The sequence below is a fragment of the Pseudoalteromonas sp. P1-13-1a genome (genome assembly GCF_001401875.1).
Lineage (GTDB): Bacteria > Pseudomonadota > Gammaproteobacteria > Enterobacterales > Alteromonadaceae > Pseudoalteromonas.
On record NZ_LKDV01000008.1, the window covers coordinates 57,672 to 115,342 of the forward strand.

The 57,671-nt window shown below is 39.5% G+C and carries 57 protein-coding genes and 1 pseudogene (2 of these 58 cut by a window edge); 27 read left to right on the plus strand and 31 right to left on the minus strand.

The window, feature by feature from the left end; genetic code table 11:
• Nucleotides 1-1,003, plus strand: the 3' portion of a protein-coding gene (locus AN391_RS07410) for an MFS transporter (RefSeq protein ID WP_055014805.1). Its footprint begins 137 nt before the window's first position; only the last 1,003 of its 1,140 coding nucleotides appear in the window; its start codon lies off the left edge, out of view; the stop codon is at nt 1,001-1,003.
• 291 nt (nt 1,004-1,294) lie between these two features.
• On the opposite strand, the gene AN391_RS07415 is transcribed toward AN391_RS07410, so the two are convergent.
• Nucleotides 1,295-1,909, minus strand: a complete 615-nt coding sequence (locus AN391_RS07415) for a MarC family protein (protein WP_055014806.1) — start codon at nt 1,907-1,909, stop codon at nt 1,295-1,297.
• Nucleotides 1,910-2,080: 171 nt separating this feature from the next.
• Nucleotides 2,081-2,563, minus strand: a complete 483-nt coding sequence (locus AN391_RS07420) for a GNAT family N-acetyltransferase (RefSeq protein WP_055014807.1) — start codon at nt 2,561-2,563, stop codon at nt 2,081-2,083.
• Between the two features lie 99 nt (nt 2,564-2,662).
• Here AN391_RS07420 and AN391_RS07425 point away from each other — a divergent pair, with 99 nt between their 5' ends.
• Complete coding sequence (locus tag AN391_RS07425; protein WP_055014808.1) at nt 2,663-2,863, plus strand: hypothetical protein; 201 nt, start codon at nt 2,663-2,665, stop codon at nt 2,861-2,863.
• A 65-nt stretch (nt 2,864-2,928) separates the two neighbouring features.
• Here the strand turns inward: AN391_RS07425 and AN391_RS07430 are convergent, their stop codons facing one another.
• The gene (locus tag AN391_RS07430; protein WP_055014809.1) at nt 2,929-3,123 is read right to left on the minus strand and encodes a CPXCG motif-containing cysteine-rich protein; all 195 of its coding nucleotides are present in this window, start codon (nt 3,121-3,123) and stop codon (nt 2,929-2,931) included.
• Nucleotides 3,124-3,346: 223 nt separating this feature from the next.
• On the opposite strand from AN391_RS07430, the gene msrA reads away from it, so the two are divergent.
• On the plus strand, nt 3,347-3,946 hold the full coding sequence (gene msrA / locus AN391_RS07435; protein WP_055014810.1) for a peptide-methionine (S)-S-oxide reductase MsrA: 600 nt from the start codon (nt 3,347-3,349) through the stop codon (nt 3,944-3,946).
• Nucleotides 3,947-3,992: 46 nt separating this feature from the next.
• On the opposite strand, the gene AN391_RS07440 is transcribed toward msrA, so the two are convergent.
• On the minus strand, nt 3,993-4,307 hold the full coding sequence (locus AN391_RS07440) for a hypothetical protein (protein WP_055014811.1): 315 nt from the start codon (nt 4,305-4,307) through the stop codon (nt 3,993-3,995).
• A gap of 188 nt (nt 4,308-4,495) precedes the next feature.
• On the opposite strand from AN391_RS07440, the gene AN391_RS07445 reads away from it, so the two are divergent.
• Both AN391_RS07445 and AN391_RS07450 read left to right on the plus strand, forming a co-directional pair.
• Nucleotides 4,496-5,410, plus strand: coding sequence for a 2OG-Fe(II) oxygenase family protein (locus tag AN391_RS07445; protein ID WP_055014812.1), 915 nt, complete (start codon nt 4,496-4,498; stop codon nt 5,408-5,410).
• Nucleotides 5,411-5,548: 138 nt separating this feature from the next.
• Nucleotides 5,549-6,298, plus strand: coding sequence for an ABC transporter substrate-binding protein (locus AN391_RS07450; protein WP_055014813.1), 750 nt, complete (start codon nt 5,549-5,551; stop codon nt 6,296-6,298).
• A gap of 106 nt (nt 6,299-6,404) precedes the next feature.
• Here the strand turns inward: AN391_RS07450 and AN391_RS07455 are convergent, their stop codons facing one another.
• The 4 genes from AN391_RS07455 to AN391_RS07470 all read right to left on the minus strand — a co-directional run bounded on the left by AN391_RS07455 (nt 6,405) and on the right by AN391_RS07470 (nt 12,090).
• A complete protein-coding gene (locus AN391_RS07455) occupies nt 6,405-8,516 on the minus strand; it encodes a TonB-dependent siderophore receptor (protein WP_055014814.1) in 2,112 nt (703 codons plus the stop codon).
• An 84-nt stretch (nt 8,517-8,600) separates the two neighbouring features.
• Entirely contained in the window at nt 8,601-9,872 is a 1,272-nt protein-coding gene (locus AN391_RS07460) for a DUF3526 domain-containing protein (protein WP_055014815.1), read from the minus strand.
• On the minus strand, nt 9,869-11,317 hold the full coding sequence (locus tag AN391_RS07465; RefSeq protein ID WP_055014816.1) for a DUF3526 domain-containing protein: 1,449 nt from the start codon (nt 11,315-11,317) through the stop codon (nt 9,869-9,871). Before AN391_RS07465 ends, AN391_RS07460 begins: the two co-directional genes overlap by 4 nt.
• A complete protein-coding gene (locus tag AN391_RS07470) occupies nt 11,317-12,090 on the minus strand; it encodes an ABC transporter ATP-binding protein (RefSeq protein WP_082429309.1) in 774 nt (257 codons plus the stop codon). Before AN391_RS07470 ends, AN391_RS07465 begins: the two co-directional genes overlap by 1 nt.
• 302 nt (nt 12,091-12,392) lie before the next feature.
• On the opposite strand from AN391_RS07470, the gene AN391_RS07475 reads away from it, so the two are divergent.
• From AN391_RS07475 to AN391_RS07485, 3 genes are all read left to right on the plus strand, one after another.
• Nucleotides 12,393-13,655 carry a hypothetical protein gene (locus tag AN391_RS07475; protein WP_055014817.1) on the plus strand — a complete coding sequence of 421 codons (1,263 nt, stop codon included), beginning with the start codon at nt 12,393-12,395 and terminating at the stop codon, nt 13,653-13,655.
• Between the two features lie 2 nt (nt 13,656-13,657).
• Nucleotides 13,658-14,098, plus strand: coding sequence for a hypothetical protein (locus tag AN391_RS07480; RefSeq protein WP_055014818.1), 441 nt, complete (start codon nt 13,658-13,660; stop codon nt 14,096-14,098).
• A 61-nt stretch (nt 14,099-14,159) separates the two neighbouring features.
• The gene (locus AN391_RS07485) at nt 14,160-15,716 is read left to right on the plus strand and encodes a sensor domain-containing diguanylate cyclase (RefSeq protein WP_235576476.1); all 1,557 of its coding nucleotides are present in this window, start codon (nt 14,160-14,162) and stop codon (nt 15,714-15,716) included.
• 10 nt (nt 15,717-15,726) lie between these two features.
• Here the strand turns inward: AN391_RS07485 and AN391_RS07490 are convergent, their stop codons facing one another.
• The gene (locus tag AN391_RS07490) at nt 15,727-16,149 is read right to left on the minus strand and encodes a hypothetical protein (RefSeq protein ID WP_055014820.1); all 423 of its coding nucleotides are present in this window, start codon (nt 16,147-16,149) and stop codon (nt 15,727-15,729) included.
• Between the two features lie 224 nt (nt 16,150-16,373).
• Here AN391_RS07490 and AN391_RS07495 point away from each other — a divergent pair, with 224 nt between their 5' ends.
• The 3 genes and pseudogenes from AN391_RS07495 to AN391_RS07505 form a co-directional block, all read left to right on the plus strand.
• Nucleotides 16,374-17,075 (plus strand): metal-dependent hydrolase, encoded by a 702-nt coding sequence (locus AN391_RS07495; protein WP_055014821.1) that lies wholly within the window; start codon nt 16,374-16,376, stop codon nt 17,073-17,075.
• 222 nt (nt 17,076-17,297) lie between these two features.
• The gene (locus tag AN391_RS07500; RefSeq protein ID WP_055014822.1) at nt 17,298-17,900 is read left to right on the plus strand and encodes a hypothetical protein; all 603 of its coding nucleotides are present in this window, start codon (nt 17,298-17,300) and stop codon (nt 17,898-17,900) included.
• A gap of 237 nt (nt 17,901-18,137) precedes the next feature.
• Nucleotides 18,138-18,392, plus strand: a pseudogene (locus tag AN391_RS07505) (thiamine biosynthesis protein ThiC); the annotation flags it as partial.
• Nucleotides 18,393-18,684: 292 nt separating this feature from the next.
• Here the strand turns inward: AN391_RS07505 and AN391_RS07510 are convergent.
• The 5 genes from AN391_RS07510 to AN391_RS07530 form a co-directional block, all read right to left on the minus strand.
• The gene (locus AN391_RS07510) at nt 18,685-19,599 is read right to left on the minus strand and encodes a DUF4868 domain-containing protein (protein WP_055014823.1); all 915 of its coding nucleotides are present in this window, start codon (nt 19,597-19,599) and stop codon (nt 18,685-18,687) included.
• Complete coding sequence (locus AN391_RS07515) at nt 19,599-20,180, minus strand: hypothetical protein (RefSeq protein WP_055014824.1); 582 nt, start codon at nt 20,178-20,180, stop codon at nt 19,599-19,601. Before AN391_RS07515 ends, AN391_RS07510 begins: the two co-directional genes overlap by 1 nt.
• A 77-nt stretch (nt 20,181-20,257) precedes the next feature.
• Nucleotides 20,258-20,812, minus strand: coding sequence for a hypothetical protein (locus AN391_RS07520; RefSeq protein WP_055014825.1), 555 nt, complete (start codon nt 20,810-20,812; stop codon nt 20,258-20,260).
• Nucleotides 20,812-21,393: a ComF family protein gene (locus tag AN391_RS07525; protein ID WP_055014826.1), complete on the minus strand. Its 582-nt coding sequence runs from the start codon at nt 21,391-21,393 to the stop codon at nt 20,812-20,814. Before AN391_RS07525 ends, AN391_RS07520 begins: the two co-directional genes overlap by 1 nt.
• A 302-nt stretch (nt 21,394-21,695) precedes the next feature.
• The gene (locus tag AN391_RS07530; protein WP_055014827.1) at nt 21,696-22,319 is read right to left on the minus strand and encodes a cold shock domain-containing protein; all 624 of its coding nucleotides are present in this window, start codon (nt 22,317-22,319) and stop codon (nt 21,696-21,698) included.
• Nucleotides 22,320-22,735: 416 nt separating this feature from the next.
• Here AN391_RS07530 and AN391_RS07535 point away from each other — a divergent pair, with 416 nt between their 5' ends.
• Nucleotides 22,736-23,356, plus strand: coding sequence for a trimeric intracellular cation channel family protein (locus AN391_RS07535; protein ID WP_055014828.1), 621 nt, complete (start codon nt 22,736-22,738; stop codon nt 23,354-23,356).
• Between the two features lie 71 nt (nt 23,357-23,427).
• On the opposite strand, the gene AN391_RS07540 is transcribed toward AN391_RS07535, so the two are convergent.
• On the minus strand, nt 23,428-23,937 hold the full coding sequence (locus AN391_RS07540; RefSeq protein WP_055014829.1) for a DUF421 domain-containing protein: 510 nt from the start codon (nt 23,935-23,937) through the stop codon (nt 23,428-23,430).
• 106 nt (nt 23,938-24,043) lie between these two features.
• The gene (locus tag AN391_RS07545; RefSeq protein WP_055014830.1) at nt 24,044-24,484 is read right to left on the minus strand and encodes a GNAT family N-acetyltransferase; all 441 of its coding nucleotides are present in this window, start codon (nt 24,482-24,484) and stop codon (nt 24,044-24,046) included.
• Between the two features lie 108 nt (nt 24,485-24,592).
• Between AN391_RS07545 and gloA the strand changes: the two genes are divergently transcribed.
• Nucleotides 24,593-25,120, plus strand: a complete 528-nt coding sequence (gene gloA, locus AN391_RS07550) for a lactoylglutathione lyase (protein ID WP_024033580.1) — start codon at nt 24,593-24,595, stop codon at nt 25,118-25,120.
• An 80-nt stretch (nt 25,121-25,200) separates the two neighbouring features.
• On the opposite strand, the gene htpX is transcribed toward gloA, so the two are convergent.
• From htpX to bioB, 6 genes are all read right to left on the minus strand, one after another.
• Entirely contained in the window at nt 25,201-26,064 is an 864-nt protein-coding gene (htpX, locus tag AN391_RS07555) for a protease HtpX (RefSeq protein ID WP_055014831.1), read from the minus strand.
• Between the two features lie 229 nt (nt 26,065-26,293).
• On the minus strand, nt 26,294-27,856 hold the full coding sequence (locus AN391_RS07560; RefSeq protein WP_055014832.1) for an FAD-dependent oxidoreductase: 1,563 nt from the start codon (nt 27,854-27,856) through the stop codon (nt 26,294-26,296).
• A 146-nt stretch (nt 27,857-28,002) separates the two neighbouring features.
• A complete protein-coding gene (gene bioD / locus AN391_RS07565) occupies nt 28,003-28,686 on the minus strand; it encodes a dethiobiotin synthase (RefSeq protein ID WP_055014833.1) in 684 nt (227 codons plus the stop codon).
• A gap of 33 nt (nt 28,687-28,719) precedes the next feature.
• Nucleotides 28,720-29,589 carry a methyltransferase domain-containing protein gene (locus AN391_RS07570; protein WP_055014834.1) on the minus strand — a complete coding sequence of 290 codons (870 nt, stop codon included), beginning with the start codon at nt 29,587-29,589 and terminating at the stop codon, nt 28,720-28,722.
• Entirely contained in the window at nt 29,586-30,743 is a 1,158-nt protein-coding gene (locus tag AN391_RS07575) for an 8-amino-7-oxononanoate synthase (protein ID WP_055014835.1), read from the minus strand. Before AN391_RS07575 ends, AN391_RS07570 begins: the two co-directional genes overlap by 4 nt.
• Before the next feature lie 11 nt (nt 30,744-30,754).
• A complete protein-coding gene (gene bioB / locus AN391_RS07580) occupies nt 30,755-31,795 on the minus strand; it encodes a biotin synthase BioB (RefSeq protein ID WP_055014836.1) in 1,041 nt (346 codons plus the stop codon).
• A 92-nt stretch (nt 31,796-31,887) separates the two neighbouring features.
• Between bioB and bioA the strand changes: the two genes are divergently transcribed.
• The 6 genes from bioA to AN391_RS07610 all read left to right on the plus strand — a co-directional run bounded on the left by bioA (nt 31,888) and on the right by AN391_RS07610 (nt 38,391).
• Nucleotides 31,888-33,189, plus strand: a complete 1,302-nt coding sequence (gene bioA / locus AN391_RS07585) for an adenosylmethionine--8-amino-7-oxononanoate transaminase (protein WP_055014837.1) — start codon at nt 31,888-31,890, stop codon at nt 33,187-33,189.
• Nucleotides 33,190-33,352: 163 nt separating this feature from the next.
• Nucleotides 33,353-34,165 (plus strand): hypothetical protein, encoded by an 813-nt coding sequence (locus AN391_RS07590; protein ID WP_055014838.1) that lies wholly within the window; start codon nt 33,353-33,355, stop codon nt 34,163-34,165.
• Nucleotides 34,166-35,206: an extracellular solute-binding protein gene (locus AN391_RS07595; protein WP_055014839.1), complete on the plus strand. Its 1,041-nt coding sequence runs from the start codon at nt 34,166-34,168 to the stop codon at nt 35,204-35,206.
• On the plus strand, nt 35,207-36,706 hold the full coding sequence (locus tag AN391_RS07600) for an iron ABC transporter permease (protein ID WP_055014840.1): 1,500 nt from the start codon (nt 35,207-35,209) through the stop codon (nt 36,704-36,706).
• Between the two features lie 14 nt (nt 36,707-36,720).
• A complete protein-coding gene (locus tag AN391_RS07605) occupies nt 36,721-37,734 on the plus strand; it encodes an ABC transporter ATP-binding protein (protein ID WP_055014841.1) in 1,014 nt (337 codons plus the stop codon).
• Between the two features lie 18 nt (nt 37,735-37,752).
• On the plus strand, nt 37,753-38,391 hold the full coding sequence (locus tag AN391_RS07610) for a Vat family streptogramin A O-acetyltransferase (RefSeq protein ID WP_055014842.1): 639 nt from the start codon (nt 37,753-37,755) through the stop codon (nt 38,389-38,391).
• An 18-nt stretch (nt 38,392-38,409) separates the two neighbouring features.
• Here the strand turns inward: AN391_RS07610 and AN391_RS07615 are convergent, their stop codons facing one another.
• Nucleotides 38,410-38,844, minus strand: coding sequence for an ATP-binding protein (locus AN391_RS07615; protein WP_055014843.1), 435 nt, complete (start codon nt 38,842-38,844; stop codon nt 38,410-38,412).
• A 283-nt stretch (nt 38,845-39,127) separates the two neighbouring features.
• On the opposite strand from AN391_RS07615, the gene asnS reads away from it, so the two are divergent.
• A complete protein-coding gene (asnS, locus tag AN391_RS07620; protein WP_055014844.1) occupies nt 39,128-40,525 on the plus strand; it encodes an asparagine--tRNA ligase in 1,398 nt (465 codons plus the stop codon).
• Between the two features lie 131 nt (nt 40,526-40,656).
• On the plus strand, nt 40,657-41,589 hold the full coding sequence (locus tag AN391_RS07625; protein WP_055014845.1) for a PstS family phosphate ABC transporter substrate-binding protein: 933 nt from the start codon (nt 40,657-40,659) through the stop codon (nt 41,587-41,589).
• A 49-nt stretch (nt 41,590-41,638) separates the two neighbouring features.
• Here AN391_RS07625 and AN391_RS07630 read toward each other — a convergent pair whose 3' ends face one another.
• Nucleotides 41,639-42,565 (minus strand): electron transfer flavoprotein subunit alpha/FixB family protein, encoded by a 927-nt coding sequence (locus AN391_RS07630; protein ID WP_055014846.1) that lies wholly within the window; start codon nt 42,563-42,565, stop codon nt 41,639-41,641.
• A complete protein-coding gene (locus tag AN391_RS07635; RefSeq protein WP_055014847.1) occupies nt 42,566-43,315 on the minus strand; it encodes an electron transfer flavoprotein subunit beta/FixA family protein in 750 nt (249 codons plus the stop codon).
• Between the two features lie 206 nt (nt 43,316-43,521).
• Between AN391_RS07635 and AN391_RS07640 the strand changes: the two genes are divergently transcribed.
• From AN391_RS07640 to AN391_RS07665, 6 genes are all read left to right on the plus strand, one after another.
• The gene (locus tag AN391_RS07640) at nt 43,522-45,168 is read left to right on the plus strand and encodes an electron transfer flavoprotein-ubiquinone oxidoreductase (RefSeq protein ID WP_055014848.1); all 1,647 of its coding nucleotides are present in this window, start codon (nt 43,522-43,524) and stop codon (nt 45,166-45,168) included.
• Between the two features lie 133 nt (nt 45,169-45,301).
• Nucleotides 45,302-45,766, plus strand: a complete 465-nt coding sequence (locus tag AN391_RS07645) for an acyl-CoA thioesterase (RefSeq protein ID WP_055014849.1) — start codon at nt 45,302-45,304, stop codon at nt 45,764-45,766.
• Between the two features lie 239 nt (nt 45,767-46,005).
• Nucleotides 46,006-46,575, plus strand: coding sequence for an outer membrane beta-barrel protein (locus tag AN391_RS07650; protein WP_055014850.1), 570 nt, complete (start codon nt 46,006-46,008; stop codon nt 46,573-46,575).
• A 191-nt stretch (nt 46,576-46,766) separates the two neighbouring features.
• Nucleotides 46,767-47,471: a tRNA (N6-threonylcarbamoyladenosine(37)-N6)-methyltransferase TrmO gene (gene tsaA / locus AN391_RS07655; RefSeq protein ID WP_055014851.1), complete on the plus strand. Its 705-nt coding sequence runs from the start codon at nt 46,767-46,769 to the stop codon at nt 47,469-47,471.
• A 90-nt stretch (nt 47,472-47,561) separates the two neighbouring features.
• Nucleotides 47,562-49,286, plus strand: coding sequence for a proline--tRNA ligase (locus AN391_RS07660; RefSeq protein ID WP_055014852.1), 1,725 nt, complete (start codon nt 47,562-47,564; stop codon nt 49,284-49,286).
• Between the two features lie 229 nt (nt 49,287-49,515).
• Nucleotides 49,516-50,355: a UDP-2,3-diacylglucosamine diphosphatase gene (locus tag AN391_RS07665; RefSeq protein WP_055014853.1), complete on the plus strand. Its 840-nt coding sequence runs from the start codon at nt 49,516-49,518 to the stop codon at nt 50,353-50,355.
• A 17-nt stretch (nt 50,356-50,372) separates the two neighbouring features.
• Here the strand turns inward: AN391_RS07665 and AN391_RS07670 are convergent, their stop codons facing one another.
• The 6 genes from AN391_RS07670 to AN391_RS07700 form a co-directional block, all read right to left on the minus strand.
• On the minus strand, nt 50,373-53,426 hold the full coding sequence (locus AN391_RS07670; protein ID WP_055014854.1) for an ATP-binding protein: 3,054 nt from the start codon (nt 53,424-53,426) through the stop codon (nt 50,373-50,375).
• Nucleotides 53,427-53,809: 383 nt separating this feature from the next.
• On the minus strand, nt 53,810-54,604 hold the full coding sequence (locus tag AN391_RS07680; protein ID WP_055014856.1) for a hypothetical protein: 795 nt from the start codon (nt 54,602-54,604) through the stop codon (nt 53,810-53,812).
• A 90-nt stretch (nt 54,605-54,694) separates the two neighbouring features.
• Nucleotides 54,695-55,855 carry a hypothetical protein gene (locus AN391_RS07685; protein WP_055014857.1) on the minus strand — a complete coding sequence of 387 codons (1,161 nt, stop codon included), beginning with the start codon at nt 55,853-55,855 and terminating at the stop codon, nt 54,695-54,697.
• A gap of 79 nt (nt 55,856-55,934) precedes the next feature.
• Nucleotides 55,935-56,372 (minus strand): hypothetical protein, encoded by a 438-nt coding sequence (locus AN391_RS07690; RefSeq protein WP_055014858.1) that lies wholly within the window; start codon nt 56,370-56,372, stop codon nt 55,935-55,937.
• The gene (locus AN391_RS07695) at nt 56,369-56,677 is read right to left on the minus strand and encodes a hypothetical protein (RefSeq protein ID WP_055014859.1); all 309 of its coding nucleotides are present in this window, start codon (nt 56,675-56,677) and stop codon (nt 56,369-56,371) included. The genes AN391_RS07690 and AN391_RS07695 overlap by 4 nt, the downstream gene beginning before the upstream one ends.
• Before the next feature lie 136 nt (nt 56,678-56,813).
• Nucleotides 56,814-57,671, minus strand: the 3' portion of a protein-coding gene (locus AN391_RS07700) for a hypothetical protein (protein WP_152967888.1). It continues 570 nt past the right edge of the window; 858 of the gene's 1,428 nt are visible here — the last part of the coding sequence; its start codon lies beyond the right edge, outside the window; its stop codon occupies nt 56,814-56,816.

Below are 57,671 nucleotides of genomic sequence, written 5' to 3' on the forward strand. Positions count from 1 at the left end.
AATTACTTTACCTTCTTTAGGTGCTGTGGTGTTTGCGCCTTTGGCCGGCAGGTTTATAGACAAATATGGCGCCTACATCTTACTTATTATCGGCTTATTCTTATACGGCTTATTAGGTACATGTGCGTATTTTTTACATGGCCCAACCTTAGTATTTATTAATCGTTTTGCTTTAGGCGGAGTAACCGCAGTAGTTATGGCAAGTTGCACTGTATTAATTTCAATGTGGTATAGCGGCACAGCGCGTCTAAATATGATTGCCAAACAAGGCATGGCAATAGAGCTAGGTGGCGTTATATTTTTATTTTTAGGTGGTTTTTTAGCGTCAAAGTATTGGGGGCTACCTCTTGCTTTGTATTTAATAGCTTGGGTGTTTTTAGCAATGTTACTCATGTTTGTGCCCCGCAAACAGCAAATATACACGCAAAACACAGAGCAAACTCAACAAATCAAAAAGAGCAATTCAAACGCATTAACTCTTAAAGGAGTTTATATAGTTTCAACCCTCGCAATGACCATATTTTTTACCTCAACCGTGCTGTTACCTATTACCTTGCACGCACTAAATTTTAATGAGTCTGAAATTGGCCAACTTTTGGCTTTTATATCGTTAGTTGCTGTATTCACCGCGGGTTTTATGCCTAGAGCAACTAAACGCCTTAGTGAAAAAAACGTATTAGCGATTGCATTTATTGCCTTTGGTTTATCTTACCTTTGCTTTATACAATCCAGCACATTGATATTAGTATTAGGCGCGCTATTAATTGGTATTGGCTTTGGTTTTAGCATTCCTCTTTTAAACCACATGACCGTAGAGCTAAGCCCCGAAAACGTTCGCGGACGTAACTTGTCGTATTTTACCATGGCCGTATTCTCAGGGCAGTTTTTTACCTCGTTTATGGAATATATACCAGGGGGTGAACATAACGTATTTATAATATGCAGTATTTTAAGCGCTGTTGTGGCTATCGCCCTTTTTGTAAAACCTAAAGTAACTAAGTAATAATCAAAAGCCGATAGAGTTATCAAATAAGTAGCCAATTATCCCTTATTTGTTGGTTATTTTTATTAATGCACACTCTTTAGCTAAGTTAAGTACTTAAGAATAATTTAGTATGATGTGTTCTTTTACTGTAAGGCCACCAGCAATGGTTGTTGATTTAGTTAATTGCGTTGTAAAGTCAGTTTTTTAGCTTTAGCAAACAAGTATAAATTAAAGCGATTATAAGCAAAAAGGCGAACACTGTATATAAATACAGTGTTCGCCTTTTTTATAACAAACCAATAAAGTAGATCAGTGCCCCAGCGTTACCCACTGCTTAATTTCAAGTGCGGTCATTATTAGCTCTACAGAAAAAGCGGCCAGTATCATCCCCATTACACGCGTTAAAATAGATGCACCTCCCGTACCTATTAGTTTTATAATTTTGCCCGACAGCAACAACAAAATTAAGGTTACACCCAGCACTGCTAATGTAATTAACGCTGTGCCCATTTGGGTGGTAATTGGGTGAATATGATTATCGGTTAATAATATAACGGCTAAAATAGCCCCTGGTGTCGCGGTAGCAGGTATAGCAAGCGGAAACACTGCAATATCATGCCCTGGGTCTTGTTTTGCTTTATTGGAGTCGCTGCCAAATATCATTTGCAGGCCAAACAAAAATAAAATTATCCCGCCCCCTAACTGAAACGATACCAGCCGTATACCCATCGCATTTAAAATAAGCTGCCCTATTAAAATAGAGCCCAGTAACACAGCCCCTGCATATAGCACCGTTTTAAACGCAGTTTTACGACGTTGTTGATCAGTTAAATGAGAAGTGAGCGCAGCAAAAAGCGCCATGGTACCTATTGGGTCTATGGTGGCCCAAATAACGAGGGCATCTTGAGATAGTTTTTCTAGCATATAAAATCCTTGTTAAGCGAACACGTTTAAAAAACTCGGGTAACAAATTCATTTGCTTACGCTTAACTATAAGCCAAACTGGCTATTTTTTATATTGCATTTGTTCCTCTTATGATGAAATTTACTAACGTGTATAATAAAATACAGGACTAAAACATTCCTAATTCAGCACTAAACGTGTTTATACCAAATAGAATGCTCACCTAAGCTAAAGCCTAATTTAACTAATAAGTTATGCGAACGCGCATTATCTGCACTTACTTGCGCCGCTAAGTAATTAAGCGGTATAGCCTGCTTAAGTGTTTTAACAAAGCCGGTAATCACCTCAAACATAATGCCTTTATCCCAATACATAGGGTCAAGCTCAAACCCAATAAACGCCCTACTTTTACAAGGCGATAAATTATAAAGCCCACAGGTACCCATTAACTTGCCGGTAATATTATGTTCAATAGCCACTCTTATCACTTCGCCTTCGTAATAGGCGGTAATATCATCTTGTATTAATTGCTTAATTTGGCACTTACTTAACGGGGTTTGATAGTCGTTAAATTCGCTCACCTGCGGGTGGTTCAAAATAGTAAATAACTGCGGGGCATGCTTATGAGTAATTAAACGCAATGTAACGCGTTCAAGCTGAGTTGTTTTAAACATTTTATACAGGAGTTAAAATAGCGCTTTATGGTTAAGCATTATTAACTTACCATAACGTATTCACAAGCATTATCTTTATAGCCAATATTGAGAGCAATAATGAGCGACGATTTTAAAGTAATTCAACCTACCACAACCGTATACTGCCCTAAACGCGGTGAGGGCTGGACCCTAACAGGCATTACTAATATAAACGAGTTTACCTCGGTAATGTTTAACGGCACACGTTATACACTCCCCGCTCGCGAAATTGTAGAAGAGCTGTTACCAAACCAACTCGCCCGAGAGCAAAATAGCTAACGCCCGTGTATAAAAGCAGTAGTGGCTGCCAGTGTGCAGCCACCTATATAAAGCGTAACTAGTGGCTAAAATGTATCGTCTTCACTGTATACATTTACTTTTAATTCGTCTTCATCTTCAAAAACAACAAACGTAATAGGCTTACAACAAACTTGGCAATCCTCTATGTATTGCTCATCAGTATCTGCTGCATCTAGCAATACCTCAATACTTTCACCACAATACGGGCAACTTATCGATTTTTCGGTTAACTGGTTCATTTACCACCTGCTACTTTGATCTCAATGCTTTCACTTTATTAAACACACTCTAATAATACAACCGTGTGCTATACGGGTACTCACTCAAATGTGGCTTAAATTAAAAAGTATTACGTACATTATTTGTTATCTTATATACGCTCACAATGAAATAGTAATAACACTTAGTAGGTCTAGCTATTAAGAATATGTATTTAAACTCAAACTAAAGGTAGATTATCCTATGAAAAAATCACTGAAACTTGCATTAACATCTGCCGCAATTTTGTTTAGCACGTTTACTCATGCAGCTAAAACCGAAAAAACAGTGTTAGCCGGTGGTTGTTTTTGGTGTATGGAAAGCGACTTTGAAAAACTCGAAGGCGTCAAAGATGTTATATCAGGCTTTACAGGCGGTAAAATTAAAAACCCGACCTACAATGGTAACCATCAAGGCCATTATGAAGCAGTACAAATTACTTACGACCCTGATGTAGTAAGCTACAAAGGCATACTTGATCATTTTTGGGTAAATATCGACCCCTTTGATGCCAAAGGCCAATTTTGTGATAAAGGGCCTAGTTATTTAAGCGCCATATTTGTAGCTAACGAGCAAGAACGCAAAATAGCAGAGCAAACCAAACAAGCAGTAATAGCGGAATTCCCTAATCAAACAGTGGTCACGCCAATACTAAATGCCAGTACTTTTTACCCAATTAAAGGTAAAGAAAGCTACCATCAGGATTATTACAAAAATAACCCTATACGCTACAACACCTACCGTTGGCGGTGCGGACGTGATAACCGCCTAGAAGAAATTTGGGGTGACAGAGTCACTCATTAAAAGCCAATAGTTAAATGCTTGATGGGTTAACACAAACCCATCAATTCTAATCGGTAATTTTAACCTGTTCTTTTAAATTATCATGCTCTGAAAGTTTATGTTGTTTAGGTATAAAAACCATTACTGTAACTGCTAGTACTAAAAGAAATACAAACCTTAATACCGAAGATGGGATAATAGTTTCTAAAATATTCACTAAAATTATCAGTGGAATTACAGCAACAATACCAATTAGTTTATGCCTTTGTGTAAACTCATGGAGCGCCCCGCATTTAGTACACCTATATTTTGTAGACATACGAGCAACAACAAACCAAGCTAATGATATATTCGTTTGGCAATTCAGACATTTTGGCAACATACAAAATCCATTTAAAATTTTTAACGTAACAGCTAAAAGCTAAAAGCTAACTCTATTTAATCAGCCCATAATTATCAACATTATCTTGATTCTGTTTCCTAAAGTAGCCCGTTTATCTACTTTATTAAATATAATAAATTGCACTCCTAGATTGATATAAGCTAATTCAACAACTGGAGTAACACATTATGTCTGCCACCCAATTACAACTTGCTCGTGCTCTAGCGTTACCTTCAAGAGAGGCCATGTTAAATCGTGAGCACTCAGTACAGCATTTTTGGTACAACAACGACCAACTACTTACACAAGCCTGGAAAGAGTGGGAAGAAACAGAAGTAGATACAACCACCTTTACCCTTGACGATTCATTACTCGATAAAAACTTACGTGAAGCCGTTAATGCAGCATGGCAAAACCCATCAAAAGAGCATTTAGTAAAAGCGCTTTTAAATGAAGTAGCGACAGATGTGTATCAGTTTCAGTTTTTTGACCCTGAGCGTTTAGCCGTTTTACGTGGTTACCTAGAAAAAGTATGGAATGCTAACATTCCTATGCGTCCACCGTACGGTATTGTATTAAACCGACGCGGCGCCATGCTCGACAAACGCTCAGAGGGTTATTTAGCTGCGCCAAGTTTTCAGGCATTCTATAACCAAATATTAAATATCTATATGCGCCCTATTTCGCGTTTATTGTTTCCTGAGATCATAGGTTACGATACGCAAACGTTTGGGTTTTCTATTTATTACGACCCAAGTACAGATGCGTCTATTCGCCCGCATACTGATGCATCATCAGTAACACTTAATATTAATTTAAATCTGCCAGGAGAAGAATTTAGCGGCTCAGAGCTTGATTTTTATGACCAAAAAAATGGCAAAGTAGTACAACTTAGTTTTAAACCTGGCAGCGCCATGATCCATAAAGGCAGTGTACCACACGCGGCAAAACCGATAACCAGTGGCGACAGAACAAACCTAGTATTATGGCTTTTTGGCGATAATGGCCGTATACCTGCACCGGGTTCAAAGCGCACAGAAATTGATCCAATAGCGCGTTGGACTACACCTAAAACAACACCGGACGGCTATGCTCCTTTTTAAAGCGGAGTTAAACTTGTGCGCATAAGCACTCATATAGCCCATTAAAGTTATTAAATCGTACTTTAATGGGCTATTTACTTGTTACGTAATCACTTAGTTACTATCTTTTGAGTATGATGATTTAAATTATACACCCTAATGAAGTTACCCTTTTTTATAGCAATCACACTACTTTTATTTACTTTTGCCAATACAGCAGCGGCTAAACAAAAACTGGTGGTTGGGTTTGGCGAAACACTGCCGCCATTTGTAATATCACATACACACAGTGGCTTAACCATTGATATTATTAAAGCGGCCTTAACGCCTTTAGGGTACCAAATAGAACCACGCTATTACCCCTATACGCGCCGCGCTAAAGGCTACATTAAAGGCAGAATCGATGTCATTGCCGATATAAATTTAAATACCGCTAACGGAAACCTACTCAATGGGTATATTTCTGATGAGGCGTACGTATACGAAAATATGGCAATATCTCTAAAAAGCAACAACTTCAACTTTACATCAATAGCAGACTTAGCGAATTTCAGCTTAATATCATGGCCCAGCGCAGCCATTCAGTTAGGCGAAGAATACGCAAAAATGGCTAAAGCGAATACGCAATATTACGAGGTTCATGACCAATCGTTGCAAGTAAAAATGCTTTTTTCAAACAAAGCTGATGTCATTCAAATGGATAAACAAAGTTTTGATTACTATCGCTCAACCCTTAAAGGTATTGATACCACACAACCTGTAGATCGTTTCGCGTTGTTTGGTAAAAGCCCAAATGGCTATTTATTCAAGTCTAAAAAGCTACGTGATGACTTTAACTTACAGCTGCAAAAATTAAAAAACTCAGGGGAGTACTACAAAATTTTTGAAAAATACAAACACGCTAATTAATGTTTGTAGTAATTGAGTAAACAAACAAAAATAAAGGCCGCTTTAAGTAAGCGGCCTTTTGATTTTCAGCGAATGAGTGGTCGCTGAACTTTTAGCTTAAAGCATTTTAAAACTTATAGGATGCAGAAAACTTAACGTTTCTTGGTGTACCAGGTTGTACCCACGCATCAGCAAACGAGTTTGTGTAATACGTTTCATCAAACAGGTTATTTACCTCAGCCGTAATGCCAATCGCGTCTGTTACTTGGTAATTTACAAATGCACGTGCGGTTGTGTAGCTTGGTAACTCAAAGTCGGTACCAAAAAAGCCATTGCGGTTATCAACATATAATAACCCACCGCCAAATTTTATTGCTTTGCCATGTAGCTCGCCCGATTTAACCAGTTGTAAGCTAAGTTGGTGCTCTGGTACGTTTAACAATGGCTCTCCGGCTTCAACGGTGTAGCCAAAGTTAGCATCAAAAAATGAGTTTTCTATTTGAGCATCAACATATGCATACGATGCCCAAATTTCTACACTATCGGTAAGCTCTCCCGTTATATCAATTTCTATCCCTTTACTTTGCGCTTCACCAATCGCTGCATAAGTAAACGCGGTAGGGTCGTCTACCACTAGCATGTTGTCTTGCTCTACTTTAAATAGGGCAACCGTTCCAAATAACGCGCCATCGTTTAATGTAAATTTAACCCCAAGCTCTGCAGAAGTGGATTGGTTAGGATCAAAACCGTCGCCGTTGGCATCGGCGCCCGAAAGCGGACGAAAGTTTTCACCGTATGCGCCATAAACAGAAACATAATCACTGGCTTCATAAACCACGCCAAACTGCGGGCTCACGCGTGACTCAGTTTGTCTTGTTTTTGTGCCTGCTAAACGATTATTTAAGCGCTGCTCGTAATCATCAAAACGTGCACCAATACGAATATCTAATTTATCGGTTAAGCTTATTTGGTCTTGAATAAAAATGCCTACAGACTCTTGAATTTCTACACGGTCAGTATTCGATGTGGGCGTGGGTAATTCATATGCGCCGTAAACAGGGTTAAATACATTAATGTATTGGTCGCCCCGTACACGCAGAATAACTTGGTCGTTTTCAAATTTATCGCTATCTATACCCATAATTAAACGGTGCTCAAAACCGCCCAGCTCAATACTTCCGCTTAGCTCTGCACGCAATACGTGGTATTTGGCATCAAAGTCGCGGTAGCGTCTAAAGCGGTTTACTTCGCCATCTACTACGCCACCAAAACCCGTTTCGGTTGCAAAACCTTCCATAGAGGTATCGCGATAGTTTGCACCAAACAAAATGCTCCAGTTATCATTAAAGTCATAAATATATTCTAACTGATGCCCCAGTACGTCGGCTTCAATCGGACCATCCCCCGGCTCGCCTAAAAAGCGACTTTCCGGGATAAGCCCAAGCTCACCGTCTATGGCTAATACGCCTCTATCAAAGGGTACTTCTTGGTTAGAGTATTCAAGTTCGTATATTAATTGGCTGTTGTTATCAATATTCCACACTATTGATGGGCTAAACCCTTGCTTTGTGGTTTTAATTGTATCTCTAAAGCTTTTTGCGTCTTGGTAAAAGCCAACCAGTCTAATTGCTACGTCGTCGTTAAGTGGCGTTGTGTAATCAACATCGCCGCGGTAAGTATCAAAACTCCCTACTGAGACTTTAATTTCACCTTCGGTATCAAACGTTGGGCGTTTTGTAACTAAGTTTACTGTGCCACCGGGTTCGCCTCGGCCAAATAAAGCGGCACGTGGGCCTTTTAATACCTCAACCGACTCAATACCCGATAAATCACGCGATCCACCAAATCCACGCCCAGCATTAAACCCATTTACTAAATAATTACTGGGTAAGTTTTCATCGCCGACAAAACCACGTAATGCAAAACTATTCCAAAGCCCACCAAAGTTGTTTTGGCGCGCAACAGAAGCTGATAAATCAAGAGCCTGGTCAAGGCTCACTGCACCTGCGTTTTCAAGCGATTCTAAATCAATTTTAAGCTCGGATTGCGGTGTTTCTAAAGGGCTAAAGTTACCTTGATAAGCTTGGCGAGATGCAACAATCGTCACTTTTTCTATTGCGTCATCCTTTACGCCTTTACTTGGTTGGTTTTGCTCAGCAGCTATAACTTGGCTGCTAAATAAGCTTACTAAGCACGTACTTAAATAAGTGAGCTTAAGCCCTGTTGGTTTGGTTTTCATTTTTAACCTTATGAATAATATAAGTATTTTATAATTATGTTGTAATTTAAATAGCGCTAAACAGGTGCGTTTAGCGCTGTATTTTTAGTTACTGCTTTGAGTGGTGTTTTCAAAACGTGGCATGTTTTCAAGTGCTTTTTTTGTTGGATCGCCTTTGTAAAATAACCAAGGGTAGTAAAACTCCCGCAATTGCTTATGATAATCCCTAATTTGCTGCTCATATTCATAAGCTGCAATCGAGTCAGTTTTAGCGGCACGGGTTAAACTACGCTGTAGTAAAAGCGGTGGCGAAATCAACGATACAAAACCAGCTAGCTCATATTTTTTAGCTCCGGCATCGCGGTAGGCTTTCGAAAGCTCAGCGGCTTTTAAATCGCCCATGTGTTGAAATGCGTAATACCATTTCCATTCAAACTCGCTACTCATATCTATATAAGGCGCAAGCGCTGGGTACTCTTTAATAAAAGGTTGCATGGTTGCAGATTTTGGTAAATCCCAAGCATCGTTTACCGCTTCTCGCTGGGTAAGCATAATGTCACCCCCTTTAGGAGAGTGCACAGACTGGTTAATAGCAAGGTCGCCTAAAATAGGAATAATAAAAGCAAATAATACCCATAAACCAATTAAAGAAGAGGCAACACGCGGTGCACTACTGGCATTTTTACCCCACCACACACTAAGCGCGGTCCAAAAGGCAAGATAAGCAATACATAAAACCGATACATAAGCTACTTCAACTGCGTTGGCTCCAGCTATAATTGCCCCCACATAAAATGGCAGCATTAAACACACTATTACTGCTATAAAGCGCACGGTAATACGTGCCCCCCACAATGCAAAGTAAGACTTAGCTGTAGTAACGAGTAAATCGTGCCTGCCGCTGGTACGCTCATTTGCAAATAAATCATGGAACAGCAAAATAATAACCAATGGCGCTAACGCACTAATTACAAATACAAAATCGATTTTACCAGCTTGGGCAAGCTCAGCATTTTGTGCATCGCTTTCGTAAATTTGCCCCTCAAGTGCAAGCAAATTAATACGGTGTTTCCACGGGAATATATCGCGCTCACCTAAAGCCGCAAAGGCAAGCGTTGAAGGCTGCGAATACGTTAAATGAAAACTGTAATACGCTAGCATGCCCGCATCGTTTTGCTTTTGCTGTACTTTAGCGCGGTCGCTTTGATCTGCTGCTTTTAAGCGCTCTATTGTTTGCTGCTGGGCATTTACTTCGCTAAGCCCGCTGTATATAGCAAAACCTGATAAAACAAAGCTACACAGCAACAATACCACTAGGTATTTTTGGCGCAGTAAAAAGCCCCATTCACGTGTAAGTTGTGTAATTAAATAACTCATATCAAACGTTTTCCTACAAATTTAATACCGCCTAACAGAACTACAATCCATAGCAATAACTGTAAAAACGCAGGTACACTCCTTTGTGCACGAACATCTGCACTGTCTACATCAAAGTTAAAGTTTTGCAGTATTTGCCAGTTTTCTGCACTTACACGTGCTTTTTTAGTCGCTGCAGCATCGGCATTGCGATTCATATCGGTTTGATAATCAAGTTTTTCAATGTGAACTTTGTTAAGCCCTTGAACAAAATCAAAACGTAACTGCTCGGTTTCGCGTAAAAAACGATGGTGGGTTTCTATACTGGTGCCCACCACAATCATCGACAGCGAGCGAATAGCAACCATAGGCGATACCCAACCAAAGTGACGCGATACTTGTGTTTGCTCAAGTTCACTTTGCATACGCTGCTCAGCAAATTGATTAAGCACTTTAGCTTGTTTAGCTTCTGATTCGCTTGCTACTAACCCTCTAAAGTTTACCGGCAGCTCAGCAATACTATTTACGTTGTACTTTTTAAGGAGTGATTGTTTAAATTGCTTAAATGCAGGATCGTTGGTGTTATGGCCATCACCTAGTTTTCTAAGCTCAGCTTTAACGGCAAAATCGGTTTCTATTTTACCGGCAGATGGCACAGCTGTTGAGGCACTGGTACTTGCTACGCGTGGCATTACAATGCACAGTAAAATCCATACAAACGCAAGCGCCGTAAAGCTACCGCTGTTTTTACTAAACACGCTCGATGCTAATAAAATAAGTAATACCCACACAGATAAATACAACGCATACCCGGCAACAAAACTTGCAACTGCTAATAGGCTTTCACCCGCCGATAGCGTCAATAAGGCCGATATAGCCAATGGCGTAATGATTAAACCCACAACAGAGAGTAAAGCCAACCCTTTACCGGCAATAAGCGTACTGCCCTTGGTGCCTTGCGCTAATAAGTACGACAGCGTTTGCGATTCACGCTCGCGGCTAATAGAGCTGTAACCAATTAATATAAGCAGTAACGGCGCTAACGTTTGCACTATAAAAGCAGGCGTTAGGCTACCTAATTTAGTAAGCGCTGTACCTTGGCGCTGCTCTGCAAACATGGCGCTATTTTGTCTGTGCCCTTCTAAAAATATTGAGTTACCTGTGTAGGCATCAATCCCAGGGTCAAGTGTGCTAAGTGGTGTTGGCGTTCTAAAAGCGTAATGCCCATAATGCACCATTCTGTGTGGATGACGATCGGGTTGATCAACAAAGTTTTGCTCAGCATGTGTTTGTAACTCGTGGCGTGCATGGCTAAGTTCGTGCATTGTAATGGCAGTCACCACCACCGATGAAAGCGTTAATAATAAACCGATAGCTAAAACGGTCATTGCCAGTTTAGAGCGAAGCCAATAGCGCCACTCATCTTTGGCAACTATCACCACCTTTGATAAATTATTTAAGCCCATTACGCGCCTCTTTGTGCAAACGCAGCATGTACTTGCTCGGTATCAATGCGGCCATTTTCAGGCGCATCAAATTCGCCCACCAGCTCACCGGCTCTTAATAAACCAATACGGTTAGCTACTTGGCACGCGCCGTATACATCATGAGTCACCATTAAAATAGTCGCACCTGTTAATGCCAGCTCGCGTACCAGCTGGTTAAACTCATCTATAGCAACAGGGTCAAGGCCCGAGGTAGGCTCATCAAGTAAAAAGATTGGTGCTTCACGTAAAATAGCCAGTGCAATCGCAGTTTTTTGCCTCATGCCTTTAGAGTACGTTTGCATAGGGCGCTCCCATGCAGCCTGTTGCAGCGCAACACGATTAAACGCTGCATTTACTTGCTCATCTGTTTTTTTAATATCAGCAAGTGATAAAAAATAGTCTACGTTTTCGCGGGCGGTTAAATGCGGGTATAGCGTTGCCGACTCGGGTAAATACGCTGTTTTACCGCGTACAAAATCAAGCGCGTGTGTTACCTCTTTACCCGCTACCTTTACAGAGCCTTGCGTTGGCTTGTTAAAACCCAGTAACGTTTTTAACGTGGTTGATTTACCCGCACCGTTACCACCAAGTAATGCGTAAATTTCGCCGGAAGCTACATTAAAATTTAAGTTTTTTAAAATGGCGTTATTTTTAATGCTAAAACTTAACGAGTCGACTTTAATAATTGCTTCGCTATTAATAGCTTGGGATTTATTCAGCGGTGTTTGATTAATTGCCGTAGGTGTACTCACATTCAAACTCTATTTAGGAAAAAACAATGCGCGGATGTTATACTATATCAAGCAATTTATGCAACACTATAACATCCCCTTTGGTTAACAAATGATAAAATTTTTTATATAAAACAGTGCATATTAAAATTTTTTACGCATCACTTATTCATTTTTGGCAAATGCTAAAAACAATCCTAAATACTGTGTGTGTTTTTTAGTTATCAGCCTAATTTATTTAGTAAAATGGTGTAGTTAAGTTGGGTATATAAAATAATGTGCTATCTTTTTATTATATTAAGTGTAAATAAATACGAGCTAACATGCTGCATCGAGGCACAATTGCCATAGCGTTATTGGCAACCTTTGTAACAAATACAACCTATGCAAACGACTTTGATATACAATTTAGTGGATTTGCCTCTTTAACCCTTAGTTACACTGACGACTCAGATATTGGCTTTGCATCTAGCTACTCAAATGAAAACGACGCCGGTTTTTCCGCAACCCGAGATTCTATTTTAGGTGGACAAGCTAATATATCACTGGCTAAAAAATGGGATTCGGTTTTTCAAGTTGTAATACAAGATCATGCCTTTAAAAGCTTTGATAATTTTTTAGAGCTGGCCTTTGTACGTTACCGCCCTAACCGCCACTGGGCTATTCGGGCTGGCAGGCTAAACAGCGACCTTTATTTACTCTCTGAATACCCTTATGTTGGATACGCTTATTTATGGGTGCGCCCACCACATTCGTATTACTCGTTTGCTAACATTGCAGGCAATTTTGATGGTGTAGATGTTGAATACAGCAAAGCTATAAACGAGGGCTTTTTACGTATTAAACTTGCCTACGGCAGTTCCACCGCAAAGTTAGAAGCCTATAATGACGACTTTTTTATTGATTTCGATAATTTGGCCACCTTTAGTGCAGCTTATACCTTAGATGCATGGACACTGCGTTTTTCGTTATCACAATCAAACTTTGGTGATTACAAATTAACGTCTTTAGATGAGTATTTAAGTGCCCTTGATGCAGTACCGCAAAGTATATGGCCGCAAGCACGCGCTATATCAGATAAATTTAACACTAAAGGTAACAGCATAGAATACGCTGCGTTTGGGGTTACGTACGATCATAACAACTGGCTTATTCAATCTGAATTAGGTTTTTCAGAGTCTGATTGGATAGTGGCGCCTTCAGTACTAAGCACGTATGTTAGCGCAGGTTACCGAGTTGACAACGCAATATTTTATACCGGATTTTCTGGTGCTAAAAATCGTCGTGATGTAGTTGAAATAACCCCACCGGTGTTTTTACCAGGCACGCCAGAGCAAGTGTCTCAACCTATACAACAGCTAGCAGCTGTAACTCAATCTGCGGTCAGAATTACCAACGTTCACCAGCACTCTATTAACATTGGCGTAAAATGGCACCTATCTGATCGTATTGCGCTAAAAGCCCAGTTAGACCGCTTTGATATAAAACCCCAAGGCGCTGGTTTATGGAGCTTAAATAACCGCGACGATGCCATAAAAAGTAATACAGTACATATATTTAGTTTAAACGCGAGCATGGTGTTTTAGTTATGATAAATCACCGTACCCTATTCATTAAAGCTGTAGTGCCTATATGCTTACTTATTCTTAGTGTGCATGCACAATCAACAGAGTTTGCCGTAGTCGTAAATAAAAACAACGCAATAAATAGCCTTTCAAAACGCGAAATTATTGATATTTACATGGGCCGCTATTTAACATTCCCAGACGGTGAAACCTCACAACCCTTTGATTTACCCGCACAGTCAGCACTTAAAAACGATTTTTACTTAAAGCTAGTTAATAAAGACGAGCAAAAAATAAATGCTTATTGGGCTAGGCTGTTATTTTCAGGCCGTGCTAAGCCCCCCTCGCCCTCAGCTTCTGTAAAAGATGCGTTAAACAAAATAGCATCATCACCATTTGCGATTGGCTACATTCCGTTATCGCAAGTGACCGATGCAGTAAAAGTGGTTTATACAGTTGATTAAATTTATTAGCCAAAAACTTTATATACGGGTTGCTCTATCAATAGCTATGGTTGCTATTGTTGTGTCTATCCTCTCGTCCATGCTGTCGTATTACTCAGGCTTTAAAGAAAAGAAAAACACCAATTACCTACTCGTTAAACAACTAGCGCAAACAATGGAAAAAACAGCCGCTATAGCCGCTTACTTAAACGACAAAGAATTAAGCCAAGAAATTGTTAATGGCCTTATCAGTAACGATTTAGTACAAGGCGCGAGCCTACAAGGAGAAACAAACGCACAAGGCGAAATAGCGTTGTTTATTGCCAATGGCACGATTAATAAACAAAAAGAAGCCGTGTCAGTGAAGCTCGTTCACCCTTTTTTAGAAGGCGCCTATATAGGGGTATTATCAATATACCCCGACGATAAATTTATACAGCAACAAGCACAGGCAGCACTTAAAAAAGAATTTATTTTAATGCTAATACAATCTATTGTAATCGCATTTTTTGTCTCGCTGGTTGTGCAGCGCTGGCTTACTCAACCCATTCAAAACCTAACCGACAGCTTTGCTAAAATAAACCCGAGCGAGCCAGAAACCCTTAAAATGCTAACGTTTAAGCAAGGTAAACGAGACGAAATAAGCCGCTTAACGCACGGTATAAATGCCCTTATGCACGAGCTACATTTAACCATTAGTAATGAGCAAACACTGCGTAAAAAAACCCAAGCGCTTGAAGCTAAATTTAGACTGATATTTGAACAAGCCAGCGCTGGTATTTGTTTACTTGATGATAAAAACACAATCACCACCTTCAACCCAGCATTTGAGCATTACTTTACGGTACCTAGCGAAAAAGAATTACCAACTTTGCATTTTCCTGAGCTTTTGGGCAATGTAGACGAACTACAAAGCCTACTAGTCGCTATTCGCTCAGCGCAAAACCCACCGCAAACGACCTTAGATGTAGAATGCAAAGTGGGTCACAAAACGCTCTGGTTTCATTGCTTATTTGTAAGATTGAACGATCAAAGAGAAAGCAAACGACACCCACAGCAACTAGTAGAAGTTATTTTACATGATGTAACCGATCGTGCAGAACGTGAACTACAAACCCGCTTTGAAGCCGATCATGACCCACTCACAGGTCTATTAAACCGACGCGCTGGTGAAAAACGCCTTAATAAAGCCTTACAAGAATGCACTGAACACAATCAACACCTAGTTCTTATGATGATAGATTTAGATAAATTTAAACCCATAAACGACACCTACGGCCACGAAGCCGGAGACAAAGTGCTAATTGAAACAGCGCACAGATTTAAAACACTTTTTCATGAAAAAAACGATATGTGTATCCGCTTAGGCGGTGATGAATTTATTGTTGCAAGGCTCGTAACTTTTTACGATAAAGCGGCAACACATCAGCAAGCTATTACTTTACTTAATGAACTGCAACAAGCCATTACTATTGCGCCAAGTAAAACATGTGCCATTGGTGCCAGCATAGGTATTGCGATAGCCCCTACTGATGGCACTCAACTTCACCAATTAATGCACAATGGCGATAAAACCCTCTATCACGTAAAAGAAACAGGCCGAGGAAAAGTGGCCTTTTATGAAGATATAAAAAATTAGCTAGCGAATGCTATAGCATTTTTAAGGCTTTCAAATAATCTTTATTATAAAAATAAGCCGCTAAACCAAAATACGAAATAACACCTAAATAAGCGATTGGAAAGTGACTATATGCGCTAAGGTAGATAAGCAATAATATAAAGAACAGGCTAATGCTAAAGCAAACCACTGCCAAAAGCCTGCCTAACCAAGATATAGATTGGGCAGCAATATTTAAAACAAACAAAACAATAGCGCCAAATATTACATACCCTAAAGTGTTTAAATCTTCCCCATGCGCTAAACCGTCTTCGCTGTAGTACATCATGTAATGAGCAAGCGGAGTCAGTGCTAATAAAGCCCAAAAACCATAACTGCTCCACGTTGATGAAACAAAATAGTGACTACCAATGTTAGGCGCAGGAAACGATGCTTTATATCTATTTTGATTCATAAAAAATGACCTTTCATTTAGTCTGCTAAACTAAAATAGCTACGCTTATTATTGATTTTTATAAAAATAATTACAACTTACTTCATAGTTCACAAATCCACACTAGTAAAAAGTGATAAATCAGCCCTCTAAAACATAGATTTACATCCAAACCTTTAAAGTAAATTGAACAATTAAGTTTTTGATTGCTAGAATGCCAACCTATTTTTCTATCAAGAGATACAATGGCAAATTTCAATACTCATCTTAATACTGCAGTCATCATTACCGGCTTAGGTTCAGCCACTTTATTATCTGCAGGCCATATCGATTTAAACGGCGCACTTTGGCTATGGTTTTTAGGCTCAATTGGCGGCTTATTACCCGACATAGACTCAGATAACTCTACATCACTCGATACTATTTTTAACTTATTTGCACTGAGCGCTGTATTACTGGTGCTGCATTACATAACCACCGAGCTTATTATTACAATTAGTTTTGTAGAGTTAATTGTGGTGCCATTATTGGTGTACGGATTCATGAAATACATTGTTAGGCCCATTTTTGAATGGATAACCGTACATAGAGGTAGTTGCCACTCGTTATTATTTTTGCTGCTATGCGCGCTATTAACCACGCAAGTAACGTGGAAACTTAATGACCAATCAACCGCACACGCCGCTACTTTTGCTTGGTTAGCAGGTGGGTTTGTTTTACTCGGCGGGTTAATTCATTTATTACTCGATGAACTTTACAGTGTAGATTTAAATAATGTCACCATTAAACGCTCTTTTGGTACTGCGCTTAAAATTGCCGACTTTGATAATAAACTGATAACGTTAGCATCGGTTATTGCTATTGCGGGTTTAATTTATGTAGCCCCGCCTATCGAGCAAACGATTACCGCATTAAGTGATTGGTCTGATTTTAGGCTTTTATCTTAATAAGAGGGGTTAATAGCTAAAATCAATGCCACTTTGCTAGTTTAAGTTTAATTAAACGTACACATTTTAGCCTTTTTGTAATTAATTATTATTTTTATTGGTTTAAGTGAAATTTTAAAATCGCTTTACCTGTCTTATAGCGGCAATACTTTCATCTGTTTGATGTGTGCAAAGCGACTGAAACTTTTAAAGCGTCAAATATAAAATTACAAGAGGACCATAATGGAATTTACACATAAACGCACCACCCTAGTTACAGCATCGTTATTGTTGCTATTAGCAATATCACAGGGTATTTATTCAGCGCTTTATACTGCTGAAATTAGTTTTTCAAGGCAGGTTGCGTGGGGGCTAGAGGCACTGGTATTTACTTTACTTGTTGCCTTTGCAGGCACGGCTATGGTGCAAGCAAAAAACGCTCAGTTAGGCTGGTCTGCTATCGCGTTTAGCGCAGTACTTAACATAGTGCAAGTAAGCGTTGGCCTTACGTTGTTTTCAACATTTGGTAAAGTGGCGGGCACAGTAGAAGGCGCACAACCTTTAATTGGTGGTGTGGTGTCGTTGTCATTCATGATTTACTACGCAGCTAAATTATTATTAGGCTTAGCTGCACTTGTATTTGGCTTATCATTTATTGCTAAAGGTGGCAAAGCCATAGGTAGCCTTACAGCCCTTGCAGGCGCAGTTGCAATGCTTGCCAATGCAATATTAATTACCTGTGGCCGTGACGGGTTCTTGCCATCAGGTGTTGCTGGTGCATCAGGCATGATTGCAACATTACTTTTAGCAATCTGTTTATTTAGCCTTAACCGTAAAGCGGATTAAGGTTTAATATCTTATAAGTAATGTGCTTATTTAGATAAGTTATAAACATCGGCGTGTATTAGAGTGCTAATCCGCCGATGTTTTACATTTGGTCACAGCCATCTTATTTTTAAGACAGATTCACAAAGAGGATTAGAGGCGCTTCGCTTTTAGAGGGTAAAAATATCTTATATCAAAGGCTTTTAACCGATTTATGTTTTGATGTATGAAGTCAAGATTTGACCCCATTAGCTTCACATGATTTACTACGCAGCTAAATTATTATTAGGCTTAACAGCACTTGTATTTGGCTTATCATTTATTGCTAAAGGTGGCAAAGCCGTAGGTAGCCTTACAGCCCTTGCAGGCGCAGTTGCAATGCTTGCCAATGCAGTATTAATTACCTGTGGCCGTGATGGATTCTTGCCATCAGGTGTTGCTGGTGCATCAGGCATGATTGCAACATTACTTTTAGCAATCTGTTTATTTAGCCTTAACCGTAAACAAAACTAAGGTTAAAACCTTATAAGTAATGTGCTTATTTAGATAAGTTATAAACATCGGCGTGTATTAGATTGCTAATTCGCCGATGTTTTACGTTTGAGGTATACTCCTTTCGCATTCCAATTTTGCTCCCTCTTAGTAATCTAAATACTAACTCACAAAGAGGTTATGAGGCGCTACGCTTTTAGAGGGTAGAAATAGCTAATACCATAAGCTTTTAACCGATTTATGTTTTGATGTATGAAGTCAAGATTTGACCTCATCAGCTCCCATTAGCATATTTATTAGCTTGTTAGCCGCATTACACTTGCACGGCGTCTGGCACATCATAAATGTTTGCCGTTATTTCACTCATTAAGCGATGGTCCAAAAGAACTTGGAGAATCGTACTTGTTGTCTCAGCGCAAGGAATAATAGTATTATTTTCCTCATCAAAGTTAAGCCCCCAACCTCTAGCGGTATTTACTGTCATCAAATTTGCTATAAAATTCGGGCTAGTATATATCCCTTTTTCTTCAACAACCCCCATCCGGCGTAACTGCATTGAATTAGTACCAACATATTCAACGATAGGCTCTAGATCAGAAAATAAATTACTAAATGAAGGGTTCTCTTGGAGTTGAGTAAATGCCTGTGAATATGCCTCACGATATTTCATTGATGACTCAAACCCACGCTTATTAGCTATGAATGCAACATTATTTATGACATAGAAATCAAAATTTTTCTCAATCACAAAACTGCTATCTTCGACACCAGATAACTCGCCATTCGAAAATACCATATTAATGTATTTTCTAGAGTATGAAGTTTTCCAGCTTGTAGTTGACCTCTTCACTGCATATACGGTTACACCATTGGATATATATTTAACTACATACCCATTAGCACCTTTTAGATCTTTACTATCATCTAATCGATGTTCGGTTTCTAAACGATCAACTAATACTTTCAAATTAGAAAAATTTGTTGTTGTAGAATCTAAAGTTAAACAACTGTTTTCATTTGTCTGAGCAATATAAGAATATGGAGAGTGTTCTGTAATTCTCTCTATTTCCTTATTTACAAACGTTTTAAATTGTCGATTAAGATCCGTTTCTGTTTGGACATAGAACGTTCTAAATTTTTCTTGTGACCTACTATCTTTAAAAACCCATAAATGCGGTGTCGAATTTGTAAAGTCAAATGCTTTTAGTAATTGAAATTCAGCATCCATTAGTTTATCTCCCTAGAAATGTAAAAATCTTGAACTGATTGAAATTTATAACTACCAGGAGGTAAAGTACCCTTCTTTAGTACTCGCACATCCCTTGCTTGGCCATTTATTTCAATTTTTGCTTCATATAATTTCCATCCAAACATTAACAAAAGCGGGTTCATTATTATTTGTCCAGATTTATAAGTAATCGCGAACATCCACAGCAAAAACACTATAAACCCCAATAATTTTTCTGGGGCGTCATAACTAATCCCCATGAATGAAACTACGTAAGGAAATACATAATTTATAATATCATTAGGGATTGTTTTTGAACTTTTTACTTCACCGTCGAAGGGATAATCTATTTTTTTCAACGAAATATTTGAAACGATCACAGAAATAATAGTGACAACAATGAAAACAATTGAAAAATAGGGGTGAGTGAATGGATTGAATGAACAATTTTCTATATTAGAGAAATCACAAAATGAATTCCTCCACCATGATATTGGAATATCTTGGACTGCTAGGATTAACGCTAAAGGTAAATATGAACCTAAAAAAATTATAAATCCTGCTATAAGTTTAAACTGCATATATTAAGACCATTTCGATATCCTTAAAGAAAATTTATGGACGCGTAATTGCGTCTCATGCCTGATAAGTAACACATTTAAAACAAGCTACTTTGCTCATTTTTATATGCTTCTATTAATGATAATAAACCTATCTTTTTATCAGCCTTAACTAAGGCTGATTCACTCATATGCGAAACTAATAGTTTTAAATCCTCAACTTCTTTTACTTTTACAAATAGTTTTTCTTTATTTACAAACACTAGTGAACTCTTTTTTCTTTTTAATAGCTCTAATGTATTACTTAAAGTACCTGTACTTTTGGCATCCCAGATCATTAATCCATAATCACAATCTTCAGCCATGACAAGATCTTTTGCTGTAAAGAAAGCTCTTGTGCCTGGTGAATGATTCGTTTGAACATTCTTTGTTGACCAGTGACCTAAATTATTTCTTGGTTGAGATCCCGCGCAGTAAACGGAGACACTACTAACCTTATTTTGAAGTAAGTAACTCTGAATTGAGCTATCTACGCCATCGGCATCACCGACTAAAACCTGATATTTAGAATTGATAATATTATCAATTCGTTTCAACACTTCTGGATTGATATTTTTTATTCTCATTGATCCAGATACAAAAACTTTATGCATTAGCGTTTCCTAGTTACAGTAGCCACATATATATTTCTTATTTTCGAATATTCGTTCAATACTTTTGTTGCAGCCTCTAATGAAGAACCAGTATCGTAGAGATCATCAACGATTAATATATCGTAATCCCCATTCCCCAATACATCGTTTATAACAAACGCTTTTACTAATGTATCTACTTTTTCGTCCCTAGAATCAATATCTTTCATTTGTGGAGTACTTATATTTTTTATTAGTAAGTTTTCTATACAAGGGATTTTCATGTTTTCTGCTACTTTTATAGCAATTTCCCTAACTGGTTGCCTCGCTCTTTGTTTAGAGGCTGGCATTGGAATAACTAAACATGCAGTAGAAAAATACTTTGATAATGACTTAGTCATTTGATCGGCAATTGCTGATATTTGTGTGAAATCAAAGCGATATTTCAATAAAAACAGAGCCTCGCCAACTTCACTTCGAGTTGTATCAAATTCGGCATGTCCCCATTGATTCTCACCAAGATAAACACTTTGCAAAACATGTTTATCGAGTGAATAACCTAAGTCCCAATTTCCATTTATTCTTTGAATATTGACTTCCATTTCATTTCCTTATAGCAAACTATCAGAGTGCTGAAGAGTTTATTTATGCGCCTAACAACTTATTGAATACCACTTTGGTGGCTTTTAACACCCCAAAACGGCGTATATTATGTTGTTCGATAATTACACCAAACAACTCGTTTATAATCAGAAAATAACAATTGCTACTCAGTAGCCTTTGTTATTTAACCCCAAAGCGCCTTTTAATAATGTTATGAGGCAAATTACGCACTACTGTATTTTTATACAGTTCACGGTGAAAACCATCTTAAATTCAACTTTTAACTAATCGATTAATAAAATTACCACTCATTTTGAAACCGTGAATCCCTCTCACATGGGTCACCATCTCTATCGCCATCCATTTTTGTATTGGGACAGTTATTTATAAAAAATATCGCCTCTGCACGTGAGGTCATTTGGCTACAGTGCTGCCTGCCATCGCAGGTAAAATTTTGCGTGCTTTTTGGAATAACGCTTTTTGGAATTACGATTTTTGGGTATTGCTCGTCAAAAGTGGCTAAATCGGCGTTGGTAATAACGGGAGTGTGATTATTAAATTGCTCGTTACTTTGATAATGGTTGTATTTATTTACCGCGATAAAGCCAAGTACGGCGATAATGCTAATTGAGGCAACTTTACCTAAAAAGCTATTTGTAAAATTAGATTTAGCAACACGATGATGGTTTGATTTTTTAGGCGTGACTTTAAGCGCAGTTACCCCTTCTATGCGGCAATTAACAGCTTTGGTTTTGCCATCGGGCTGTGAAGCCACTTCAAAATAAATAGTGTCGCCCACTTTAGGCTTGCGGCTCATGTGTTTGAGCGCTGAAATGTGTATAAAGGTGTCGTGCGCTTGGGCGTCTGATTTAATAAAACCATAGCCCTTTTCTTCATGCCACGCTTTTAACAATCCTTTGTTCATGTATTTACCTGTGCTAATTAAGCTGCGATTACGCAAATTCCATTTAAGTTAAGAATCGTTAGTATACGTTCCTAAATTGCTACCACGCAACCAAATATTCATATTAGATTAATTTAAAGACGCCAATTAGTTTGCAAAATACTTAACCGTATAGGGAAAATACCGAGCTTTAAGCTATAAAAAACCAGCTAAAAATAGCCTGTTTTATTTTATAAATTACGGCCATTTGTCCTTTATTCTACTACTGCTAACTTATGCAAAGCGATTAGCTTAACAGCTTGTTTACACTCGGTTTTGTTATTAGTTATTTCTATCTGAATTAAGCGTTTTTAGTGTGATTTTTCATTCGTTATTTACTTAATTTATCTATACAATCCACACCTTATTTTTACGCACAGATTTTAAGTGATAATCGCATGCTACTAACCGTTGTTTATATTATTGGTATTACCGCAGAAGCCATGACCGGCGCACTTAGCGCTGGGCGAATGAAAATGGATTGGTTTGGTGTTGTACTGGTTGCCAGTGCAACAGCCATTGGTGGTGGTAGCGTGCGAGATATTTTACTAGGCAATTACCCCCTTACCTGGGTTCAGCACCCAGAATACCTTTTAATTACTTGCATAGCAGGCATTGTGACTACGTGGCTGGCTAAGTGGGTGGTTAAATTTAAAGGCATTTTTATGCGCTTAGATGCGCTGGGCCTTGCGGCGTTTAGTATTATTGGCTGCCAAGTGGGACTAAATATGGGGCTGCATTATGGAATTTGTGCAGTGGCTGCGGTTGTAACCGGTGTATTTGGTGGATTACTGCGAGATTTAATATGTCGCCAAGCGCCGCTTGTATTACATAACGAGCTATACGCGAGTGTATCGTTACTGGTTGCCTGTTTATACTTGGCACTGCACCATTACAATATTGATGACAACATCAGCATTATTGTGAGCCTTGTTGCAGGCTACTTAATACGTATGGCATCAATACGCTTTAAATGGCGCTTACCTACCTTTAGTTTATTAGAGCAGCACGCTAAATAAAAATACGCTTTAATACAAAATAAGGCAGGTAATATACCTGCCTTAGTTAATTTAATTATTAGCGTATTAATTTAATGCTCGCTTACATCACTCAGCGCGGTTTTTAACCCGCTGTTATTTTGCTTAAGTACACTAAAACTGCCATCGGTTTCGAGCACTACGGCGGCAACATCTTCTATGGCTAATATACCCGCACCACGAATCGCCGCGCGAATTTCTGATTTAGTCACCCGCTGCGATTTAAGTGCTGCCGTGCAGTACTCACCCTCACTTAGTAACAGCGTAGGCTCTGCTTTTATAAGCGAAGCAAATGTAGATGAGCGTACGCTTAGCCACGTAATAACATATTGCAGCCCTATTAATACTACAAACGCGAGCATGCCCTCTAGCAGCGCAACGCTTTTTGTAATGATCACCGAGGCTAAAATAGAACCCAGCGCAATAGTGACAATAAAGTCGAATACGTTCCATTTAGAAAGTGTACGTTTACCCGATATACGTAGCCAAAACACCAGCGCGATATAACCCAGCACGCCAATAATAAGTACGCGTATTAAGCCCTGCATATCATCAAAAAACATAGTCACTCCTTTATATACGTTATTTTCTGTATAAGTAATTGCCCGCAATAGTTATTTAAACCCTACATGGCACTTAGTTAAATAACGATGAATAAAGCGTCCTATTTTATTTTGCTAATTGTTTTACAAACTTAATTTTACTGAGCTCTGTACTTTGTTTATCGACATAGCCAGCTATGTGATAGCCATTTGTGATTAACATAGTGAGCATTTGAGGAAACCGGTTCATCGATTTTACATGTATATGGGTATAGCCTTGCTCAGCGGCCCATTCCTCCTGCTGAATAAGTAGCTTTTTAGCTATACCACGCCTTCGGTATTTATGATGTACGCCACCAAGCCAGCTGTAAAATTGCGTAGTTGATTGTTCATAGCCAATTTTAAAACCGACTAATTCATTTTCATGATAGGCCACTAATATAAGTGCTTTTTTATTATTTAAGCGACTATCCAAAGCTTGGTTATCAATAGTGGTTAAAAGTTCGGGAATATGTTTACTTACAGCGGTTATATCCTTAAATGTGCCCGTGGTTATTGTGATGGCCATGTACTTCCTTATTTTAAAATTGCGCTATGTAATTTAAACGACGGTTGATTATAATAATTTAAGCATTATATCTCTATTTTCGCTTCTTAATTTATACAAAGGATTACCATGTCTAGCTATAACGAATCGCCAGAGCAAATTGAACAAGCCACTAAAGGCTATGTGATGCAACAAACTATGTTGCGTATTAAAGATCCCAAACCGTCGCTCGAATTTTATCAAAATGTATTAGGTATGAAGCTATTAGGTAAGTATGACTTTCCTGAAATGAAGTTTACGCTGTACTTTTTAGGCTACGAGCCAGAGCAGCCCCAAGGTGATGACAAAACCAAAGCTAAATGGGTATTTGGTCGCCCTGCGCTCATTGAGCTTACTCATAACTGGGGCACAGAAGACGACGATAGCTTTGAGGGTTACCACAGTGGCAACCAAGAGCCTAAAGGCTTTGGCCATATTGGTATTAGCGTGCCAGATGTTTACGCTGCCAGCGAGCGCTTTGCAAAGTACGATGTAGAGTTTGTTAAAAAGCCAGATGATGGCTCAATGAAGGGCTTAGCATTTATAAAAGACCCCGACGGCTACTGGATAGAAATTCTCTCACCAGAGGGCATTACTGATATTATTTTTGGTAAATAACCTCAACGCTTGATAAACCAGTCAGCACATACTAAAAAGCCAGCTATTAAGCTGGCTTTTGTGTTTTAAATAAGGGTTACTTATTTACGTAGTGCGTCTATTCGCGCATCAAGTGGTGGGTGAGATGAAAACAGCTCAGCCATCCCTTTTCCACTTGCAATACCAAAGGCCATCATTGAGCCTTGTAATTGCGACGGGTGGTTTTGCTTTAATCGCTCAAGGGCAGAACGCATTTTGTCTGCACCTACCAATTTAGCGGCGCCACTGTCGGCAGCAAATTCGCGTTTACGGCTGTAACTTGCAACCACTATGCTTGCCAGTACACCAAATACAACTTGGAATAACATATCGAATAAAAAGTAAGACCAGCTGCTACCGCCCTCTTCTTCATCGCCATTTAAAAAGTTATCGACTATGCCAGCCAGTACTTTTGCGGCAAATATTACAAAGGTATTTACCACGCCTTGTATTAGCGTAAGCGTTACCATGTCGCCATTAGCTACGTGCGATACTTCGTGGGCAAGTACGGCTTCGGCCTGGTCTTGATTCATGTTATGTAATAAACCTGTGCTTACCGCCACCAGCGAGTTGTTTTTACTTGGGCCGGTTGCAAAGGCGTTCATTTCTGGGCTGTTGTAAATGGCTACTTCAGGCATGTTTATACCTGCTTTTTGAGCTTGTGCTGATACGGTTTGTACAAGCCAGTGCTCGGTTTCGTTGCGCGGTTGAGTAATTACTTGTGCGCCCGTTGATTTTTTAGCAATCCACTTAGACATAAATAACGAAATAAACGAGCCACCAAAGCCAAATACTGAGGCTATAAGTAATATTCCGCCAAGGCTACGATGGCTTAAACCCAGCGCGCTCATTATTATTGAAAGCACGACACCTAATACCAACATAACCGCTAGGTTAGTTAATAAAAACAAAAATATACGTTTCATATTGTCCTCACAAAAATAGGTTTGATCACCGAACATAAAATTAAATTAGGTTAAAGCAATCATTACGCTATGACACACTATGTCATAGCGTTGAGGCTATTCTGTGACAAACTATGTCATAACGCAAGGGTTATTTTTGGGTTTATGAATAAATTTTTAAAGAGGCTTTAAAAAGAGGGAAAGTGCGGCATAACACGATATTGAAACCTCGTTATGCCATTAAAAATAACTAGTTGCGGGTGGTTTTAATACAATTGTTAATGGTTGCCATATCGGTTGGAAAACCACGCTCTGTAGCTAATAATTTAGCAACCTTAGTGATATCTGCATGGTTATGCTGCACAAGGTAGGTCCACTGATGATGAGTGCGATGTGCGTTAATATGTTCATCGTCGCTTAGTAAGCCAAGTTTTGTAAATTCGGCGACTATTTCGTCGGCAGCAATTAAAGTTGATGACGCTTTTACGTTTTCGGCACGTGCATAGCTAATATGCGAATATAAACTAACATCTGCTACGCGCAAAGTGTCGTCTTCGCCAGGGATTTGCTGGCCACCAAACAAGGCATTGTTTTGTGTATTGGCACTTTTAAATGCTGGTACAAACTCGGCTACATAATCAATGGCTTTTTGACTACGTGCTTTTAATACCTGCTGATCCCACCCATTATTAATATAATTTAAATATTTATCAGGCAGTTGTGGCTGCGCCGTTTGCTCAGTAGTATCGGCTAGGCCATCGTTAAACAAGGTAATTGAGTTGGTCATACCATGAATTTGATAAAAGCCATTAGGATAAGGCGTTAGTTGTGCCATGCCCTCGGGTGTACCCCGATTACCATAAATAATAATTTCGGGTATTTGCCCGCCTGCCCCTTGCCAGTGCGTAATGTATGAGGCTTTAAATTCGACCATACGCTTGGGCTTTACGCCGACCATGTCATCAACAACACCAGTTTGAAAGCCACAGGCGTTTATAAGGTAATCTACCTCTACTGTTTGGGTTGTACTGCTTTGGTTGTTTTGGTATTCAATTTTCCATTTTGGCATTTGGCTGCCAGCACTGTTTTGCTCAACTTGGCTAACTTGCTTAACCTCAGTACTGGTAAGTACGTTCGCGTGTTCGTACTGAGCAAGGGCCAGTTGCGCACTGGCCGATAACCTAAAAATATTCCAGCCGTATTCTTGAGCAACAATTAACGGGTATTTTACTTTGTTTAAGTTTAAGTGCTTAGCTACGGGGATCATCCATTCATCAAGCGTTTTAGGCTGTGTAACTTGCTCTTTTTTACTCAGCGCTATCATTTGCTCATGGCTATACAACTGATAGTAATTATCAGGTTCGCCAAGCACCTTGTTATTGCAATCTTGTTCAACGAGTTCTTTATATGCGTTGGTAATTTTGTCTAAACGTGGCAGTAAATCGTCGGGTGAATCGTCATCGCGTGTTGGTACTGCAAACACGGTTGGGCGCACGTCTATGGTGTAGGGGTATAGGCGTAAAATATCAATACATTGTTTGAGTAAGTCTATGCAGTCTTCGTCCGGTATTTCACGGTATAAGTTACCGCCCGCATGTAAATGACACATGGGCGGGCCATCTATTAGTGACTTTTTTTTCTCAAAAATAGTGGTTTGAATACCAAGCGCAGCCAAACGTATAGCTATTGTTGCTCCCGCTGTGCCGCCACCTAAAATGCCCACACGGGTTTTAGGCTGAGTACTTTGCGGTACTTGCGGCTCTGCCGTGACCTGTGTGTTTTGAGCATAGCGTTTAATATATGGGTGCGTCATATAGCGGGTTATTTCCTTAGTAACAAAAGCTGTAACCTTTAATATGTGTACTAAAGTAGGTAAATTCAAGGCGTAAATACAATTAATAAGCTCATGTATTTAATATAAAAAACTGCTTTGCATTTAAAAACGCAAAGCAGCCCAAATTAGCCTTGTATACTGAGCGTATTAAGTAAGGTTTTGTATATTTGCAGTTTAGGGGTTTGCTCGCTGTATGGGCTTATAGCCAAAATAGGAAATGGCAAGCGTGCTTTTAACGAATCAAGGTTAGCTTGGTATTCGTCCATATTTGGGTCTACTTGGTTGGCAATCCAGCCTACACAGTTTATGCCTAAACTTTGCATATGGGCAGCGGTAAGTAAGGCATGGTTTAAGCAGCCTAGTTTCATGCCTACGACTAAAATTACCGGAAGTTGCTCGGCTTTAACCCAATCGTATAAATAATCGGTGTTATTAATTGGCAGTGCCCAACCACCCGCGCCTTCGGTTAGATGATAATCGGCACCTTGTTGTTTAAGGGTTGCGTACGCTGTGCTTAATTTATCAAGCGTAATAGTGACCCCTACTTGCTCTGCTGCTATATGCGGTGCAATAGGTGGTGCAAAGGCAAACGGATTTATTACATCGTATTTGGCACTTACCGTGGCGCTTTCCATTAGCATAAGTGCATCGGCATTTACTAGCTGATCAAACGCCATTTCGCAGCCTGCGGCAAGTGGTTTAAAGCCAATTGCGTTTTTTTTATGTTGGGCGAGTAGCTTTAACAGCAAACTAGTAACGTGGGTTTTTCCGGCGTCGGTGTCGGTACCGGTAATAAAAAATTCTTTCATTTTACTGCCTTGATCAATTTTAACGTGTGCTACTTACGTATTTGTAATCGGTTTTTTTAAAGATAATAATACCACATGGTACGACACACACGCTTGATTGTTTAAAAGCGGATATGCCTTGCATACCCGTTGCAAAGCAGACTTAGTTAATAGCCCCTGGCGTGAGTTAGCATGGTTTTGCGTGGTAGCACCAATGGCCTTTATAGATTTAATGGCTTTTAACGGGCTTGAATAACAATCGGTATAAATTACTTTTTGCGAGCTATTAATACTAAACCCCGCCTTTTGGACCGACTGGTTTATATAAGCGTGTGTATTAAAGGTATTTATATGGCTGCGGTTATCAAGCGCTGCAAACGCTGTTTTAATTTCGTTAAGCGAGCCCGCAACCACTGTGCTTATATATGCCTGCCCACCTGGCTTTAAGCTTTTATAAAGCGCCTGCATTAATTTTTCAAAATTGGCCGACCATTGCACTGCAAAGTTACTAAATACAACGTCAATACTGTTGGCTTGAAGCGGCAGGTTATCCATATCGGCGCAAACTTTTGGGTTAGTTAATGCAGCGCTTTTAAGCATGTTTAAGCTTAAATCTATAGCGATTACTTGGCCGTATTGTTTGTTTAGCTGTGAAGTATTAACCAGCGGACCAGCCCCTAAATCAACACATAATTTATTTTGATTGTGTGGCTGGGTGTTTATTAATTTAAATAAATCGCTTGCTGCCTGTTTTTGTACATTTGCATGGCTGTTGTATTGCTCAGCTGCTTTAGAAAACTTATTACTTGCCCCCTTTTTAAGGGCTGAATGAGGGCGAACTTGCTCAGCATTTATAGCTGAAAGCGCCGGCTTTTTATTTACAGTTTGCGCACTGTGGTTATCAGTTAAGGCCTGCGCAATCATGCTATTGCGCCTTTTAAGTGCTCAACAAGTGTGGTTATATCTGCATGGGTATGCGCTGCAGTTAAAGTAACACGTAACCGCGCGGTATTATGCGCAACAGTAGGCGGGCGAATAGCCGTTAACCAAATACCCTGCTGTTTAAGCTTTTGCGCTGCGTGCAAGGTTTGCTCGGCGCAGCCAAGTACAATGGGCTGAATAGCAGTGTCTGAGTCCATTACAGCAATAGCGTGGTGTTTACAAAGCTGCTTAAAACAAGCAATGTTACTACTAAGCTGCTGGCGTTTAGTATCTGCGCGCTTTATGGCTTGCAAGCGCGTAAGCGTAAGGGCTGCCATAAGTGGCGACATAGCCGTTGAATAGGTGTAGTCGCGATTAAACTGCAGCATGTAATTAATTAATTGGTTATTTGAAAGTACACAGGCCCCGCTACTTGCCACCGCTTTTCCAAAGGTAATAACCAGTATTTCGGGCAGTGCTAAGCCCTCATCCAACAATACCTCGCAGCTACCTAAACCGGTTTTACCTAATGCGCCAAAACCATGTGCATCGTCAATCATAAGCCAAGCATTGTGCTCTTTAGCTAAAGCAAGCAGCTCTTTTATGGGGGCGGTGTCGCCATCCATCGAAAACACCCCTTCGCTAATAATCAGCTTATTGTGTGCTTTTGATTTTTCGAGCCGCGAACGTAAGTGTTTTAAATCGTTATGATTAAAGCGCACTAGTGCGGCATTTGAGTGCATTGCACCATCAATCAAACTGGCGTGGTTTAGCTTATCTTGAAAAATTGCACTGTTTTGTGCAGCACTTTTATCACTAAACAACGCTTTAATTACACTGCTATTTGCACTAAACCCCGAGTTAAACACCATGCCAGCTTCGTAGCCAAGCGCGCTACATAGGTATTGCTCTAACTCTTGTTGCTGCGCCTGATAACCAGTAACTAAGGGAGAGCTGTGGCTACCAAGTACGTTGTTTTGCTCAAGCTTTATACCGCAATCACCAAAACCTAAGTAATCATTACTGGCAAAATTAAGGTAAGTTGCGTTATTTACTGTAATGGTACGTGCTGTAGCGCGTTGCACCACATGGCGTTTGCGTAATAATGCATCTTGCTGGCGCGCTTGAATATGCGTATTTATAAATTCAAATGGCATAAAGGCTAGGCTTACGCTTCGTAGAATAGTTCAGACGTTGCTTTATCAGCTACTTGCGATGAAAGCGACGCCGCAACGGCTTCGTCTGAATAGTCTTGGTGTTTTTCTGGGTTCATGCCTAACTTTTTAATGAGCTTCATGTCGGCATCGGCCTCTGGGTTTTCTGTTGTTAATAGCTTATCACCATAAAATATTGAGTTAGCGCCTGCAAAAAAACACATCGACTGCATTTGCTCGTTCATGGCGCTGCGCCCTGCCGATAAACGCACGTAGCTGTGTGGCATCATAATACGGGCAGTTGCTATGGTGCGTATAAATTCAAAATGATCTAAATCGTCTACGTTTTCAAGCGGTGTGCCTTTTACTTTTACCAGCATATTAATAGGTACGCTTTCTGGTTGCTGTTGTAAATTTGCCAATTGCATTAATAAACCGTATCGGTCTGCAGGTTGCTCGCCCATCCCTACAATACCACCTGAACATACTTTCATGCCGGCATCACGAACGTGATCTATGGTATTTAATCTGTCTTCAAAGGTACGGGTCGATATAATTTGTTCGTAATATTCAGGCGAGGTGTCGAGGTTATGGTTGTAATAATCAAGGCCTGCATTACTTAGTTCATGTGCTTTTTCGTTGGTAAGTTTACCAAGGGTCATGCAAGTTTCTAGGCCGAGTTCTTTTACTTCTTTTACCATTTTAGAAATATAGGGCATGTCTCTGTCTTTTGGATCTGACCAGGCTGCGCCCATACAAAAACGCGTCGCGCCTTTTTGTTTAGCTAAGCGTGCTTGTTCTACCACTTTTTCTACCTCGATTAAGCGCTCGCGCTCTAAGTCGGTTTTATAGTGCCCCGATTGTGGACAATATTTACAGTCTTCTGGGCAAGCGCCTGTTTTAATAGATAGTAAAGTAGATATTTGTACTTCGTTAGGATTAAAATTAGCGCGATGAACCGAGGCCGCTTTAAACAATAAGTCGTTAAAAGGCATTTCAAATAATGCTTTTACTTCTGCGTGGGTCCAATCGTGGCGAACAGGTGCATGTTCCATAGTAGTCTCTTATTTTTCTCAGTGGTGATGTTGGATTAGTCTACGTCTTGAAGTACCATTGTCAACGAAACCCACCACCTCAAAGTTTACATATGAATAAAAAACAAACGATTGACCTAGATTTTGATCGTGACCACATTTGGCACCCCTACACATCTATGACACAGCCTATCCCTGTGTATCCTGTTACTCATGCCAAACACAATATAATTTACTTAGAAACCGGCGAGCAACTTATTGATGGTATGGCGTCATGGTGGAGTGCTATACACGGCTATAATCATCCAATTTTGAATAACGCCATGGTTGAGCAAATTAATACCATGAGCCATGTAATGTTTGGCGGCATTACCCATAAAAGCGCAGTAACGCTGTGTAAAAAGCTTGTTGATATTACCCCACCGGATTTAACTAAAGTATTTTTAGCCGATAGTGGTTCGGTTAGTGTAGAAGTAGCCATAAAAATGGCGCTGCAATATTGGCTAAGCCAAGGTATTAACACAAAACAAAAATTAATGACGCCGTATAAGGGTTACCATGGCGATACGTTTGCCGCTATGAGCGTGTGCGATCCGGTTAATTCTATGCACAGTTTGTATAAAGGTTTTTTACCTGAGCATGTGTTTGTACCTGCCCCTGTAAGTAAATTTGATGGCGATTTTGACCAAGCAGAAGCACAAACGCTAGAGCGCTTCTTTAAAGCGCACCACCACGAGGTAGCCGCTTTTATAATTGAGCCTATTGTACAAAATGCCGGAGGCATGAACTTTTATCACCCCGCGTATTTGGCCTGCGTTCGTAAATTATGCACGCAATATAATGTTTTACTGATTTGCGATGAAATAGCCACTGGGTTTGGCCGCACAGGTAAATTATTTGCTGTAGAGCACGGTAATATCGAACCCGATATTATGTGTATAGGTAAAGCACTTACCGGAGGCTCAATGACCCTCTCAGCTACGCTTACCAGTAATAAAATAGCCACAGGTATTAGCGAGGGGGAGGCCGGCGTTTTGATGCACGGACCTACTTTTATGGGGAACCCCCTTGCCTGTGCAGTGGCGTGCGCCAGTATAGATTTGCTCCTAGCGCAAAACTGGCAGCAACGCATTAGCGATATAAATACGCAACTACAACAACTTAATAAGTGTAATGAATTAGATGCTGTAGCCAATGTACGTACTTTAGGTGCTATAGGCGTTGTAGAGCTAACTGATGTTGCTGGGAGTGTGGATGTTGCAAAAATTCAAGCTTACTTTGTTGAGCAAGGCGTATGGATTCGCCCGTTTGGCAAACTTATTTATCTAATGCCCCCGTATATTAGCGACTCAGCCAGTATAAAAACCCTATGCGATGCTATTTACACAGCTATTGCTGGTAAGCATTACTGCTAAGCGTTAAATTATACCTAAGAAGCAGAGCCATCATTTGCCTGTTAGGTATTAATTTTGCTCAGGTTTTGAGCTTTTTATTAGCGTATTAGTTATATTGATTTTAGTAAATATTACGGATATGATAATGTCTATCATTTACAATTACCTTTTCGGACTCTCTACTATGAAACACCTTTCTAAATCTGTAAAAACACTAGGTGCAAGCCTATTGTTAGCTTCTGCTTTTGCTACACAGCCTGTGCTAGCTAACGGCCCAATTGGTGAGCACGTAAACCACTTACAAGAAAACATTAAAGACTATTCAGAAGAAGTTGAATGGATGGTTGGTAAAGTAGACACCATGGTAACTGACTACAGCAAAAACGGTGCTAAAGCAGTTAAAAGTGATGATTTAATTGAGTATTGGGAGTCGGTTAAGTTTCATAGTGCTATTGAAACTAACTACGTACCCGTGTACGCCTCTATTTGGCAAGGAATTTATGGCGTAAAAATGGCTATTGATAACAACAAGCCTGCCCAAGAAGTGCGCAAACAGCAAAAAGCCATGAACATAGCCTTGTGGCAAGGTCTTGGTGCTGTTAAGCTTGCCGCAAAATTCCAGCAAAAAGGCTTACTTGATACAGTTAAAGCCACTGCAACAGAAGGCATGACCCAAAGTGCCACAATTGACGAAATCAAGCATAAGCTTGACCGTGTTGTTGCTAAGTTTGCAGAGCGCTTAAACGAAGAAGCCACTGAAATTGTTCACGATACGTATTTACACCTGTTTGAAGGCGTAGAAGGTACGCTTATTGAGCAAGATGCAAAACTAGTAGAAGTACTGGAAAAAGATTTTAACGTAACACTTCCACAAACTATTAAAAGCGCTAAAAGCGTTGATGAAGTACGTGACGTGGTAAGTGATATGCACACTAAATTAGACCGCGCTAAAACGCTAATTGAAAAAGCGGAGAAGTCGCGTAAGGATGTTTTTTAAGTGAAGCGTAGGACCTTTATACAAGGCCTAGCTGCGTTAGGGGTTGTTGGCGCTATGCCACTGCCCCTTTCTCGCGCACTAGCTGCCGATATAGCAAACCCAGTGTCTGTTGATAATTTACCAAAGCTTAAAGGTGATTTAACCTTATACCTTGGCCGTGGTGAAGGTGGTTTGTATGAAAATGTATTACAAGCGATTCAGAAAAAAAATCCCGATTTTAATTTAGCTATTCGCCGAGGTCCAACCGCTGCGCTTGCCAATACCATAGTAGCAGAAGCCAAAGCAGGCGTACGTAGAGCCGATTTGTTTTGGGCAGTAGACTCAGGCGCTATAGGCCTAGTGACTGATGCAGGCCTTGCAAAGCCGCTGCCTAGTGATTTATCTGCGCAATTACAGCCTCAATTTAGATACGATCAATGGGCGCCTGTAACTGGCCGTATACGTACATTACCGTATAACACGTCACGCTTAACTAAAGATCAAATTCCTACAAGCATAATGGACATTGCAGATAGCGATTTATCAATTGGTTGGGCCCCTGCTTATGCTTCGTTTCAATCGTTTGTTACCGCTATGCGTATTTTAGAAGGCGATGATAAAACGGCTAAATGGCTTAAAAAAGTTAAAAAGCGCGCTAAAACCTACGCCGGTGAACTCGGTGTTGTTATGGCGGTTGAACGGGGCGAAGTAGATATTGGCTTTGCTAATCACTATTACACATTACGTCTAAAATCAGGTAAACCCGATGCTAAACTAGATTTAGCCTTTACCGAGCAAGATGCAGGTTGTTTAGTCAATGCCTCTGGCATACTAACGCTAAACGATGACCCGCTTGCAACCAACTTTATGCGATATTTACTAAGCGAAGAAGTGCAAGGTTATTTAGCTCGCGAAGCTTACGAAATACCGCTGGTTAATGGTATTACTCAACCTCAAGGTTTACCATCGCTAAGTGATATATCTCCACCAAAAGTTGATTTAACGCAACTTGCGGATTTACGCCCTACCATCAACTTGATGCGCAACAACGGCGTTTTATAAATGCGAATACCTGCTTCTTACCCAATGGCGCTGCTTGCAGCGCTCATTACGATTACCCCTGTTTATATTTTAATTACCCTTGCTAGCGACACCAGTACCCTTTTTGACAGTCATAACTTAAAAATACTGGGCAATACGTTATCGCTAATGGGATTGACCGTATTAGGTTCAATTCTAATTGGGGTGCCACTGGCTTTTATTAGTGCATATGTGCATTTGCCTTTTAAGAAAATATGGCTGGTAATTTTTGCCGCGCCATTGGCTATTCCAAGTTATATTGGCGCATTTACTTTATATGCTGCGTTTGGCCCAGGCGGTGAAATAAATAATCTACTTGGCTTTGAAACCCCACCCATGTACGGGTTAAGTGGTGCAGCCATTGTAATGACCTTATATACATTTCCTTTTGTAATGATGACCACACGCTCATCTTTACTTAGTTTAGATGCCAGCATGGTAAACGCAGCGCGTACTTTGGGTATGTCGATGACACAAAGTGTGTTTAAAGTGATTTTACCTCGTGTAATAAATGGTATTGCAGCAGGCTCGTTATTAGTAGCGCTTTATACCCTTTCGGATTTTGGTACTCCTGCCATGATGCGCTTAGATACCTTCACTCGGGTAATTTACGTAGAATACAATGCGTTTGCGTTAGGGCGTGCTGCTATGTTGTCGTTACAATTAATGGTAATTGTGGGCTTTTTACTATTAATAGAGTCACAAATAAAAACCGCCTCTGAGCGCCACGGTCGTCCACTTGTGTTGTTTCCATCTAAATGGCAAGTAACAGCGATGATTGCTACCTTTGGCCCTATTTTATTACTCGCTATTGGTTTACCGCTGGCAATATTTTTTGTTTGGTTAGCGCGTGATGGTTACAGCAATTTTGACTTTAGCATAGCGTGGAACTCAGCCTATGCCTCAGCGATTGCCGCCATAGTGGCAGTTATTGTGGCTATTCCTGTAGCTCACGCTGCTTTAAGCGGAAAGGCCGGTAGAATTATGGAGCGAGTTACCTACTTTGGTTTTGGTATTCCCGGTATTGTGATGGGCACCGCCCTTGTTTATGGTGGTTTACAACTGCCATTTTTATACCAAACGTTAGCGCTTTTAATTATCGCTTATATGCTTAGGTTTTTACCACTTGCCGTAGGCTCTGTTCGCACGAGCACAGAACATTTAGATCAAAGCTTAATTAAATCGGCACGCGTACTCGGTGCAAGCCCACGTGAAGCATTTACTCGCATTACCTTACCATTAACAATGCGTGGTATTATTGCCGGCGCTGCATTAGTGTTTTTAGAGTCAATGCGCGAACTTGAAGCAACACTATTGCTAGGCCCTACCGGGTTTGAAACCCTTTCAACCTATTTATGGCGTGTCTACGAAGCCGGATATTTTGGCCGTGCTGCCATTCCCGGTTTATTGTTAGTGGTGATTTCTGCCTGTGGCTTAGCTATTATGATGTCTGGCGAAAAACGTAACCAACTCGAACATTGAGGATTTAAATACAAATGCTATCTGTAAGCCAGTTGTCTATAGATTACGGCAGTAACCGTGTTGTAAGCGATTTAAATATATCGTTAGGTGACAATGAAATTCTCATGCTAGTGGGCCCTACGGGTTGTGGTAAAAGTACAATATTGCAAGCACTTGCAGGGCTTATCCCTATCAGTGAGGGTGAAATAAACGTAGGTAAGTGGCGAGCAACGCCCACCCTCAATGTGCCCCCTGAAAAACGCAGTGTGGGCATGGTATTTCAAGATTTTGCGTTGTTCCCTCATTTAACCGTTGAGCAAAACATTTGTTTTAGATTAAAAAACACTGCCATTGCGGATCACTGGATTAAACTACTTGGTCTAAATGACTTTAGAGCAAAAAAACCAGCCACCCTCTCTGGTGGTCAAAAACAGCGTGTGGCACTTGCCCGTACACTTGCCCACCAGCCTGATTTTGTGTTGCTTGATGAGCCACTTTCTAACCTCGATGCCGCATTAAAAGATATGCTGCGCTGGGATATTAGAAATGCCCTTAAAGAAGCTGGTGTGCCTGCAGTGTGGGTTACTCATGACCAAGAAGAAGCGCTTTCTGTAGGTGATCGTGTGGGTGTACTACAAAACGGTAAAATACAGCAACTCGATAGCCCTGAACAATGTTTTAGCATGCCAAACAACCGCTTTGTGGCACGCTTTTTAGGTGAGGCAAGCTTTATTGCTGGGCAGTTTGAAAATGGCCAAGCAACCACCAGCATTGGTGTAGCACCTGGCCAAGGTGTAGACTGTGATAGCGGCGATGTAGATGTATTACTGCGTCCCGATGATGTACAGCTTATCCAAAACTTAAATCAACCTAACGGTGAAGTTGTTTGGGTACGCTTTGAAGGTGGCAGCCGTTTATGTGCGGTTAAATTAAGCTGTAATACGCTCGTTACTAGCCGTGTCAGCCACGAGGTTGTGGTCAACCCCGGCGACAGCGTTCATGTTTCAATTGTGACTACTCACCCGCTGGCTGTGTATAAAAGACAATAATTAAACGATGAGGTAGCTATGCCTAAACAGGGTCCTAATCCAAATAACACAGCCCCTGTTGAGGGCTTTCCTCAGGTAGGCTTTTTAAAAAACTTTATTACCTCGCCTAATATAGTTGTGGGTGATTATACCTATTACGACGATCCTGATGGCCCTGAAAACTTCGAAAAAAATGTTCTTTACCATTTCGATTTTATTGGGGATCGCCTCATTATTGGGAAATTTTGCGCCATAGCTAAAAACGTAACCTTTATAATGAACGGCGCTAATCATCAAACAGCGGGGTTTTCTACTTATCCATTTTTTATATTTGGCAACGGCTGGGAAAAATCGGCCCCACAAGCTGGCGAGTTACCCTTTAAAGGCGATACGGTTATCGGTCACGATGTATGGATTGGTTATGACGCAACCATAATGCCGGGGGTTAATATTGGCAGTGGCTCTATCATTGCAAGTAAATCGGTGGTGACCTGTGATGTACCTGCTTATAGTGTGGTAGGTGGTAACCCAGCAAAAGTAATTAAAACTAGGTTTGATGGCAACACTATAAGCACCTTATTAGATATAGCCTGGTGGGATTGGAGCAATGAAAAAATCACTGCTCATCTAGATGCCATTACTCAGTGTGATTTAAGCGCTTTAATAAAGCTTAAATAATCCATAAGTAACACTCACCTACCATTCAAACATATACGCCATTTTGCTAATAGTTTTTAAGGGCACATTATGCGTATTGCGCTTGGCGTATAAGTGTTGCATAGATTTATCTTTAACCTCACCTACAATCACTTCTTTTACTTGGTAGCCAAGTGCATGGGCTGCTTGAGAGTACGCAATAAACTCCCATTTTTTTATATTGGTGTTATCAACAATGACAAGCGGAATATTTTGCGCTAACGCATTTATAAAGCGCGCTAAATTTAAGTTATGGTATTGCGGTAATTTAAATTTATCAAAGTGGTATTCACCTTGCTCATTAACGAAGTAATCATCGGTTGAACAAATCAAATACTGGCTTGAATCTACTCCACCTAGCTCATCTGCTAGGGTTTGGGCATAGTAAGACTTACCACTTCCTGGTAGCCCTCTTAAAATAAAAACTTGTTTCATAGCATCCATTTTTGGGTAATGGTAAACGTTTATACGAATACTTTAATAATGCCACAAAATCAGTAAATTTAAGAGTACCAAATAATAATAGTGGTAATTTAAAGCAAAAAACGCTGTAAAAGTAACCCACATGCATAAAAACTTTTAAAGAGTTGCTCACAATAGTTTTTTTATTTTATTTAACTAGGTAAGATACACGGTTCAAGTTCAACGCACTAAATTTAACCGCTGCGTTGAGTAGTTAATATTATACAGTTAGGCAACTTATATCATTGGAGTGAAGATGAGCCATTTAGCGATTTCAGAGCTATTAAAAGGCAATGTTGCGGTAGACAGCCAAGTAACAGTAAAAGGCTGGATCCGTACACGCCGCGATTCAAAAGCAGGAATATCATTTTTAGCCGTTCATGACGGTTCGTGTTTTGATCCTATACAAGCGGTAGTTCCTAATTCACTAAATAATTATGATGAAGTTACTAGCTTAACAGCCGGTTGTTCTGTGTCGGTTACTGGTGTGTTAGTACAATCTGCAGGTAAAGGACAGTCTTTTGAAATTCAAGCTAATTCTGTCACTGTGTTAGGTTGGGTAGAAAACCCTGATTCATACCCTATGTCGGCTAAACGCCACAGCATTGAGTATTTACGTGAGCACGCTCACCTTCGCCCTCGCACAAACATGATTGGCGCAGTAACACGTGTACGTAACTGTTTAGCACAAGCTATTCACCGTTTTTACCACGAGCAAGGTTTTTACTGGATCAGCACACCAATCATCACAGCAAGTGACTGTGAAGGTGCAGGTGAAATGTTCCGCGTTTCAACGCTAGATATGCAAAACTTGCCGCGCACTGATAAAGGCGATGTTGATTACAGCGAAGACTTTTTTGGTAAAGAAGCCTTTTTAACGGTATCTGGCCAATTAAATGGTGAAACATACGCATCGGCTATGTCAAAAATTTACACATTTGGTCCTACGTTCCGCGCAGAAAACTCAAACACATCTCGCCACTTGGCTGAGTTTTGGATGGTTGAGCCTGAAGTTGCATTTGCTGATTTAGAAGACATTGCAAAACTTGCTGAAAACATGCTTAAGTATGTATTTAAAGCGGTACTAGAAGAGCGCCGTGATGATATGGAGTTTTTTGCTCAGCGTATCGAAAAAACAGCGATTAGCCGTTTAGAAGAGTTTGTAGAAAAAGACTTCGCGCAAGTTGATTACACTGATGCCGTAGAAATACTTAAGTCATGTGGTAAAAAGTTTGAATACGCAGTTGAATGGGGTGTAGATTTACAATCAGAGCACGAGCGCTACTTAGCAGAAGAGCACTTTAAAGCACCGGTTGTTATTAAAAACTACCCGCGCGATATTAAAGCGTTTTACATGCGCCAAAACGAAGACGGTAAAACCGTTGCCGCTATGGACGTTGTAGCACCTGGCATTGGTGAAATTATTGGTGGTTCACAACGTGAAGAGCGCCTTGATGTGCTTGATGCGCGTTTAGATGAAATGGGCTTAAACAAAGAAGACTACAGCTGGTACCGCGATTTACGTAAATACGGTAGCGTGCCACACTCTGGCTTTGGTTTAGGTTTTGAACGCCTGGTTGCCTATGTAACAGGTATGGGCAACGTACGTGATGTAATTGCCTTCCCTCGTACTAAAGGTAGCGCGACCTACTAGTCAAGTTAATTGATTTAAAAGCCAGCTTTTTTGCTGGCTTTTTAATGCCTGTTTAAGATACTGTTTATAAATTAGAGATTTATAAATTTTGAGCTATAGTTTTATAACGAATTCGTTATCGGACTAATAGCATGATAAAAAACCTTATTTTAGCAGCTACCGTACTGCTTTCTTCATCAAACATAGCAACATCCGTTTCCAATATTGATCCACAACACAAACCGTTACTTATTGGTGGCTCCTCTTCGGTTACACACCTTTTGCATTTAATCAAACCTACCTTTGAAAAACAAACCAATACCGCCATGCAAATTCGCTCTATGGGAAGTACTAAAGGCATTAAAGCCATAGCGGAGAACATTATAGATATTGGCACGTCTTCGCGTTATTTAACCAACGCCGAACAAGAAAAATACCCTCACGTTCGCCAAATTATTATTGCGCAAGATGCGTTGGTCTTTTTCACTAACAAGAAAAATAATATCAACTCGCTAAGCATTGAGCAGCTTAGTAATATTTATGCGGGTAAATATAAAACATGGCAAGAAGTTAACCCAGATTATGTACCAGAGACACAAAGAGATAACAAAATTTTACTTTTTAGTAAGGCCTATAATCATGGCACATTTGATATTTTGTTAGAATTTTTAAACCTAACGTTTATGCGCGTACCAAATGCCAATACTATTAAATTAAAGCAAACCGGTAACCGCGGTTTATTTCCAAAAACTGAAGTACAAATGTACGACGAATTTAATCAAGCGCTTGGCATAGTACAACGTATGCCTAATGCTATTGCCTTTGACTCTTATGGCGCTGTATCTCAACTACAGGGGTCTAAAAAAATTAATAAAATAAATTTACTGGGCATCAATGGCGTTGACGTTTCCGATGAGACCATTAAAAACGGTGAATATACGTTTGTTCGCCCCCTTATTTTATTAGTAAATAGCCAATCTAGCCGCTCTGTAGAGCAAACCGATTTGTTGCTTAATTTATTAAAAAATAAACGTGTTTTAGATACTTTGTCAGCACATCATTACTCTATGGTTGAGGTGGAATAAAAAAGCCGCAGGAACCTAAGTTCACCGCGGCTTTACAACCAGAATGTGTTTAAAGCGCGTTTTCAAGCTGCGGTAATACATCAAATAAATCAGCAACTAGACCGTAATCTGCTACCTGAAATATTGGCGCGTCTGGGTCTTTGTTTATTGCAACAATGACTTTTGAATCTTTCATACCTGCTAAGTGCTGAATAGCACCACTAATACCGACTGCAATATATAAGTTAGGGGCAACAATTTTACCTGTTTGCCCCACTTGCATATCATTAGGTACAAAGCCTGCATCAACGGCTGCGCGTGATGCACCAATAGCTGCACCTAACTTATCGGCAATACCGTTTAATAACGCGAAATTTTCACCGTTTTGCATACCGCGACCACCAGAAATAACCACTTCTGCAGCTGTAAGCTCAGGACGTTCCGACTCAGTTTGCTCAACGCTTACAAAGTCACTTAGTTGTACATCATTCGCAGCTTCCAATGCACTAATATTGGCAGGTGATTGTTCGTTTTGTAAGTCAAAGCTGCTCGCACGTACGGTGATTACTTTTTTGTTATCTAGCGACTTAACCGTGGCAATGGCATTACCAGCGTAAATTGGACGTTTAAAAGTTTCGCTATCTACCACTTCAATTATTTCTGAGATTTGCGCCACATCCAAAAGAGCGGCCACGCGTGGCATAAAGTTTTTGCCGGTGGTCGTTGCACTGGCAACAATATGTGTATAGTCATCGGCTATGCTTAAAACAAGTTCAGCCATATTTTCAGCTAATTGATGCTCATAAAGGGTATTGTCAGAGGTCAATACATTAGTAACCCCTTCAATACAGGCCGCTTTCTCACTCATTGCGCCTAGGTTTGTCCCTGCTATAAGCACATCTATATCAAAACCTAATTTACTTGCCGCATTTATTGTTTTTGAGGTTTCTGGTTTTAGTGCACCGTTATCGTGCTCTGCAATTACAAGTGTTTTCATTTAAATCACCTTTGCCTCTGTTTTAAGTTTTTCAACTAGTTGGGCAACATCTTCAACAATAATGCCCCCACTGCGCTTAGCCGGCTCTTCTACTTTTATTAATTCTACGCGCGGTGTTAAGTCAACACCTAACGAATCTGCTGCTATGACATCGAGAGGTTTGCGCTTCGCTTTCATGATATTAGGCAGCGATGCATAGCGCGGCTCGTTTAAGCGCAAATCGGTAGTTACAATAGCAGGCAGTTTCAGAGCAACCGTTTGTAAGCCACCATCTACTTCTCGGGTAACATTAACTGTATTACCGTTTATATCTACTTTAGAGGCAAATGTACCTTGGCTGCGCTTAGTTAAAGCCGCTAACATTTGGCCTGTTTGATTGTTGTCTGAATCAATAGATTGCTTGCCAAGGATAACCAACTCAGGAGCCTCTTGCTCCACTAATTTTGCTAATAATTTAGCTATGTGCAATGACTCTAGTTTTTCATCCGTTTCGATGTGAATGGCTTTATCTGCACCTAATGCAAGTGCAGTGCGTAGCTGCTCTTGTGCAGCTTTTGCACAAATTGTTACTGCGATAACCTCAGTGGCTGTACCCGCTTCTTTTAATCGAATCGCTTCTTCTATAGCAATTTCACAAAATGGGTTCATTGCCATTTTTACATTTGCTAAGTCAACGTCACTGTTATCAGCCTTTACGCGTGCTTTAACGTTGTAATCGATCACTCTTTTTATTGGAACGAGAACTTTCATAGGAACTCCATCTATATTTAAACCTACAAGCTAACGTGTACGTCAACCTATTTATTTTATGAATTCAGACTACTTCCTGTTGACGTAAACGTCAACCTAAAATAACCTTAAAGTATTCACAGCCTGTAACATTTAATGTGCAAGTATTAAAAAGGCTGCATTGCTTATCTAATTTAGCTAAGCCCGTCATTGATTAAGAGGTTATTATGGTCGAACGTGAAACCATGGAATTTGATGTAGTTATCGTAGGCGCGGGCCCAGCAGGTCTTGCCAGTGCCATTAAACTCGCGCAATTAGCTCAAGAAAAACAACAAGAGCTGAGTATTTGTGTAGTAGAAAAAGGCTCCGAAGTAGGCGCGCATATTCTTTCAGGGGCGGTATTTGAAACTAAAGCCTTAGACGAGCTTTTACCAAACTGGCAAGAACTTGATGCGCCTATTACAACGCAAGTCTCACACGATGAAATTTATTGGTTTAATAACAGTGAGAAAGCCACCGCTCTCCCTCGCTTTGCGACCCCTAAAACATTTCATAATGAAGGCAATTACATTGTATCGATGGGGAATGTGTGCAGGTGGCTTGCAGAGCAAGCCGAAAACTTAGGCGTTGAGATATTCCCAGGCTTTAGTGCTCACTCTTTAATTATTGAGCAAGACATTGTCAAAGGGATTATCACAGGTGACATGGGTGTTGATAAAGATGGCAATGAAAAAGATGGCTATATGCCAGGTATGGAGCTTCGTGCGAAATACACGATATTTGCTGAGGGTTGTCGCGGCCATTTAGGGAAACAACTTATCAATGAGTTTGCGCTTGATAAAGAAGCTTCGCCACAACACTATGGCTTAGGCTTTAAAGAAATATGGCAAATTGATGCAAGCAAACACCAACAAGGCAAAGTCGTTCATGGTACGGGCTGGCCACTGTGTGGCGATACTAATGGCGGCTCATTTATGTACCATTGTGAAAACAATCAGGTGGTTGTAGGTTTAATTGTTGACTTAAATTACGCGAACCCTCACCTAAGTCCATTTGATGAGTTCCAACGAATGAAACACCACCCTGTGTTTAAACACACCCTTGAAGGGGGTGAACGTATTGCTTATGGTGCTCGCGCTATTGCCAAAGGCGGCCTTTATTCATTACCAAAAATGCATTTTGCAGGTGGACTATTAATAGGTTGCGATGCAGGTACACTCAATTTTGCCAAAATCAAGGGTAATCATACTGCAATGAAGTCGGGAATGGTGGCGGCAGAAGTTATTTTTAATGCACTCAACATGGGCCACGCCAATACAGATTTAGCTGAATACAAAAACGCGTTTGAAAATTCATGGGCTTATAAAGAGCTATACCAATCTCGCAATTTTGGCCCTGCGATGCATACATTGGGTAAATTTGTTGGAGGTGCGTACAACACCCTAGATCAAAACATATTCAAAGGTGCTCTGCCCTTTACCTTTAAAGATAACACGCCCGATTACGACACGCTTAAAGATACAGCTAACAGCCCTAACATTAACTACCCTAAGCCAGATGGACAAATTAGCTTTGATAAACTCTCTAGCGTATTTTTATCAAACACTAACCATGAAGAATCGCAGCCGTGCCACTTAAAATTAAAAGATGACTCAATTCCTATCTCAGTTAACTTAGTTAAATTTGATGAACCCGCACAGCGTTATTGTCCGGCTGGTGTATATGAAGTGCAAAAAATAGAAGGCGAAAACCAATTTGTCATCAACGCACAAAACTGTGTGCATTGTAAAACCTGCGACATTAAAGATCCTAGCCAAAATATTACCTGGGTTACACCCGAAGGCGCTGGCGGCCCTAACTACCCAAATATGTAACTATTTTATGCATAAAGGCGTATAAAAAACGCCTCTTTTACATATAAATTATAAACCTATCCTAAATTGCAGGGGCTTCGGCCCCTTTTTTACGTTATGCTCTTAATTAAGTTTAACAAAGTGAGAGTTTAATATGCCGTCGTCAAATGTTGTATTTCGTTTTTTAGCAGAGCCAACCGATGTAAATTTTGGTGGAAAGGTCCACGGTGGTGTGGTCATGAAATGGATTGACCAAGCGGGCTATGCCTGTGCTGCCGGATGGAGTGGTCATTACTGTGTGACTGTTTCTGTAGCTGGGGTTAAATTTAGACGCCCTATCCTTGTAGGTCAAATTGTAGAGGTAGAAGCCAAAATAGCGCATACAGGCTCAACCAGCATGCAAATATTTATTCAAGTTCGCTGTGGCGATCCTAAAACACAAAACATGGTTGAAACTAACCACTGTGTTATTAGCTTTGTAGCTATGGACGAAACAGGTTACCCAGTAGAGGTTCCTGCATTTAAAGCAGTAACAGATGAAGATAAAAAATTAGAAAACTATGCAATTAAGATGAAACAGATTGCGATAGAGACAGAAAACTTGCTTCATAAAGTATAAACGTACAATGTAAAACTCACAAAAAACCGTGTAAAAGGTACAAGTTTTATTTAGAAAACAAAAATTCAAAAAAGTTCACTCTGCTTATAAAAAATACAAAAACAACCTATATTAGCCGTAAATGTCCTTTTTACGGCTATTTTGTAATCAATTATTGTTGTTGGCATGCTCGCTGCAAATATCTAATTGTCGTTTGATAAGTTGGTCAAACATATATTATTTTTTAAAGGAGCTATACAATGATTAAAACACTTTCTCTTTCTGCAATTGCTTTAGCAACACTGGGTTTTAACTCTGCAGCACACGCTGATATTACGGATTTTGATTCTCCTCGCATTTATACAGGTGTAGGCTATGGTCAATACTCGTTTGAATTTGAAGACAGCGAAAATGACACTGAATTTGACGACGATGCACAAATGCTTAAAGGGTACATTGGTACACAGTTTAATGAACACTTTGGCCTTGAATTGGCTTATCAAAACTTTGATGAAGTAAGTGACATTGACAGTAAAGCGGAAGTTGATGGTGTATCATTAGCAGCCACTTTAGCGGCACCGCTTTCTGAAAGCTTTTCGGTATATGCTAAAGGTGGTTGGTTTGAATGGGATGCAGATGTAGAGCAAGAGCTTCCTGTTGGTAGCATTTCAGCCTCACAAGACGGCGGCGACATATTTTACGGTGCAGGTATTCAATACGCGTTTTCTAGCAATGTTCAAATGCGTTTAGAATACGAACGTTACGAATTAGATGATGACATTGACCCAGAAATGGACGTAGCATCAGTGTCAATTCAATACATGTTTTAAGAATAATTAAATTAAAGTTAAGGGTGGGCCATGTGCTCACCTTTTTTAATTAACCCATGTTTACCCGCCACCTTGACCTTTGTTTTAGATGCATATAAACCATACGGTCTAAAATATTACTCACTAACTGTACTGCTATAACTCATAAATAGAGGTAGAATACTCCCCTATTTTTTAAATAAATAAGCATTATGAGCGAATATAGCATTTCGGCAGTTGGTCACATTCAGTCTCCCTATAAACAAAAGTTTGCAATACCTAGACAACCCCGTTTAGTACCTCAAGCAAAAGCCAAACTTATTTTTACCACTGAGTTTAACCGCGAAGAGTTTGTGCGTGGTATTGAAGAATTTAGCCACATTTGGTTATTGTTTAGATTTCATGAAACTGCTGATAAAGGCTACTCTGCTATGGTGCGCCCTCCACGATTAGGCGGAAATGAGCGTAAAGGGGTATTTGCAACCCGTGCTACGTTTAGACCCAACGCTATTGGTATGAGTGCTGTAAAACTTGAAGGTGTAGAGTATAAAAATGGCCAACTTAGTTTACTGCTTGCTGGTATAGATTTACTCGATGGCACGCCTATTGTGGATATAAAGCCTTATTTACCGTATTCAGATGCAATGCACGACGCCAGTGCCGGCTTTGCCGATACCCGCCCAGAAACACAAATGAGCGTTGAGTTTACACCCGAGGCAATTGACTTTATTGCGACACAAACACACTACCCTGAGCTTAAAGATTTTATTGCTAATGTACTAAAACAAGACCCACGCCCAGCTTATAAAAAACAAAAACAAGGCGAGCAAAGTTATGGCATGACGCTTTATAATTATAATATACGCTGGCAAGTCAACGGCGAGCATAACTTAGTAACAAGTATAGAAAATACCTAAAAAGTGCAGTTAGCGCTTTAGTGTAAAAGCAAGCGCTGGTAAACTTAGCGCCCTATTAAAAAGAACATATTACTTAATTTCGGAAAAATCATGCGTACCAGTCAATATATACTCGCAACACTTAAAGAAACGCCATCAGATGCTGAAATTATTTCGCATCAATTAATGCTTAGAGCCGGTATGATCCGTCGCGTCGCTTCGGGTTTATATACTTGGTTGCCCTCTGGTTTACGCGTACTTCGTAAAGTAGAAAATATTGTTCGTGAAGAAATGGATAAAGCCGGTGCAATAGAGATGCTTATGCCGGTAATTCAACCTGCCGATTTATGGCAAGAGTCTGGCCGTTGGGAACAATTTGGCCCTGAGCTGGTACGATTTAATGACCGTCATAATCGTGAATTTGCGCTTGGTCCTACTCATGAAGAAGTGATCACCGATTTTGTTCGCAAAGAAATTAGCAGTTACAAACAACTGCCTGTTACTTTGTACCAAGTACAAACTAAAGTACGTGATGAAAGACGCCCTCGTTTTGGTGTAATGCGTGCGCGTGAATTTACGATGAAAGACGCCTATTCATTTCACTTAAGTGAAGCGTGTTTAGACGAAACCTATCAAGTTATGCATAAAGCATACTGCAATATTTTTGAACGTTTAGACTTAGAGTACCGCCCTGTGCTTGCTGATACAGGCTCTATTGGTGGTAGCTTGTCGCATGAGTTCCATGTACTTGCTGAATCGGGTGAAGATGCAATTGCCTTTAGTGATGCAAGCGATTATGCAGCTAACATTGAAAAAGCAGAAGCGCTAGCACCAACTCAAAGTCGTCCTGAGCCTTCTAAAGAGCTTAAAGCGTTTCCTACACCGAATGCTAAAACAATTAGCGAGCTTAAAAAGCACTACGGTGTTAAACCACACCGCGGCGTTAAAACATTAATTGTGTACGGAGCACCAGATGAAAACGGTCAACGTGGTTTAGTTGCTCTCGTACTGCGTGGCGATCATGAGTTAAACGAATTAAAAGCAGAAAAGCACCCACTGGTTGATTCACCGCTAGAAATGGCAACTGAGGCCGACATAGTTGCTGCCGTTGGCGCAAAGCCTGGGTCACTTGGCCCTGTGGGCTTAACAATGCCTATTATCGTTGATAGAACTGCTAACGTAATGGCTGATTTTGTAGCTGGTGCTAATAAAGATGACGAGCACTTTAGCGGAATTAACTGGGATCGCGATGTTAAAGAATATCAAGTTGCTGATATTCGTAACATTGTTGAAGGCGATCCAAGCCCGTGTGGACAAGGCTCTTTACAAATTAAACGCGGTATTGAAGTTGGCCATATTTTCCAACTGGGTACTAAGTACTCAGAAGCCATGAAAGCAGGCGTACTGAGCGAGTCGGGTAAAAACCAAGTAATGACGATGGGTTGTTACGGTATTGGTGTATCGCGCATTGTAGCAGCGGCTATTGAGCAAAATAATGATGATTACGGTATCATTTGGCCACAATCTATCGCCCCATTTGATTTAGCGATAGTGCCAATGAACATGCATAAGTCGCATCGTATTCCTGATATTGCTAATAATCTATATCAAGGTTTGAAAGATGCCGGCCTCGATGTTTTATTTGATGACCGTAAAGAGCGCCCAGGCGTTATGTTTAACGACATGGAATTAATGGGTGTACCTTATACTTTAGTTATTGGTGAGCGTAATCTTGATGAAAACAAGGTTGAGCTTAAAAATCGCCGCACCGGTGAAAAGTTAATGGTTGATTTAGACACCGCAATTGAGACTATCAAAGCGGCTGTTAAAGGTTAATAACATCTACGCTTAAGCACACTACGAGGCCGCATTTAAACATGCGGCCTTTTTTATATGCCTTTAATCGTAATGTATATAAGAGCCGCTCGGCTAATCGCCTCTTCTAACACAATAAACTTTTAATTGCTTGGCATAAGATAATTGTCATGGAGGCTTCGCTAAAGTGTCTCATAAGTGTCATTAGATTTATCTACAGTGTTTAATTATTACACTATGGATGACGGGCATGACAAACAATCAACAGCGCAAAAAGCAGCATTATCCAGCCGTTTGGATATCGGATGTTCACTTAGGGTATAAAGACTGTAAAGCCGACTATTTATTAGATTTTTTAAACTCAATTGAATGCGATACGCTTTATTTAGTGGGTGATATTGTTGATTTATGGTCGATGAAACGGCACTTTTATTGGCACCCATCCCATTACCAAGTGCTTAGTTGCATTCAACAAAAAGCCCTTGACGGCACCCGCGTAATATATATACCTGGCAATCACGACGAGACCTTTCGCCACTACATAAATCAAACTTTATTTGGTGTAGAAGTCCACCAGCAGTTTATTCACACAACTAAAGCCAATAAGCGCTTTTTGCTGCTACACGGTGATGATTTTGACTCGGCAACCCGCTACAACAAGCTAATTAGTATTGCAGGCGATGCAGGTTACGACTTGCTACTGTTTTTAAATCGTTGGACTAACCGCGTTCGTAAAGTGTTTGGCGGTAACTACTATTCGCTTGCTGCGTGGATAAAAGCACGCGTACATAAAGCCCGTGAAGCCATTTCTGCTTTTGAAGATGCCGCTATTCATGAGGCAAAAAAACAAAAGGTCGATGGCATTATTTGCGGACACATCCACCACCCTAAAATTAAAGTGGTAGATGGCATAGTGTACTGTAATGATGGTGATTGGGTTGAAAGCTGTACCGCATTAGTTGAGCAACCAAACGGAAAAATAGCGCTGTTGCATTGGTCTGATACGCAAAAAGTACTTGATACAGCCGATGTAACCAGCATAGTTAAACCTATTCAAACTGATACCAAACCAAATAAGTCAGCAGCGTAACTGCTGACTTAGCCAATTTAGTTTAACCAGGTTAATAGCCTATTTTTAAGCGTTTTAGGCTTTATTGGCTTGGTAATATAATCATTCATGCCAGCGGTGATACAGCGTTCTCTATCGCCTTCCATAGCACTTGCGGTCATAGCAATAATTGGGATACTAATATACTCAACCCCCGCTTTAGCATTTCTTATCTCGCTGGTGGTATCGTAGCCATCTAGGTTAGGCATTTGGCAGTCCATTAAAATTAAGTCAAACGGTTGCTCTTGATTAAATTTAAGTGCAGAGAGCGCTTCTATGCCATCATTGGCACAGGTAATTTTTATACCAGTGCGTTTTAAAATGGCTTTAGCTACCTCAATATTGATCATGTTGTCATCAACCAATAATACATGATACCGCGATAACTCCGGCTCTGGCTCTAAGTCATTTGGTTGTTTGGGTGCGGTTAAAACAAACTCACTATTAGCGCCAAAAATACTGCCAAGCTTATAAGTAAATTGATCTTGCGTGAGCGGTTTGTGCAAAATGTGGCTATGATCGGGAAACACTTTTTTAGATTGTTTATTAACCACCATGTCTCGCAATATAAGCACGTATTTTTTATCTGCCTTTTCGCAATAGCTTATTAGCGCATTAACTTGCGGGTGCTCGTCATCAATAATCAGTAAATCGGCGTCAAACTCACTGTGCTCGCTAAAATAGTCGAGCCGTGTAATGCGGCTTGGCAGAATTTTACAGGTTTGGGTTAGTAAACCACACACGTTTTTAAATACGTTATCACGTGCAATAAGTGCTGCCACGCTTACCTCTTTTGCAAGCTCAATACCCGTATTAAGTTTTTTCTGTTGCGCCACATGTAATTCTACCGTTGCAACAAATGTGCTGCCTACTCCTTTCTCACTGTTCACAGTGATATTGCCACCCATTAACTGTGCCAGCTTTTTACAAATAGATAACCCTAACCCCGTACCACCAAAATGGCGCGTCGTGCTTGAGTCCTCTTGAGTAAACACATCAAAGAGTTTATCTATGTTTTCAGGAGCAATACCAATACCAGTGTCTTTAATTATAAAGCTCATTAAAATTTTACTGTCGGTAATGTATTTAGAGTTTAGGGTTAAACTTACTTCGCCTTTATGCGTAAACTTAAACGCATTATTGATTAAATTAATTAAAATTTGCTTAAGTCGGTGGCTATCTCCGATAACCATTCTATCAATAACATTTTGGGTATTTAAAAACACCTCTAACCCTTTACGCTGACCTTGAAGTGCAATCGAATTAATCATATCGCTGCAAACCGAGATTACGTCAAACGAGTGATTATCAATATCTAACTTACCCGCTTCAATTTTAGAAAAGTCTAAAATATCGTTAATTAAATTCATTAACGAGTGAGCGCTGTTATTAGCCAATTTTAAATAATGCTGTTGTTGCTCAGAGAGGCTGTCTTCTTTTAGCATTTCAAGCATGCCTAAAACACCGTTCATAGGGGTACGTATCTCGTGGGAAATATTAGCTACAAAGTCACTTTTTGCTTGGCTTGCAGCTAGTGCCTGATCAATTGCTCGCTCTAGCTCTACAGTACGCTGAGTTACCTTAAGTTCTAACGTGCTATTGAGCCCCTGTAACTGTGATTGAATGTACTTTAACGAGCTAATATTACGTAAAATAGCAGCAACTTGATAACGATTGCTAAATACATCAAATACACTGGTAAGCGTAATTGAGTAATATTCTTTTTTGCCATCATCAGTATACACCGCTTCAAATGGCATTTTAGAACCCTGCTCAATGGTTTCTCTAATACAGTCTTTGTCTTCATCTGCAAGGGTAAATAAGTCATTAAAGCGGATGTTGTCATTACCGAGCCTAGTTGCAAATACCTTTTTAGCGGTTTGGTTACAATGAATAATAGTTTCATCATTGTCTATGGTAAAAATGGCATCGAGTGAATTTTCAATTACTTTATTATTTTGCTCTGTTAAAGAGTTTATCAGCAGCTTGCGGTTAATATAACGCTGGTACAATAACGTAATAATAATAAATATGGTAAAAAATGAAGCAATAATAGCAATAAAGCTTTCTCGCCTTTTTGCAACGCGTTCAATTAACGTTTTTGAATCAATAGAAACCGCAAGCTCTAAAGGCAGCATGGCAATATCGCCTTCAAAACTTACTCGTTTATTTAAAAAATACTGCTTTGGTATATCACCTATTAACAAGGTTTCGTGTAAATTCATGTTTTGTGAAGGGCTAAATTCATCACCCCACGTTTTGCCTTGGTTAAATTCAAAACCAAAACGTAAATCAGGGTTTGGATGGTATAAAAACTCGCTTTCATTGTTAAGCAGGTAAATATTAACCCCAGGAGGGAGTTCAAAAGTTAAACTTTCAAACAATTTATCGGCAGAATAATTTGTCACCAAAATAGCAAATACTTGCTTTAAGTTATCAAAAACAGGTTTAGCTACACGGTATGTGCTTACAAAGGGCTTTTGTATTTCACCGTTTTCACGATTGTAATTAATTGGCGATATATACACGCTTTTTTCATCAAGCATACTGGCTTTAAGTACATAATCTCGCCCCCCTTTTTTTTGTAATTGCGCGCCCTCAAGTCTATTTATATCTCCTAGCATGCGATCAACACGTACTATTTCTTGGCCGTTTTCTGCCAGCATAATGTATCGTGCTTGCAAAATAGAATCGTCTGTACGCATAAACCCGCTAAAAATATCCGCAAGGCGGTCTTGCCATACAGCAATGGGGGTCTGTAAAAGTGGGTCAATTAATTGATTGTCGGTTGCTCTAGAAATACCTTGAATGGGTGGAGTCGCGTTTAAAAAGCGAATAGCGGTAATACTGTCGTTTAAATGATTTTTTAAAGACGCCGCTTTTGTTTCAAGCTCACGACTAAGCTCATTGTGCGCATCGCTGTATATTTCCGCACGCACTTTTTGTTCAAACACATACGCTGAAGGCAATGCAATAACTAAAAAAACAATAATAGCAACAATTAATAATTTATTACCTCTTGCTGCTGTTATAAATACATTCCTTTTTAACATTTACCTTCACCACTGAATCTTTCTAACTACAGTATAGTGTATTGAAAGCTAAAAAAGGAGCCCAAAACTAGCTACTTATCGTTATTAACAATAAAATTTTTAATAATTAAAGTACTAATGTATTAGGCAAAACAAATAACCAACTCAAAGAGTTAACCCAAGATGAACAAGCGCTCAATCGAGGAGCTACTTAGGAGTCTTCTGGTTATGCAAACCTTCTTTGACAACAAATATGGCTATTGTCATACAAACGAAAAACCCTCCTCCTATACAAATATAGTTGATTATTGGGCTAGACTCAGTGTCTAAAGTCATCGAAAAAAGGCCATAGCTCAATATAAATAAAGCGATTAAAGATGAAATAATTATTACTGTGATGTTTTTCATTCTATTACCCCTGTTTCTTTGGCGACATTTTTTAAATTATTCAAAAATTGAATCGATTCATGTGTTATGTCTTTAATAATAAACTTAGACTCTATCTCAAGATCGTCTTGATCTATGTCATCGTTACTAACAGTCTTTAAAAAAACAGCTTTTCCTTCATTGTGCAGCGTAATTTCAGTCGGTAATTGATCTGTGTCGTACTTGAATTTACGCATAAAGTCTATTAAAGGCACATCTAAAAAACCAACAAACGCTTTACCAAAATAAGTATCTTCTCGCGCTCGTTCTAACAGCCAAGTATATTCGGTAGATGATAAAAGCTGATTTGGGAATGCACTCGTTTTAACTGTTTGTACTTTATCACCATCTAAATACCCTACAAATAAATTATCCCCTTCCTTTTGATAGGCAATGTAGTTATTAGGGTCATTTTTAGGATCTAAGCTCATTTCATAAATTTGCTCTTTAGTAAATCCTGGGGCATGTTGTAACATGCCCGTTAAAGCTTTATCACTGTTTTCTTTATTTACTGCATAATCTAACCTGTATGCGATATTTTTTTGATGATCTAAAATATATTGCCCATCATCTTTAACAGTCATTTCTGTAAATGTTTTATTTGGCAAAATATAATCTGTGCGCAGGTATTTATCGGTTACCTTTATTTTAATAAATGCGAAATGATTTAACTCTTTAGTGACTTGATAATTAAGTGTTAAGTTATTTTTCGCGTTGGCATAACCACATACAATTACAGTTAAAATGATTATTAATTTTACTATGTTTTTCAAAGTTTCATCCTTAAAATTTAGGAGTTAAAAAGCGATGTAACCACGCTATATTAAGCTGTTGTTAGCGCCTATATTAAAGTATCAAATACATTAAATAGACATAACTTTTTCTAGGTTCATAACAAGTATAATGAGTATAAATAAAAAAACGAATAATCCCACATGAAGCTTAAGTGGGTAAACCATTTGACTTGTTCTGTCTAACGATACTGGATATTTATATTTTAATAATGAAAACACAAGTGTTTTACTATCAACACTCCAATGAGACAGTGGGATACTCTGCCCCTTTGTTGTATTAAATACTAGTGAGATTAAATGCGACCTTTTAGTTTTCCTGGCAGACCCTTCAACTGAGTCGTAATCGTAATTCCATTTAGCCTCAATGCTAATAATATCCTGCTTAGTTAGTGTACGTGGTGTTTTATCAGTAAATAATAGTGCGGGTAAATAAAGCTCGTTATCATTTACTAGAATGGAGCTTAGAGGCGCTGTTTTTATAAAATAGTATTTATTACAAACAATAGCCCTAGCAAAGTAATAACTTACATAAGTTATTACTAAAAATGCAAAAGATGATTTCCAATTTTGTGATGAATAAGCAATAAATAGCGTAAGCAAAGCAAAACACACGACGATAAAATGAACTAAGTTTTTCTTACTATCAGGGAGCGGTAGCGCGCACCTAAGTATGGGAATATTATTTTTAGCCTCCGCGTTACCCAAAATAGTATGTTGCGGAAATATTTTTGTAAATTTGCTTACCGTTGCTGAGTTTGTTTTTTCAGCCTCGGCCTCTTCTCGTTTTGCTGTATAAACGCGCTCAACGGTTGAAAGCGTTCTTACTACTAGCTGCGCTTGTTTAGCTTGCTTGAAGCACCTAAACGTATAAGTGCTCAATTTCCCCTCTGCTGAAGTGTAATTAATATCAATCACGCTAATAGCTTTATCTGCTCTAAACGAGCTTGTGTTTATACTGTTTGTATCAATGGTGTGGTGACTATACGTGAAGAGTTCTTTCTTAAAAAAATAAGCACCTAACTTTATATCTATTTGATTCTTGTGTTCATCAAACTTTAACCGATGTTGAAACATCAAAAGCGCAAAAATGAATAAAACGTCAAGTCCATCGCTTGTATCAAAAATCAAGCCTTGACTTAAAACACCTAGTACAAGCCCTGCTACAGTTAGCCAAATGAATAGCCATTTAATCGTTTCTAATAGTGATTTTAATATAATTGAATTAGCCAAAATTCCCTCTTTGAATAAAAAAGTATGCTTAATTGCAAGCTCTCATAACATATAAATACTTAAAGTAGTCGAAAAACAATTAGCTAGAGGCAACAATGATTATCCAACCGTCTTCTTTGGTAAGTTCAAATACACAGCCGTCAGACACGAATGTTTTTTCACCAGACTGGGCTCTTATGTCAACCTGTGCATAATTAGATTTCGATTCAGTTGATAATTTTTGAGATAAAACCTCGAATTCAGGGCTTGTTACATACTTTTGAAATTTTTCTGCCTTTTTACTCAAGTATGCGATAGCGCGTTTTTTTGCGTCATCCGTATCTTTAAAATGCTTTGGTACAAAAGACATCAAGGTATCAATGTCTTTATCAGCTTTTGCTTGTCTAAACTCTTCGCATTTTTTTATAAATAATGGATCTTGATTATCCTTGGCAGGCAAATTAACGTTAGATTCATCAGCAAAAGCTGCTGTGCTTAAAAATATGATGCTAGAAAGCGCTATTAATTGTGATTTCATTTCAAATCCTTTGTTAACGAAACAAATAAGGGGGATGTTGTGTAAATATTGAGTTTTTCACTTTTATTGTTTTGTTCTGTAGCAGTCGCGTTCATAGTAAATTCAAAGCCGCCCTCTACTGGTTTCCAAGTAAAACTATCTACTTCTGGAGGACCAGATAAAATTCGACCTTCTTTATCTATACATGCGACCCCCCCTAATAAGGTATCTTCGTTTTCTAGCGCCCATAAGTCCTCTCCCATCACAGCCAATAGCATGGTGCAGTTATGCTTACTACCCTCAATGCTTACATCATAGATTAACATGCCATCACCAGATTCAAACTTAATTTAATCTTCAATAACCCCAGTCAATAAGTGGGAGTCTACACACCCTTGTAAAGCTAATGAACTGAGCAATACACACATTGTTTTTTTAACATAACGTTCCTTTTATATACTCTTAATTATTTTTACGTTCACTTTTTAGCTTTTTATAAAGATCATCGGCTACAGCTGTGGCTTTACCGATAATGCTATAAGAGTCATCTTTTAAAAATGCGTCAATTGACTCTTTTTGCAAATTTTCTTCGTACCAATATTTAAACTCTTTGTATGATTCTAAATCACTTATTTTATTTTTTAACTGTTGCACATTCTCAACTTTGTTTTGATATGCAAAAGCACGTAAAACAAAAGATTTAAGCGTACTATCAACACTTAGCTCTATTTGGCTATCATCGGCTATGTAACTTTGGAATAATCGAATGCCATCTTTGTAATAAAGAGAAATATAATCAGTGGTTGAGCTTATTTGTACCTGTTTGTTATTAAAGGCATAAATGCCATAAAACTCTTCGTCTAAATTATCTACATAAAAAGGCCCCTTAATATGTAAGTAATCAGGCATGACAACCTTTAGCGATATAACGTGTTCTTTTTTGATACTTGAATAGTTACTTTCACCATATACATTTTGTAAGCTAAACCAGCCTGTACCAACATCACTAGGCACAATAAAACTAGCATTAGTAGCATCTATATAATCCAACTGTATTGTTGGGCCATCTGCAAAAACTAATGCAGTACCACTTTCTAAATTTACACCAGTTATTAATACTTTATCGCCCTTGACTACATTTCTAGTCGGAATACCTGTAATAACTGGTGTTTTTGGATGCAGTAGTGTGGCATCAATACTGTTGGTTTTATAGCCATCTATAGCTAGAAAAAATGTAATGGGTTCTCCGCCCAACGCTACCTTTGGATAATTAGGTATAACAAATTCAATTTTATTCTCTGATGTAATCGTCACTGGTAA

What these genes read in the sequence shown, in the direction of transcription:
- AN391_RS07510 (WP_055014823.1), bottom strand. Translation starts at nt 19,599, where the DNA reads ATGGATGCTGAATTTCAATTACTAAAAGCATTTGACTTTACAAATTCG.
- bioA (WP_055014837.1), top strand. Translation starts at nt 31,888, where the DNA reads ATGAATAAAAAACAAACGATTGACCTAGATTTTGATCGTGACCACATT.
- AN391_RS07445 (WP_055014812.1), top strand. Translation starts at nt 4,496, where the DNA reads ATGTCTGCCACCCAATTACAACTTGCTCGTGCTCTAGCGTTACCTTCA.
- AN391_RS07635 (WP_055014847.1), bottom strand. Translation starts at nt 43,315, where the DNA reads ATGAAAGTTCTCGTTCCAATAAAAAGAGTGATCGATTACAACGTTAAA.
- AN391_RS07460 (WP_055014815.1), bottom strand. Translation starts at nt 9,872, where the DNA reads ATGAGTTATTTAATTACACAACTTACACGTGAATGGGGCTTTTTACTG.
- AN391_RS07425 (WP_055014808.1), top strand. Translation starts at nt 2,663, where the DNA reads ATGAGCGACGATTTTAAAGTAATTCAACCTACCACAACCGTATACTGC.
- AN391_RS07415 (WP_055014806.1), bottom strand. Translation starts at nt 1,909, where the DNA reads ATGCTAGAAAAACTATCTCAAGATGCCCTCGTTATTTGGGCCACCATA.
- AN391_RS07500 (WP_055014822.1), top strand. Translation starts at nt 17,298, where the DNA reads ATGGAATTTACACATAAACGCACCACCCTAGTTACAGCATCGTTATTG.
- asnS (WP_055014844.1), top strand. Translation starts at nt 39,128, where the DNA reads ATGAGCCATTTAGCGATTTCAGAGCTATTAAAAGGCAATGTTGCGGTA.
- AN391_RS07465 (WP_055014816.1), bottom strand. Translation starts at nt 11,317, where the DNA reads ATGGGCTTAAATAATTTATCAAAGGTGGTGATAGTTGCCAAAGATGAG.
- AN391_RS07610 (WP_055014842.1), top strand. Translation starts at nt 37,753, where the DNA reads ATGCCTAAACAGGGTCCTAATCCAAATAACACAGCCCCTGTTGAGGGC.
- AN391_RS07570 (WP_055014834.1), bottom strand. Translation starts at nt 29,589, where the DNA reads ATGATTGCGCAGGCCTTAACTGATAACCACAGTGCGCAAACTGTAAAT.
- AN391_RS07540 (WP_055014829.1), bottom strand. Translation starts at nt 23,937, where the DNA reads ATGTTTTTTGATGATATGCAGGGCTTAATACGCGTACTTATTATTGGC.
- AN391_RS07665 (WP_055014853.1), top strand. Translation starts at nt 49,516, where the DNA reads ATGACAAACAATCAACAGCGCAAAAAGCAGCATTATCCAGCCGTTTGG.
- AN391_RS07440 (WP_055014811.1), bottom strand. Translation starts at nt 4,307, where the DNA reads ATGTTGCCAAAATGTCTGAATTGCCAAACGAATATATCATTAGCTTGG.
- tsaA (WP_055014851.1), top strand. Translation starts at nt 46,767, where the DNA reads ATGAGCGAATATAGCATTTCGGCAGTTGGTCACATTCAGTCTCCCTAT.
- AN391_RS07475 (WP_055014817.1), top strand. Translation starts at nt 12,393, where the DNA reads ATGCTGCATCGAGGCACAATTGCCATAGCGTTATTGGCAACCTTTGTA.
- msrA (WP_055014810.1), top strand. Translation starts at nt 3,347, where the DNA reads ATGAAAAAATCACTGAAACTTGCATTAACATCTGCCGCAATTTTGTTT.
- AN391_RS07615 (WP_055014843.1), bottom strand. Translation starts at nt 38,844, where the DNA reads ATGAAACAAGTTTTTATTTTAAGAGGGCTACCAGGAAGTGGTAAGTCT.
- bioD (WP_055014833.1), bottom strand. Translation starts at nt 28,686, where the DNA reads ATGAAAGAATTTTTTATTACCGGTACCGACACCGACGCCGGAAAAACC.
- AN391_RS07420 (WP_055014807.1), bottom strand. Translation starts at nt 2,563, where the DNA reads ATGTTTAAAACAACTCAGCTTGAACGCGTTACATTGCGTTTAATTACT.
- AN391_RS07520 (WP_055014825.1), bottom strand. Translation starts at nt 20,812, where the DNA reads ATGCATAAAGTTTTTGTATCTGGATCAATGAGAATAAAAAATATCAAT.
- AN391_RS07490 (WP_055014820.1), bottom strand. Translation starts at nt 16,149, where the DNA reads ATGAATCAAAATAGATATAAAGCATCGTTTCCTGCGCCTAACATTGGT.
- AN391_RS07515 (WP_055014824.1), bottom strand. Translation starts at nt 20,180, where the DNA reads ATGCAGTTTAAACTTATAGCAGGATTTATAATTTTTTTAGGTTCATAT.
- AN391_RS07650 (WP_055014850.1), top strand. Translation starts at nt 46,006, where the DNA reads ATGATTAAAACACTTTCTCTTTCTGCAATTGCTTTAGCAACACTGGGT.
- AN391_RS07545 (WP_055014830.1), bottom strand. Translation starts at nt 24,484, where the DNA reads ATGGCCATCACAATAACCACGGGCACATTTAAGGATATAACCGCTGTA.
- AN391_RS07660 (WP_055014852.1), top strand. Translation starts at nt 47,562, where the DNA reads ATGCGTACCAGTCAATATATACTCGCAACACTTAAAGAAACGCCATCA.
- AN391_RS07480 (WP_055014818.1), top strand. Translation starts at nt 13,658, where the DNA reads ATGATAAATCACCGTACCCTATTCATTAAAGCTGTAGTGCCTATATGC.
- AN391_RS07450 (WP_055014813.1), top strand. Translation starts at nt 5,549, where the DNA reads ATGAAGTTACCCTTTTTTATAGCAATCACACTACTTTTATTTACTTTT.
- AN391_RS07455 (WP_055014814.1), bottom strand. Translation starts at nt 8,516, where the DNA reads ATGAAAACCAAACCAACAGGGCTTAAGCTCACTTATTTAAGTACGTGC.
- AN391_RS07625 (WP_055014845.1), top strand. Translation starts at nt 40,657, where the DNA reads ATGATAAAAAACCTTATTTTAGCAGCTACCGTACTGCTTTCTTCATCA.
- AN391_RS07695 (WP_055014859.1), bottom strand. Translation starts at nt 56,677, where the DNA reads ATGTTAATCTATGATGTAAGCATTGAGGGTAGTAAGCATAACTGCACC.
- htpX (WP_055014831.1), bottom strand. Translation starts at nt 26,064, where the DNA reads ATGAAACGTATATTTTTGTTTTTATTAACTAACCTAGCGGTTATGTTG.
- AN391_RS07670 (WP_055014854.1), bottom strand. Translation starts at nt 53,426, where the DNA reads ATGTTAAAAAGGAATGTATTTATAACAGCAGCAAGAGGTAATAAATTA.
- bioB (WP_055014836.1), bottom strand. Translation starts at nt 31,795, where the DNA reads ATGGAACATGCACCTGTTCGCCACGATTGGACCCACGCAGAAGTAAAA.
- AN391_RS07605 (WP_055014841.1), top strand. Translation starts at nt 36,721, where the DNA reads ATGCTATCTGTAAGCCAGTTGTCTATAGATTACGGCAGTAACCGTGTT.
- AN391_RS07640 (WP_055014848.1), top strand. Translation starts at nt 43,522, where the DNA reads ATGGTCGAACGTGAAACCATGGAATTTGATGTAGTTATCGTAGGCGCG.
- AN391_RS07430 (WP_055014809.1), bottom strand. Translation starts at nt 3,123, where the DNA reads ATGAACCAGTTAACCGAAAAATCGATAAGTTGCCCGTATTGTGGTGAA.
- gloA (WP_024033580.1), top strand. Translation starts at nt 24,593, where the DNA reads ATGTCTAGCTATAACGAATCGCCAGAGCAAATTGAACAAGCCACTAAA.
- AN391_RS07645 (WP_055014849.1), top strand. Translation starts at nt 45,302, where the DNA reads ATGCCGTCGTCAAATGTTGTATTTCGTTTTTTAGCAGAGCCAACCGAT.
- AN391_RS07690 (WP_055014858.1), bottom strand. Translation starts at nt 56,372, where the DNA reads ATGAAATCACAATTAATAGCGCTTTCTAGCATCATATTTTTAAGCACA.
- AN391_RS07560 (WP_055014832.1), bottom strand. Translation starts at nt 27,856, where the DNA reads ATGACGCACCCATATATTAAACGCTATGCTCAAAACACACAGGTCACG.
- AN391_RS07600 (WP_055014840.1), top strand. Translation starts at nt 35,207, where the DNA reads ATGCGAATACCTGCTTCTTACCCAATGGCGCTGCTTGCAGCGCTCATT.
- AN391_RS07525 (WP_055014826.1), bottom strand. Translation starts at nt 21,393, where the DNA reads ATGGAAGTCAATATTCAAAGAATAAATGGAAATTGGGACTTAGGTTAT.
- AN391_RS07630 (WP_055014846.1), bottom strand. Translation starts at nt 42,565, where the DNA reads ATGAAAACACTTGTAATTGCAGAGCACGATAACGGTGCACTAAAACCA.
- AN391_RS07535 (WP_055014828.1), top strand. Translation starts at nt 22,736, where the DNA reads ATGCTACTAACCGTTGTTTATATTATTGGTATTACCGCAGAAGCCATG.
- AN391_RS07575 (WP_055014835.1), bottom strand. Translation starts at nt 30,743, where the DNA reads ATGCCATTTGAATTTATAAATACGCATATTCAAGCGCGCCAGCAAGAT.
- AN391_RS07590 (WP_055014838.1), top strand. Translation starts at nt 33,353, where the DNA reads ATGAAACACCTTTCTAAATCTGTAAAAACACTAGGTGCAAGCCTATTG.
- AN391_RS07530 (WP_055014827.1), bottom strand. Translation starts at nt 22,319, where the DNA reads ATGAACAAAGGATTGTTAAAAGCGTGGCATGAAGAAAAGGGCTATGGT.
- AN391_RS07495 (WP_055014821.1), top strand. Translation starts at nt 16,374, where the DNA reads ATGGCAAATTTCAATACTCATCTTAATACTGCAGTCATCATTACCGGC.